This window comes from Pedobacter sp. ASV28, assembly GCF_016428855.1.
Lineage (GTDB): Bacteria > Bacteroidota > Bacteroidia > Sphingobacteriales > Sphingobacteriaceae > Pedobacter.
This window is the reverse complement of sequence record NZ_JAELTN010000012.1, coordinates 57,672-104,984: the sequence shown is the minus strand read 5'-3', so window position 1 is coordinate 104,984 and position 47,313 is coordinate 57,672. Positions and strand designations below refer to the sequence as shown.

General features: G+C 38.6%; 34 protein-coding genes (1 of these 34 cut by a window edge). 18 read left to right on the top strand and 16 right to left on the bottom strand.

Going from position 1 to position 47,313, the window contains the following annotated elements; genetic code table 11:
• Positions 1 to 650 (bottom strand): proline dehydrogenase family protein (locus JHD79_RS06425; protein ID WP_199118388.1); only part of this gene is annotated, 650 nt, incomplete at its 3' end.
• Between the two features lie 95 nt (positions 651 to 745).
• Between JHD79_RS06425 and JHD79_RS06420 the strand changes: the two genes are divergently transcribed.
• The 8 genes from JHD79_RS06420 (at position 746) to JHD79_RS06385 (ending at position 8,449) form a co-directional block, all read left to right on the top strand.
• Entirely contained in the window at positions 746 to 952 is a 207-nt protein-coding gene (locus tag JHD79_RS06420) for an RNA-binding S4 domain-containing protein (protein ID WP_199118387.1), read from the top strand.
• Positions 952 to 2,010 carry a 3-dehydroquinate synthase gene (gene aroB / locus JHD79_RS06415; RefSeq protein ID WP_199118386.1) on the top strand — a complete coding sequence of 353 codons (1,059 nt, stop codon included), beginning with the start codon at positions 952 to 954 and terminating at the stop codon, positions 2,008 to 2,010. Before JHD79_RS06420 ends, aroB begins: the two co-directional genes overlap by 1 nt.
• Positions 2,011 to 2,014: 4 nt before the next feature.
• On the top strand, positions 2,015 to 2,935 hold the full coding sequence (locus JHD79_RS06410) for a sterol desaturase family protein (protein WP_199118385.1): 921 nt from the start codon (positions 2,015 to 2,017) through the stop codon (positions 2,933 to 2,935).
• 270 nt (positions 2,936 to 3,205) lie between these two features.
• Positions 3,206 to 4,039 carry a prephenate dehydratase gene (locus tag JHD79_RS06405; protein WP_199118384.1) on the top strand — a complete coding sequence of 278 codons (834 nt, stop codon included), beginning with the start codon at positions 3,206 to 3,208 and terminating at the stop codon, positions 4,037 to 4,039.
• Positions 4,040 to 4,126: 87 nt separating this feature from the next.
• Positions 4,127 to 5,269 carry a chorismate mutase gene (locus JHD79_RS06400; protein WP_199118383.1) on the top strand — a complete coding sequence of 381 codons (1,143 nt, stop codon included), beginning with the start codon at positions 4,127 to 4,129 and terminating at the stop codon, positions 5,267 to 5,269.
• Between the two features lie 100 nt (positions 5,270 to 5,369).
• Positions 5,370 to 6,635 carry a 3-phosphoshikimate 1-carboxyvinyltransferase gene (gene aroA, locus JHD79_RS06395; protein WP_199118382.1) on the top strand — a complete coding sequence of 422 codons (1,266 nt, stop codon included), beginning with the start codon at positions 5,370 to 5,372 and terminating at the stop codon, positions 6,633 to 6,635.
• Positions 6,636 to 6,731: 96 nt separating this feature from the next.
• Entirely contained in the window at positions 6,732 to 7,829 is a 1,098-nt protein-coding gene (gene aroC, locus JHD79_RS06390) for a chorismate synthase (protein WP_199118381.1), read from the top strand.
• A 5-nt stretch (positions 7,830 to 7,834) separates the two neighbouring features.
• Positions 7,835 to 8,449, top strand: a complete 615-nt coding sequence (locus JHD79_RS06385; RefSeq protein WP_199118380.1) for a DUF1684 domain-containing protein — start codon at positions 7,835 to 7,837, stop codon at positions 8,447 to 8,449.
• A gap of 38 nt (positions 8,450 to 8,487) precedes the next feature.
• Here the strand turns inward: JHD79_RS06385 and ggt are convergent, their stop codons facing one another.
• From ggt to JHD79_RS06330, 11 genes are all read right to left on the bottom strand, one after another.
• A complete protein-coding gene (gene ggt, locus JHD79_RS06380; RefSeq protein ID WP_199118379.1) occupies positions 8,488 to 10,176 on the bottom strand; it encodes a gamma-glutamyltransferase in 1,689 nt (562 codons plus the stop codon).
• Positions 10,177 to 10,185: 9 nt separating this feature from the next.
• A complete protein-coding gene (locus tag JHD79_RS06375) occupies positions 10,186 to 10,851 on the bottom strand; it encodes a hypothetical protein (RefSeq protein ID WP_199118378.1) in 666 nt (221 codons plus the stop codon).
• Between the two features lie 25 nt (positions 10,852 to 10,876).
• Entirely contained in the window at positions 10,877 to 12,082 is a 1,206-nt protein-coding gene (locus tag JHD79_RS06370; RefSeq protein WP_199118377.1) for a hypothetical protein, read from the bottom strand.
• Between the two features lie 39 nt (positions 12,083 to 12,121).
• Positions 12,122 to 13,354: a hypothetical protein gene (locus JHD79_RS06365; protein WP_199118376.1), complete on the bottom strand. Its 1,233-nt coding sequence runs from the start codon at positions 13,352 to 13,354 to the stop codon at positions 12,122 to 12,124.
• Between the two features lie 37 nt (positions 13,355 to 13,391).
• Positions 13,392 to 14,729 (bottom strand): DUF4302 domain-containing protein, encoded by a 1,338-nt coding sequence (locus JHD79_RS06360; protein WP_199118375.1) that lies wholly within the window; start codon positions 14,727 to 14,729, stop codon positions 13,392 to 13,394.
• 12 nt (positions 14,730 to 14,741) lie between these two features.
• Entirely contained in the window at positions 14,742 to 15,626 is an 885-nt protein-coding gene (locus JHD79_RS06355; RefSeq protein WP_199118374.1) for a substrate import-associated zinc metallohydrolase lipoprotein, read from the bottom strand.
• A gap of 4 nt (positions 15,627 to 15,630) precedes the next feature.
• Positions 15,631 to 17,112 (bottom strand): RagB/SusD family nutrient uptake outer membrane protein, encoded by a 1,482-nt coding sequence (locus JHD79_RS06350; RefSeq protein ID WP_199118373.1) that lies wholly within the window; start codon positions 17,110 to 17,112, stop codon positions 15,631 to 15,633.
• Between the two features lie 12 nt (positions 17,113 to 17,124).
• Positions 17,125 to 20,730 carry a SusC/RagA family TonB-linked outer membrane protein gene (locus tag JHD79_RS06345; RefSeq protein ID WP_199118372.1) on the bottom strand — a complete coding sequence of 1,202 codons (3,606 nt, stop codon included), beginning with the start codon at positions 20,728 to 20,730 and terminating at the stop codon, positions 17,125 to 17,127.
• Positions 20,731 to 20,786: 56 nt separating this feature from the next.
• Positions 20,787 to 21,770 (bottom strand): FecR family protein, encoded by a 984-nt coding sequence (locus JHD79_RS06340; RefSeq protein ID WP_199118371.1) that lies wholly within the window; start codon positions 21,768 to 21,770, stop codon positions 20,787 to 20,789.
• 164 nt (positions 21,771 to 21,934) lie between these two features.
• The gene (locus JHD79_RS06335; protein ID WP_199118370.1) at positions 21,935 to 23,980 is read right to left on the bottom strand and encodes a T9SS type A sorting domain-containing protein; all 2,046 of its coding nucleotides are present in this window, start codon (positions 23,978 to 23,980) and stop codon (positions 21,935 to 21,937) included.
• A gap of 147 nt (positions 23,981 to 24,127) precedes the next feature.
• Positions 24,128 to 24,727: an RNA polymerase sigma-70 factor gene (locus JHD79_RS06330; protein WP_199118369.1), complete on the bottom strand. Its 600-nt coding sequence runs from the start codon at positions 24,725 to 24,727 to the stop codon at positions 24,128 to 24,130.
• A gap of 430 nt (positions 24,728 to 25,157) precedes the next feature.
• Between JHD79_RS06330 and JHD79_RS06325 the strand changes: the two genes are divergently transcribed.
• Positions 25,158 to 25,904, top strand: coding sequence for a LytTR family DNA-binding domain-containing protein (locus JHD79_RS06325; protein ID WP_199118368.1), 747 nt, complete (start codon positions 25,158 to 25,160; stop codon positions 25,902 to 25,904).
• Positions 25,905 to 26,629: 725 nt separating this feature from the next.
• On the opposite strand, the gene JHD79_RS06320 is transcribed toward JHD79_RS06325, so the two are convergent.
• The 3 genes from JHD79_RS06320 to JHD79_RS06310 form a co-directional block, all read right to left on the bottom strand.
• The gene (locus JHD79_RS06320) at positions 26,630 to 29,281 is read right to left on the bottom strand and encodes a T9SS type A sorting domain-containing protein (protein ID WP_199118367.1); all 2,652 of its coding nucleotides are present in this window, start codon (positions 29,279 to 29,281) and stop codon (positions 26,630 to 26,632) included.
• Positions 29,282 to 29,547: 266 nt separating this feature from the next.
• The gene (locus JHD79_RS06315; RefSeq protein WP_199118366.1) at positions 29,548 to 31,845 is read right to left on the bottom strand and encodes a tetratricopeptide repeat-containing sensor histidine kinase; all 2,298 of its coding nucleotides are present in this window, start codon (positions 31,843 to 31,845) and stop codon (positions 29,548 to 29,550) included.
• A 112-nt stretch (positions 31,846 to 31,957) separates the two neighbouring features.
• Positions 31,958 to 34,381, bottom strand: a complete 2,424-nt coding sequence (locus JHD79_RS06310) for a thiamine pyrophosphate-dependent enzyme (protein ID WP_199118365.1) — start codon at positions 34,379 to 34,381, stop codon at positions 31,958 to 31,960.
• A 129-nt stretch (positions 34,382 to 34,510) separates the two neighbouring features.
• Here JHD79_RS06310 and JHD79_RS06305 point away from each other — a divergent pair, with 129 nt between their 5' ends.
• Complete coding sequence (locus JHD79_RS06305) at positions 34,511 to 34,903, top strand: DUF1573 domain-containing protein (protein WP_199118364.1); 393 nt, start codon at positions 34,511 to 34,513, stop codon at positions 34,901 to 34,903.
• A gap of 69 nt (positions 34,904 to 34,972) precedes the next feature.
• Entirely contained in the window at positions 34,973 to 36,172 is a 1,200-nt protein-coding gene (locus JHD79_RS06300) for a pyridoxal phosphate-dependent aminotransferase (RefSeq protein ID WP_199118363.1), read from the top strand.
• 161 nt (positions 36,173 to 36,333) lie between these two features.
• Here the strand turns inward: JHD79_RS06300 and JHD79_RS06295 are convergent, their stop codons facing one another.
• Positions 36,334 to 36,963, bottom strand: a complete 630-nt coding sequence (locus JHD79_RS06295) for a DUF4159 domain-containing protein (protein ID WP_199118362.1) — start codon at positions 36,961 to 36,963, stop codon at positions 36,334 to 36,336.
• A 150-nt stretch (positions 36,964 to 37,113) separates the two neighbouring features.
• On the opposite strand from JHD79_RS06295, the gene JHD79_RS06290 reads away from it, so the two are divergent.
• The 7 genes from JHD79_RS06290 to JHD79_RS06260 form a co-directional block, all read left to right on the top strand.
• Entirely contained in the window at positions 37,114 to 38,115 is a 1,002-nt protein-coding gene (locus JHD79_RS06290; RefSeq protein WP_199118361.1) for a MoxR family ATPase, read from the top strand.
• Entirely contained in the window at positions 38,112 to 38,999 is an 888-nt protein-coding gene (locus tag JHD79_RS06285) for a DUF58 domain-containing protein (RefSeq protein WP_233164594.1), read from the top strand. Before JHD79_RS06290 ends, JHD79_RS06285 begins: the two co-directional genes overlap by 4 nt.
• Positions 39,000 to 39,001: 2 nt before the next feature.
• Complete coding sequence (locus JHD79_RS06280) at positions 39,002 to 40,402, top strand: BatA domain-containing protein (RefSeq protein ID WP_199118360.1); 1,401 nt, start codon at positions 39,002 to 39,004, stop codon at positions 40,400 to 40,402.
• Positions 40,403 to 40,404: 2 nt separating this feature from the next.
• A complete protein-coding gene (locus JHD79_RS06275; RefSeq protein ID WP_199118359.1) occupies positions 40,405 to 42,519 on the top strand; it encodes a DUF4175 family protein in 2,115 nt (704 codons plus the stop codon).
• A gap of 9 nt (positions 42,520 to 42,528) precedes the next feature.
• The gene (locus JHD79_RS06270) at positions 42,529 to 44,316 is read left to right on the top strand and encodes a hypothetical protein (RefSeq protein ID WP_199118358.1); all 1,788 of its coding nucleotides are present in this window, start codon (positions 42,529 to 42,531) and stop codon (positions 44,314 to 44,316) included.
• Positions 44,317 to 44,404: 88 nt separating this feature from the next.
• Complete coding sequence (locus tag JHD79_RS06265) at positions 44,405 to 46,039, top strand: TldD/PmbA family protein (RefSeq protein ID WP_199118357.1); 1,635 nt, start codon at positions 44,405 to 44,407, stop codon at positions 46,037 to 46,039.
• A gap of 2 nt (positions 46,040 to 46,041) precedes the next feature.
• Positions 46,042 to 47,313, top strand: the 5' portion of a protein-coding gene (locus tag JHD79_RS06260) for a TldD/PmbA family protein (protein ID WP_199118356.1). It continues 45 nt past the right edge of the window; the window shows 1,272 of its 1,317 coding nt (coding positions 1-1,272); the start codon lies at positions 46,042 to 46,044; the stop codon falls past the right edge of the window.

Sequence of the window (47,313 nt, the reverse complement as noted above, 5' to 3'; positions counted from 1 at the left end):
GTATTATAGACTATCAACCTTTCACGGTTAAACTTGGTCATCATTTCCAGTGCCAGTAAATCAATCGTATCTTGTATCCAAGTTTCCTCCGCATCGATCATAACAGGTACTTCCCGTTCAAAAGCAACTTGACAAATCTTTTCACAGCGCTGTTTTACCCTTTCAAATTCTTCTTTTTCTTTGGCACTTAACTTCTGTTTGGCATCTAATTTTTCCAGTAGGGCAAACCTTCCAATACCAGTAACCTTAAAGACCGTAATCGGTATCCTTTCATCGCCGTCTGCCCTCTCAATTGTCCTAATAATTTCATCGCGGGTAAAGTCAAAAACATGTTCTTCCTCTTCTCCTTCAACAGAGTAATCTAAAATAGTGCCTACCTTACCAGAGTGCAGCTGCTCAATGGTATGCTCACATTCGGTTATGGTCTCCCCTCCGCAGAACTGCTTAAAAATGGTTGCTTTAATAGCTCCTTGTATGGGTAAGCCTATGTTAAGCATAAAATTGGCAATAGGTGGACCTACCTTAGTTAAAAAATTACTGCCAATCATTTTAAAAAGCCAATAGGCCTGTTTCAATTCGGCATTAGATTTACTTCGAAATGCTATTTCTGTGTTATCAAAATTGATTTTTTTTAGGGGGGAATATTCCATTAGGTGTTTTTTAATAGGTCAAATCTCTGCAAAAATATAAATAACTGCGGTTGTAAGCACCAAACACTTTTAAATAATTGTAAATTTGCGCCACAATGATAAAATTCAAATTAGAGGGAGAATTTATTCCCTTAATAGCTCTACTTAAGGCCACAGCATTAGTGCAAAGTGGAGGAGAAGCCCAAGCCGTTGTGGAAGAAGGCTTAGTCAAATACAATGGCAATGTAGACTATAGAAAACGTTTAAAGGTCCGCATAGGCGATAAAATAGATTTTATGGGTAAAATAGTTGAGGTCATTTAATGGAAGCGCTAAAAAACAATGATCATTTTATTTATTTCGAAAGCGGACTAAACCCTTTAAAAGAGATACTTGCACAAAAAAAATACAGCAAAATATTTGTATTTGCAGATTCTACGACCTCGGAATTATGCCTTCCTGTATTTAAGGATTTTTTACCAGAAATAGACCATTTCGACATTATAGAAACCGATCCCGGTGAAGAAAATAAAAATATTGATTTCTGTATTGGAATTTGGAAAACTTTATTGGATTTTGAAGCTGACAGAAAATGCTTGATGATCAATTTGGGTGGTGGTGTAATTACAGACATGGGAGGTTTTGTCGCTTCTACCTATAAAAGAGGAATTGATTTCATCAATATCCCTACTACCCTCCTATCTCAGGTCGATGCCTCGGTTGGTGGAAAAACGGGAATAGATATTGATCATGTGAAAAATATGGTAGGTACTTTTAGCCTGCCACAGGCCGTATTCATTGAGAATGCTTTTTTACAGACCCTGCCCCAAAGAGAGTTATTATCTGGCTTTGCCGAAATGATTAAACATGGCCTGATTGCCGATGCCGATTATTATTATCAGTTAAAAAATGCCGATGGCATTACGGCTAATGCCGAGGCCATTTATCACTCGGTTCAAATCAAGAACAATGTAGTGCTGGAGGATCCTTTTGAAAAAGGGTTGAGAAAAATCCTGAATTTCGGACATACCATTGGCCATGCTATAGAAGGTTATGCACTGGTTCATGATAAAATGCCGCTAACCCACGGAGAAGCTATTGCTATAGGTATGATATGCGAGGCTTATCTGTCTGCTAAATACTGTAACCTTACTCCAGATGAACTTGACGAAATCAGCAGCTATATAAAATCTGTCTATCCAAAATACCATATCCAGCCCAAAAGTTTTGAAAATCTGGTTGGCCTGATGCAAAGCGACAAGAAAAATGAAGATGGACATATTCTTTTTTCTTTGTTGGAACAAATTGGTAAATGTACTTTCAATTGTCGCGTTACCAAGGAAGATATTTTTAACAGTTTAATGTACTATAATAACTTATAAAGGAATGACGTTTACCGGAAGTGATATTTCTGTAGGCACATTATTTGGTTTTGTGATTGTGCTTACCTTGGTTGAAATGTATTTCAGCTATGTACATGGTAAAAAACTCTATACCAAAAAAGATACCTGGACCAACATTTACCTGATGTTATGCGCTATAGCAATTAACCTGAGCATGAAATTTGCCACATTTTTCCTGCTTGACTATTGCTATCAATTCAGATGGTTTCAAATACAGAACATTTGGCTATACTGGATCGTATTGGTATTGGCCCAAGATTTTTTATATTGGTTCTTGCATACTGTAGGACATTATGTGCGTTTTTTTTGGGCCATGCATGTTACCCATCATTCCTCAGAACACTTTAACCTGACCACAGGTTTTCGTTCTACGGTTTTTGAACCTTTATATCGTGTATTCTTTTATTTGCCCTTGGCATTTATGGGTTTTACGGCAATGGATATTCTATTTGCCTATCTTGTAACACAGATTTATGGAAATTTAGTACATACCCAAACCGTGGGCAAGCTACACCCTTTATTCGAATACATTTTTGTAACGCCATCACACCATCGTGTGCACCATGCCTGCAACGTTAGGTACTTGGACAAAAACATGGGCATGGTCCTCATTTTATGGGATAGATGGTTTGGTACTTTTCAGGAAGAGTTGCCCGAAGACGAAATTAAATATGGCCTTACCACCCAGCCGGAAGATACCGGAGCCGTCAATATCATTTTCCATGAATTTATTGCCTTAGGTAAGGATGTCAAAAAGGCACCTACCTTTTGGGGCAAGGTTAAATATATAATTAATCCTCCTGGATGGAGCCACGATGGCAGTACTAAAATTGCCAAATTGATGCAGCAAGAGCTTAAACAACAAGAAGCCGAAAGCAGAACGATTGGAAGTAGCTTAAAATAGGCTTTATAAAAAATACCGATATGTTATTCAGTTCAAAAACCTCAAAATTATATTCCGATAAAAATATTTTCAATTAACTATTGACAAATTAAATTTGTTGGTGTACATTTGACACCATAAAGCAAAAAATGAATTTTAACACTACATATTGGTTTGGTTACTTTTACTACTTCAGTAAGAGCCAGGACTAATATGCAGAATATAGCACGAAAAATATTTGTATATAAAAAGTCCTGGCAAAAAGCCAGGACTTTTTTTGTTTATAACCATATGAAAACAAAAACTAAAGTAGCCATACAAGGTATAAAAGCATCGTTCCACGAAGAAGCTGCATTCAAATTTTTTGGCAGGGATATCGAAACCTTAGAATGCAATTCTTTTAAGCAGACCTGTGATTTGCTAGAGAGCAATAAGGCAGACTATGTGGTCATGGCTATTGAAAACTCTATAGCTGGAAGCCTTTTGCCCAATTATACTTTAATTAGGGAATATAACTTTGCAGTTGTTGGAGAGGTTTACCTTCCTATACAATTACATCTAATGGCACTACCCGGCGTGAAGTTTGAGGATATAAAGTTTGCGACCTCCCACCCCATCGCAATTAGGCAGTGTGTAGATTTCTTTGAAGATTTCCCTCAAATACAGGTGATGGAAAGCAGTGATACTGCAGCATGTGCCAAGAAAATAAGAGATGAGCAGTTAAAAGACACAGTGGCCATTGCCAATACTTTAGCTGCAGAGCTATACGGTCTGAATATCATAGAGCGCAGAATAGAGTCCAACAAAAAGAATTTCACCCGGTTTTTAATTCTTAGAAAGGATAAAACAGAAGATCATAAAGAAATCAACAAAGCTTCTATTTGTTTTCAGGTAGGCAACCATGTAGGTGCCCTAAGCAAAGTACTACAATTATTTGCAGAACTCAATGTAAACTTGACCAAAATACAATCTATGCCGGTCCTTGGCCGTAGAAACGAATACTACTTCTATGTAGATATGGAATGGAAAGACATGGAAAATTATGATACGGCTATCAGGAAAGCTTTAAAATACACTGTAAACTTTAATATTATGGGCGAGTACCTTAAGAATGATAAAGTATAAAGTGGTTAACTGACTATTAAACAATTCAAACAAATAACCGATTTACCCAATTAAACGATTAAACAACAAAGTTAAATATCCTAAAAAATGAAACTACAATTAAACATCCAACCTTTGGACAGCTGGATCAGCGTAAAGAATGAGCCCCTATTAATTTCTGGACCATGCAGTGCAGAAACTGAAGATCAATTATTAACTACGGCACATCTGTTAGCTGCAACCGGAAAAGTGAGCGTATTAAGAGCTGGTATCTGGAAACCACGTACCCGTCCGGGAGAATTTGAGGGCATTGGCAGTATTGGCCTAGAGTGGTTGAAAAGAGCAAAAGCTGAAACTGGTTTGCCAACAGCAGTTGAAGTAGCCAATGCAAAACACGTTGAGGAAGCTTTGGCGGCTGGCGTGGATATCCTTTGGATTGGTGCACGTTCTACCGTAAACCCATTTACCGTACAGGAAATTGCAGATGCCCTAAAAGGACACGACATTCCAGTTTTGGTTAAAAACCCGGTAAATCCAGATCTACAATTATGGATCGGTGCTTTAGAGCGTATCAACAAAGCCGGAATCACTAAATTAGGTGCCATTCACCGTGGTTTTTCTTCTTTCGAAAAAAGCTCTTTCCGTAACGAGCCAATGTGGGAACTTGCCATACAGTTGAAAACCCTTTGCCCAGATTTGCCTATCATCAATGACCCTAGTCATATTTGTGGTAACCGTGAGCTGATCCCCTACATTTCACAAAAAGCACTAGATTTAGATATGCAGGGTTTAATGATCGAATCGCACCTGGATCCTTCCGTAGCTTGGACAGATGCCAAACAACAATTAACACCTGCCGCTGTTTCAGAGCTGGTAGATCGTTTAACCGTACGTGAACCCGAGTCTAATAATGAAGCATTTGTAGATCAATTGGCCGATCTACGTAAACAAATAGACAAAATTGATGATCTATTATTACAAAAATTGGGCGAACGCATGTCTATCGTAGAAAAAATTGGTGAATTTAAACGTGACAATCAGGTTACCATTCTACAGGTAAACCGTTGGGATGAGATCAGCAAAAAAGGTGCAGCATTTTCAAAAGCCTTAAAGCTGGACCTTAATTTTACCGAAAAATTTCTTGAGTTGGTACACAGTGAATCCATCCGCAAGCAAACTGAGATTATGAATGCTGGTAAAGCAGTTGAAAAAGGAATTGCTGCCGAGCAACATGCCGAAGCAAAAGCTTAACCACTATATTTTTTAGGATATACTATGTCATCCCGAGAAAATGGAGAATCTAAATAGAATCTTCCCCACTTGGGATGACATATCATAGAAAACCAAATAAATGTACAAAAATGCCATCGTCTCTTTTAAGGGAGCACAAAATATCAAAGCAGAAATAGGTTTAACCGGCTCGAAGAGCGAATGTAACAGGGCCTTAATTATCAATTCCTTAAGTAAAAACTTGGTTAAGGTAGAAAATCTTTCCAACGCTGCCGATACTGTTACCTTGCATTCAATTTTAGTAGATCTATCTGTAAACGATGCCACAAAAAACGAAGTTAAAACCGTTGATGTAGGGCCTGCGGGTACGGCCATGCGTTTTTTATCTGCTTATTTGGCAGCCAAAAATGGAAATTTTCTGCTTACGGGTACAGAACGGATGAAACAACGTCCTATTGGTATTTTGGCAGAAGCATTAAAAAAAATTGGGGCCAATATCTCTTACACTGAAAAGGAAGGTTTTCCGCCATTGGCCATAAAAGGCCCTTTACAACAAAGCTCTGCTCATATTAAAATTAAAGGAGACATTAGCAGCCAGTATATTTCAGCTTTGCTCATGTTGGCACCAACCCTTCCACAAGGCTTAGTTTTGGAAATTGAGGGCGAATTGACTTCTAAACCTTATGTAGAAATGACCTTGGCCATGTTGGCCGAATGCGGCATTTCACACACATGGAACAACAACCTGATTACCATAAAACATCAATCATTCAAGCCTTCTACATTAATTATAGAACCAGACTGGAGTGCAGCTTCTTATTGGTATAGTATTGTCGCCCTTGCGAAAAATGCCGAGATCAGCCTTCCCTACCTTAGGGAGCGAAGCTTGCAGGGAGATAGTCAAATCCAATCTATAATGGAAATATTCGGACTAAGCACCTCTAAAACAGCTCATGGAATTGCATTAAAAAAAGACCAAACCATAAAAAACACAGACAAAGTTTTAGACTTGAAAACTTGTCCAGATTTGGCGCAAACTATTGTAGTAGTAGCTGCCGCATTAGGTCTTAATATGTCTTTCACCGGTCTAGAAACCCTAAAAATCAAAGAAACTGATCGAGTTGCGGCACTACAAAATGAACTGGCCAAGATTGGGGTAAAACTTATTGAAGATCATTTTATCTATACCCTAGACTGTAGTCAACTCCACTTTCCGCAAAAAGTAACCTTTGCAACTTACGAAGATCATAGAATGGCCATGGCCTTTGCCCCATTAGCCTTACTGATTGAAGAAGTGGAAATTGAAGAATATCATGTTGTTGAAAAATCTTATCCTTATTTTTGGGAAGACTTGAAGAAAGCAGGCTTTGAAGTAGTTAATACTTAGTACACAGTATTTAGACTGCTATAGCGCTAACAATTTGTAAAACCAATTTTAACCCTCACCCAATTATTAAATATCTTACTACTATATACTCAAAAAATGGCAGGAAATTCATTCGGACAACTTTTCCGTATCACTACCTTTGGCGAATCACATGGTTTGGCCATAGGTGTAATTGTTGATGGTTGCCCAGCAGGCTTAACCATCAGCTTAGACTTTATACAAGCTGAACTGGATAAGCGAAAACCCGGACAATCAAAGATCACGACCCAACGTAAAGAGAGTGATGCCGTACAAATTCTTTCTGGAGTTTTTGAAGGAAAAAGTACAGGTACTCCCATTGCCATGCTTATTCCCAATGAAGACCAGCGCAGTAAAGATTATGGGCACAACATAGATATTTACCGTCCAAGTCATGCAGATTACGTTTATGATGCCAAATATGGCATTCGTGACCATCGTGGCGGGGGGCGTTCCTCGGCACGAGAAACTGCAGCACGAGTAGCTGCCGGGGCTATTGCCAAATTACTGTTGAAACAAGCAGGAATAGAAATTTTTGCGCATGTAACAGCAGTAGGCAAAATAAATGCCCCAAACCTGGAAAGCAACAACCTGGATGAACTACTTAAAATTAGGGAAGAAAATATGGTGCGCTGTGCCGACCCTGCCACAGCAAACGAAATGATCAATTTTATTGATCATATTCGTAAAGATGGCGATACTGTGGGCGGCAAAATAGCCTGTATTGTCAAAGGTTGTCCTGCAGGTTTAGGTGAACCTGTTTTTGATAAGCTACATGCCGATCTGGGCAAGGCGATGCTGAGCATCAATGCTGTTCACGGTTTCGAATATGGCTCTGGCTTTGACGGTACCGAACTACGCGGCTCTGAACATAACGATATCCCCTTACCAAAGGTAAATGAAGAAAATAAGTTTAAAACCATAACCAATCATGCCGGAGGTATCTTAGGAGGTATTTCAAATGGCATGGACATTACTTTTAAAGTGGGCTTTAAACCAGTGGCTACCATCATGCATAACCAACAGACCATTAATGCAGCTGGACAAGCAGCCGAAATTAAAGGTAAAGGACGTCATGATCCTTGTGTGGTACCAAGGGCGGTAGTTATTGTTGAAGCCATGACCGCCTTGGTTTTAGCCGATCAATTGTTAAGGAATAAATCAGCAAAATTATAGATATCATGCATAAATATTTATTTTCCTTAGTTTTTTTAACACAGTCAGTCGTATTTGCACAAACCTATAAGGAAAAAATTACGGAACATAGATCGGCCTACAAAGCTGATTTTATAAGCAATGAGCATTCTCCATTAAAAAAAGCTGATTTAAAAAATCTTCATTTTTATGAAGCAGATAGCAATTATCGTATTATGGCTGAGGTTATCCCCTTAAAAGATCAGCAACCTTTTAAAATGCCCACCTATGCAGGAACAACAGCAGATTATATTCGTTATGCCCAGCTTAAATTTCAGTTAAATGGTGAAACCGTACAATTAACCTTGTACAGAAATCTTGCATTGGCAGCTAATCCAATTTATAAAAACCATCTTTTTCTACCTTTTACAGACCAAACCAATGGTCAAGATACCTATGGTGGCGGCAGGTATCTTGACCTGGAAACAACAGCTATTGTAGACCACAAAATAGAAATAGATTTCAACAAAGCCTACAATCCTTACTGTGCCTATAGTGATGGGTATAGATGCCCAATTCCACCAGAAGAAAATGACCTTAGTCTTGAAATTAAGGCGGGAGAAAAAAAATATACTGGCGAAAAAAAGAAAAAAGACAAGTAAATTACCTATCTCTTTTTTATTGATCGATTTAAAATTTATTACCAACCTGCGGTGGTATCATCACCTCTAGGGTCTGCTCCACCCTGGTATCCTCTTGGGGTTACCAATACGGCATCAACTAAACCTATATAGGGACGTTCTACCAATTTGTAACCTTTTGCCTTTAAAATCGAAGTGTTCTTCTCATCAAAAGTTTTTGGTTCTATATAGACTTCATCTGGAAGCCACTGATGGTGAAATCGTTTGGCCGTAACGGCTTCCTGTATACCTTGTTTAAATTCAATAACATTAAGAATAGTTTGAAAAACAGAAGTAATGATGGTCGATCCTCCCGGTGTACCTACAACCATAAATAACTTTCCATCTTTTTCAATGATGGTTGGTGTCATCGAACTCAGCATACGTTTTCCCGGTGCAATGGCATTAGCCTCCCCTCCAACCAGTCCGTAACTATTCGGCGTACCTGGTTTTACCGAAAAATCATCCATTTCATTATTGAGCAAAAAGCCTGCTCCTTTTACAAAGACCAATGAGCCATAAGAGTTATTAAGGGTAGTGGTTACTGCTACAGCATTTCCATCTTTATCTGCAATAGAATAATGGGTGGTTTCCTCACTTTCCTTACCTGAAAATACACCTGCCTTAATTTCGCCGCTTGGAGTTGCCCTATCCCAATTCATAGAGTGCATTCTATGCTCCTGATATTTTTTTTCTAGCAACTTCTCTTGTGGCACCTTATAAAAATCTGGATCGCCTAGGTAGGTGGCCCTGTCTGCATAAACTCTTCTCTCGGCTTCCACAATCAATCTTACTGTAGAATCTTGATTGTGCCCCCATTTTGCCAATGGTTCTTTCTCTATAGCATTTAAAAGTTGCGTCAAGGCAATGCCACCACTAGATGGTGGAGGCATGGTAATCACTTTATACACTTTATACTTGCTTATAATGGGTTTACGCCATAGGGCTTTATAAGTAGCTAAATCATTTTTGCTCATGATACCATTTCCCCTATTCATTTCCTTTATGATCTGTTCTGCTACCTCTCCCTCATAAAATCCGGCCCTACCTTTATCACGGATAAGCGTCAGGGTATTGGCCAATTCTGTCTGCACCAATTTTTCTCCCTTTCTCCAATCACCTTTTGCTTTAAGAAGTGCTGCACCATCTGGATTGAACTGCCTAAACAGGCTCTTCATATCATTAAACTCTTTTGCCTGATTTGCGGTAATGACAAAACCTTTTTTTGCCAATTGAATGGCAGGTTCCAATAATGTACTCCATGGTAGTTTTCCAAATTTCTGATGGGCCTGCACCATACCGTCAACCGTACCGGGTACGCCAGCAGCCAAATGTCCCTGAACACTTTTTTTGGGAACAACATTTCCTTCTACATCTAAATACATATCCCTACTTGCGGTATTCGGAGCTTTTTCCCTATAATCTAAAGTAGTGGAATTTCCTTTGGCATCTCGATAAACCAAAAATCCGCCCCCGCCAATATTTCCAGCATTTGGATATACCACCGCTAGGGCGAATTGCACTGCAATTGCAGCATCTATGGCATTTCCCCCTTGTTTTAAAATATCTAATCCCACTCTCGATGCTTCTGGATGCGCCGAAACCACTACCCCTCTTTTAAAATAGGTATTTTTTGTTTTTTGACTAGAACAGCCAACAATCAAAAACAATAGAATTGATGTCGTGTATAATAAACTTAATTTATGCATGATATCCTCTTAATTTTTTACATTCTCGTGCGACCATCTCCATAGAATATTCCTAACAATACCTCCCATCCGATAAGAAACATCATCCTGAATTTTATGGTAGGAGCTATGGTAATACCCCACCACATGACAATACTCGTGGGCTAAATGAATGGCATATTCCTCAGAAAGGGGTTGTTTTCGATTATTTTTCAACCACCAGGAATAAGTATTGATCTTATAAACACAGGCTGCAGAAAAACCATAGCTATTGGTCGTTCCTTTAGCATGAATAATATTAAGGTCTAGTGTTACCTGTTTATCTATCAATAAGTCTTCATAAACTGTTGAGCCATGTACTATATTAGCAGCAGAATCGCATTTGTAGATCATGATATTGCCTGGTTTTTTACAGATATTCTCCTTGAACCAAGCATTTGAGCAGGGAAAATTATATTTTGAAATCGAGTCTTTGAACTCTTTGGAGGAGAAAACCTTAGACATTAAATCTAAGGCTTTCAAAGCAGTATCTCGAAATTCATCCAGTTCACTGGTATAATTCCCTAACCTAAACACTACTTTTTTTTGTTTTCCTTGAGTTTCAGGAAGAGTTTTTTTCACCTCTTCCTGAACAATATAGCTGGACATTAGCAACACCAATGCCGACAATAAGATATTTAATGATATTTTTTTCATTTACAATTTAAAATTGAACTTGGTCTTACCAATTACTCCAACTGGATTCAAACTGGCCATAAAATACTTTACTAGGATCTTCCACACAGGTAAGCTTACCCATTACCTTGCCTACATTCAGCACATTTTCGCTATAATCAATTTTAAAAGTGTGACTTTCCAAAAAGGTTCTGAGGTTTTGCGAAAAGCTTGCCGTAGTGGGTGTAGAGCCATTATTATCTTTATAAGTAAAACTCACAATACCGGTGGTGGAATTCACCCACTGCATTTCATAATAATTATATTCTATCCAATAGCTGCTTGCAGCGGTAGTTACACCTACTACTATGTTGGATCCACTTTTTCTTTGTGTACTTGGTGGATTAAAATCCAGATAGAAGTGATTATAAGATCTTCCTGCGGTATTGGTCGTCGTGATATCACTTTGTAAAATCGCATTAAATCCAGCGGTTTGGGGCATTGCTGGTGGATTAACCGCTAAAAATCTATATTTTGGTTCCGTAAGTAAAACCGTATGCAAAGCAGTAGTTTGCAAGGCTTCCAAATGCCATTTCCAAAGAATATTCCTTACAATAGACCCCACACGATTGGGCACATCCAAACCACTTGCCACCGATGGGTGGACATAGCCAACTATATGGGCATATTCATGCGCCAAATGGATAGCATACTCTTCTGAAAGCGGTAAAGTTCGGTTATTTGTTAACCAGTATGAATAAGTATTAATAGTGTTGAAACATTTCGACGCAAAACCATAGCTACTAGGTGTAGGACTTGTATTTTCGATAATTTTGACATCCAACTTCACCGTATCATCAACAAGAAAATCATCATAAACAGTGGTTCCGGCAATACTTCCACCTATACATTTATTGATTGTAAATCTACTGGGGACAATGCATGGACTGCCTGATTCTCCATTTGAGCAAGGGAAACTATACTTGGCAATAGAGTCCTGAAATTCTTTTGAAGAGATAACTGTAGAAAGGATTTGAAAAGCACTATCGGCAGTGGGCCTAAAGTTAGGCAGCACACTTGCATAGGTTTTGATTTTAAAAGCAACTTGCTTAGCACCCAGCAATTGGAATGGTGCTTCGGCCTTTCTTTGCTCGACTTCGCTTCCAGAGGATCCTAAAATGTTGTTAAATTCGGCTCTTTTACATGCAAAAATGAGCGTAAGTAAGATACAGATAGCAAATATGCCTCTTTTTTCATACTGATTTTTTTTCATGATTTAGATTTTTTTTAGTGATATGATTAGGGTTAATTATTAAAACCAATTGATCCATTTCCGCTCAAATCGCCCATAAAAAAATATCTCCGGATCTTCCACACAGATGAAATTTGCCATTACCCTTCCCGATGGCCCTTTCTGGCTGCTGTAAATCATCTTAAAAGTTTTACGCTCAAACAGCGCTCTTAAATTTTTGGAATAGTTAAGGGTCGCACTGCTTGACCCATTATTCGCGATATAGGTAAATTTAAAAGTACCCGCATTTCGGTCTAGCCAATCCATTCGGTAATAATTGTGTTCTACCCAATAGGAACCACTGGCCGTAGTCACACCAAAAACTACATTAGATCCGCTTTTCCGCTGTTCTTCCGGAGGATTAAAATCGAAATAGAAATGATTATAAGATCGATTTGCCGATTTGGCGTTAGCCAAGTCCAATTGCAGGATATCATTAAATTTTCCCGATTGTGGCATATCAGCAGGTTGAACGGCCAAGCATCTCAACCTCCAGTTGGAATTGTCCAACAGGTAACTGTGCAGTTCTTTCTTTTTAATTTCTTTCAATGACCAATCCCAAAGAATATTAGCGATAAGCGATCCTATTCCATAAGAGACATCTTCTGTTTTGGTATCTGGATGGTCGCCATGGTAATAACCTACTACGTGACAAAATTCATGTCCCAAATGGATAGCATATTCTTCGGGAAGTGTCATGGCCATATTATCAACCAACCAATGGCTATTAGAAGTAATGGTGTAGCTGCAATACGATGAACTCCCCAGCACATTGGTAGGTTCACTGGGCTGTCGGATGGTTAAGTTTAAAGCTACGTCCTTATATTTTAATAAATCTTCATATACCATTGACCCATCAACCCTACCCGTTAAGGGATTTACCTTGATCAAATTCAGTTCTTTGGCCTTAGCACATTGTGAAGGACTCTTCATCTGATTACTAGGGGCATAATGATATTTATAGATAGAATCCTTAAACTCTTTTGATGATAAAACTTTGGACAACAAGTCCATTGCAGCTTCAGCAGTAGGCTTAAAATCGGCTATCACCGAGGAAAAGCTACCTATCTTGAATTGCACCTTTCTGGTATCAGTTTCTTTAGACGGTCCTTCTTCTGGTTGCGTCGAAGGAACGATTGTTTTGTCATCATTTCCAGCTTGTACCTTAGATTTTTTACAGGAGACCATGCAGAAATAGAGCAGGAAAGTCCACGCAAATACCATTTTAGCAGCATTTAAAGAGTATTTTTTCATATTTATGGGTTTAGAGCTTTATAAGCAAGCTATTATTTTACCAATTGCTCCATGCAGTTTCAAACCTACCATAGAAAAAGATCGTAGGGTCTTCCATACAAATGAAGCTTCCCATTACCTTTCCTGCTGGAGCAGGTTCGTCACTATAATCTATTTTAAAGGTATGATTCTCAAAAAACGCCCTTAAATTCACCGAATAGGTAAGTGTAGAAGCATTAGAGCCATTATTTCCCTTATAAGAAAATTTAAAAATACCTTGGCTTTGGTTTACCCATTCCATCTTATAAGAATTATACTCTATCCAATAGCTAGAGCTTGCCGTAGTTACACCAAAAGTTACATTAGAGCCCTCTTTTATTTGGCTCGCAGGTGGATTAAAATCAAAATAAAAGTGGTTATAACTCCTATTGAGCAGCTGCGTATTGGCTATATCTTTCTGTAAGATGGCATTAAACGCGGCTGTTTGAGGCATGCCAGGCGGATCTACGGCCAAATATCGATAACCCGTTGTACCAATAAGGGTTTGCAAAGGAGGTGGCGATACTGCAACAATTGGTATTTTGTTCCCATTAATCAAGATATAAAATGCCTTCGCTACAGAATCCCAGTACACTTTCTTGAATGAAATTCCTTCATAAGTAAGTGATGTCACCAAATCCAGTCCATCTGCTGCGAAAGTAAAAGCCGCTGTAGTGGTCACTTCTATATTATTGGCATCTTTCCTGATCAGACTAAGCGTTTTGCTTACAAAGCTTAACTCCACTTTTGTTTGTGCCCCATTTTCAACGATGTGAAGTTTAGCCCTTTTAAATGCATTTGAGGCCTCATCGATAACTGTTTTGATTCCCCCACTTTTATAGAATGCTTCTTCTTCTTGCGTTGCTTTTTTCAGTACCATTATATTTTTATTTTTGACTCCTTCCAACACTACACTATCTACCGTTATGGATTTAAAATAAAATTCGTAGTCTGATTCTTTGCCCTTTCCACTACCCCCACCGCTAATGGGGTTATAGGGATGAGAAAGAATATGCAGTACGCTATAGGTATCAAAAATTAAACATGGCTCTCCTACTTGTCTGAAGATATAGGAACTATTCGCAATATTGGAAGCAGCCTCTATATTGATATCCGAAACCATATCTACTCTATTATCATTAGAAAATTTCATATAGAATAGATAGGCGCCTCCACCTTTTGGGGCAAAAACTGTTTTCCAGCCATAGGGAGAACTGGTCAGTGTTTTTTGCCGGGCAGCAATCGTGTCTGCAAGTCTTTTGTCCAAAGTGGTTTCATACCAGGTGTCGGTACCCCCTTTTTTACAAGCTACCAGTACAAGCCCGAGTAGCATACAATACAATAAAATCTTTTTCATATAGTTTTATGGCTAGTTAATTAATGCTGCTCTTGCTTCGGCTGTTTTTCTTTGGAGTGCTCTAAAATCTATGTTCCAAGCCTGTAAGAAGTAGGTTATAATGATATTTTCTTTTTCTTTAAGCCTAGTTCTTCCAATGTTTACTCCTGGAGAATCTTCCGGAATAGCATCTAACATGGCATCAAACTCTGCCTTGCTATTACTTAGCATGGTTGCCACCAATGTGGCAAAATCTTCATTTGGGCTTGTCATGCCATAGCCTGTAATAAACCCTGCTTTACGGGCGTTTGCCTGCGAAATACTCAAACCATTTGAATCATAAGAACCTGCCGATACCAACTCAAAATCGCTCGGGTACATGATATTCTGGTGAAGCATGTGTGCCAATTCATGGTGTACCGTACCTAAAATCTGGGAAATGCCTCCAGCACTTTTCAAATTGATCTGGTTGATTCCAAATATGTTCACTTTTAATCCCTGATCGGCAGAACCCAATACAATATTTCCATTAGTGGCATAGGCATAGCTTCCAATTAACACATATTGTTTAGGAATATACTTTTTGACAAAAAGAAGGCCTGCAATTTCTTCGAATGGCGCTATCCAACCCTTTTTTAAAATGTTCATTACAGGTAATACCTTATTTTCCTCTGCAGGAACCAAAACAGTGGTATATCCCATCAGGCCCGCATCCCATCTGTAAATGACTTCTATATTATAAGGCTTGGTAAAATTTTCATATAATGCGATATCGAGTGCTGTTTTCTGATACCTCACACCTCCCAATCCCTCAATTGGCGTATTTAAGTCATTATCTTTTTTTGAGCAAGAGTTGAAGGAAATCAAAGTGGTTACCACAAATGCCAGCAATAAATATTTTTTCATATTCTTTTTCATTTTTTTATCGTTTATTAGGTTCTAATCCGGCCATTACAGTAGTTGGTGGCAATTGTATTTGCCTACGTGGATCATTCGCTTCTAAAACTGTATTAAATTCCCCCGTTATTGTTTTATCTGCTACGGGATGTGCTACCCTTATGCCTTTCCTCAGTACATCAAGCCAGCGTAAACCTTCATGTAGGAACTCAATTCGCTTTAAATCCAATACTGCATTTACCACAGCTGTTTTAATATCCGAACCTGCATAATGATTGAGTACCTTTGATGATGTCAAGTCATGACTTGCGGCATTATAAGTGCCTTTTACACGTTTTGGCAACAATACATTTAGCATACTTAAAGCTTCATTTGGCCTATCTAACATTGCCAATGCTTCTGCTTTATTAAATAATACTTCTTCTGCAGTAAACAAGGGCACATATAAATAGTAGTTACCTAGGTTTGAATTAAGGGGGCTGACAAAATGCGCATACAATTTTTGTATATATATATTGTTGTCACTGTTGGCCACAGTCACATAAGCCAAATCTGCATTGACCAGATTATTGTATGATTTAAGGGTTAGAGGATATACAATACTTGTAGAAACACTGAATCTATAAGTGCTACCATAACTAAATGTCCAACCACTGATTCCTTCAGTTAGCAATAAATTAGCCTTTTCAGATGGTTTATTATAGGTTTGGGTACGTACGCTACTGCCCATTAGGGCATAAGCATTCCAGTCTCTCAGATAATCTACCGTACTGTTATTAGGAAAAGCTTGATCGGCATATTGTATAACCTTGGCATAGTCCTTTTTAAATAGGTAATAACGTGTAGCGAATGCGGCAGCGGCTCTCTTGGTAAAATGGAAAGCTGGTTTTTTATAAACATCGTCACTAATGAGCGGCATTCCTTCCAACAGGTCTTTTTCTATCTGCTGATAAACATAGGCTACCGTTTTACGTTCATATTGCTTGTGTACTACATTTTCAGGTTCTAATACATAAGGGATTCCTGGATCTGAATTTGAACTGGCAGCATCATAAGGCTTGGCCCACAATGTAACCAACATAAAATGGGCATAAGCCCTAGCCACTAAGGCCTCGCCCATCTGTGCACGATAGATTGAAGGATTTGACGCCTCAGAGATGGCCTTAAGTGCTTGATTGGCCACAGCAATAGCCTTATAACAATGGTTCCAATAATTAATAGGCCAATCAACTCCCGTGGCTTCTACATCTTCCCATTTATAGGCCTGCAAATTGGACAATATTGGAGGTACATGGATATTTTCGACCATGTTGTCTGACATTGCTTCACAAAATGGCATATAGTTAGCCTTGGGATAGGCATTGACCAATAGTTCTGAAACTGCTTCGGGCTTATCTAAAACTGCCCTCTGGTCAGGTACGGTAGACAAATATTTTTCACACGATTGAAAGATGAATACTGTGGCTACCAACAGCATTAACTTTATTACTTTATATTTTACAATCATTATATATATAAATTAAATACTAACCTTAAATGAAAATGTAAATTGTTTTGCCAATGGAGAGGCCACACCACCTGAATTATAAAATTCGGGATCTTGCCCATTTAATCGCTTATCAGCATAGATTAACCATAAATTGGTGGAGTTAAGACCAAGCGAAAGGCTTTTAACACCCAAATTTTTAGCCACTTTCTCACTTAACCTATATTGTAATGAGATATTTTTAAGGCGTACAAAATCGCCTCTTACCGTTCTTATATCGGCATAATTATAGCTCGAATAAGGATAGCCAGATATGGTATTGGCCAGCCTATCATCTACAATTACAGGCACATTGGTATAGCGTTCGTCTCCAGGCATTTGCCAACTATTTAGAAATTCTCGTGGCATGGCACTGAAATCATTATATCCCTGACTATATGCACTATTCAGTCTTATTTTATTTCCCGCCTGATAAGAAATTAAAAAAGCCAGCGAAAAGTTCTTGTACGTAAAGCTATTTGAAAGCCCCCCAGTAATGGTAGGCTCTGCATTACCTTCATATTTCAAGTAAGCGGTAGTTAAGCTTTGTGGATTAACGTTTAAGGTAGTATTTCCATCAGTACCTACAAAATAGGGTAAACCCGTTTCATGATTTAGGCCATTAAATACAATAGAATATAGGCCGTTTACAGGATAACCATTTTGTGGACCACCCTCTGGCCTTACCAAATCTATAATACGTGGCCGGTATTGCATGTTCACAATTTTATTGGTGTTATAGGCAAATGATACATTTAGCGACCAATTAAGATTATTATGTTTTAGTACCTCGGTACCAATGGCTGCAGCTACACCATGCGATTTTAAATCTGCATAGTTGGCCTGCTTACTGCTCTCGCCACCTATACCCGAAGTTTGTACCGAACTGATCAGGTCAAAAGAATTGCGGTTATAAAAATCAAGAGTTAGTGTAAGCTTGTTTTTAAACAGCCCCATATCAAAACCTACATTAGCCTCATGCTGTTTTTCCCAAGTAAGTTCTGAATTTTCCAGGCCTGCAATAAAAATACTAGATTCTACATCCGCATATCGTCTTGGTACGTTGGTATAGCCCAATCTCACTACCGAATTTCTGGCATTACCTATGCTAGCTGTTAGTCCATATGATGCCCTCAACTTCAGGAAGTCTATACTAGATATTCTTTTCATAAAGTCTTCCTCATCTACATTCCATGCCGCACTAGCTGTCCAAGTGGGCAACCAACGAGCAGTTTTAGATGCTCCCATTCGATTGGATCCGTCATACCTCCCTGAGCCATTGAAAATGTATTTCCCTTTATATGAATAGGTTAAACTGGAATAGAAAGCTACATATCTATCCAAGTCAATGCTCATGCCATAGTAATAATCATTTGATTCCAGGTTTTTCTTGATCAATCTGTAGTCTATAAAAGGGATGCCGCCCTTGTCATACTGATAACCATAGCCATTACTGTAGGAATTTTTTCTGTCGGTATACTTGATTTCCTGACCAAGAATCACATTTACAATATGCCTATTGCTGAACGTTTTATTAAAGTTTACCTGGTGCCTTGCATTATAATTTACCAAATAATCGTCCGTACGATTGTAAAGACCTCCTTGAGGCAATACAGTACTCTTTTCAACTTCCTCTGGATTATCTGGATCTCTATATAGCAGAGGGTTTGCCCCACGAATGGTTCCGTTATAATCGGCACGGTAGGCTTCAGCAGCATTTGCATTGTCCCTAATCTGATGTTCTCTTACGGTTTTTACATATCTGGCCGCTCCAAGCACCTTATATTCAAAAGCTTTAGAAATCTTATAGGTCAATTCGCCCCTAGTACTCACATCAAGTAGATTAATATCAATAAAATTATTTTCCAGTTCATGTAGGATATTAAATGGAGCATAATCTTTGGTAAAAAACTCCAAATTTCCATTCTCGTCATAAGGGGTAATGGTTCTACTGGTACTTAATGCATAACTGAATGGATTGATATCAAAACTTCTGGAATAGGCTCCTAGTACCAGATTGGTAATCCTATTTACGGTACCAGGGCTTCTTTGCCTACGTAACGAACCATTTACGGTTACGTCTACCGAAATTTTATTTGAAAGATTGAAAGTAGACCTATTATTGGCATTGTACAATTTATAATTATCGCCAATGGTCCAACCACTATCTTTGGTAAAACCTAGGGATAAATAGTTGGTTGCATTTTCCGTTCCAGACTGCAGTACAATATTATGTTGCTGTAAAAGCGAGTTCCTGAAGAGCACATCAAACCAATCGGTATTGGCTTGCGCATAGCGCTGCAAAAAAGCAGCCCTTCCTTCCGGTGTATTTTCCAAGGCAAAATTACCATTGGCATCTGGCGTACTAATCAACTTGGCCATTTTGGTAAAAACCCCTCCAATTCTCCTGTTCACAGAAGAACCATAATCCAGATAATACTTATCGTACATATTCTGGTAAATGGTCATTTGCTCTCTTGAGTTCAGCATATCAAAAGAGTCGTAATTTGGTTTTAAATAGGTTGAAAAATTACTATTGATAGAAATGGAAGGTTTTCCAACCTTTCCCTTTTTTGTTTTGACCACAATTACTCCATTCATTGCCCTAGCTCCATATAGCGCTGTGGCCGATGCATCTTGCAATATGGTAATGCTTTCTATATCTTCTGTATTGATCCCTGCAACCGAAGAACCCAACAGAGTAAGGGCATTACCGCTAGCCAATTGATCGTTGGTTACATTTACAATGTCTTCTAGTATAATCCCATCAATTACCCATAATGGCTTATTTTCTCCAGAAATAGAGGTTACGCCCCTCACCCTTATTTTAGGAGCAGAGCCGTAGGTACCCGAAACGTTCTGTATACTTAAACCAGGTACTTTTCCTTCTAACATACGGCTGATGTCGGTAATTCCCTCCTGTTTAACTTCAGATCCTTTGATATTTGTAGCCGCTCCCGTATAAAGTTTACGTTCTATGTTTTGATAACCGTTTACCACTACTTCAGAAAGATTGCTAATTTCAGCTTCCAGGGTAACTGTGATATTGTTTTTTTCCCCTACCAGAACTTCTGTAGTCTTAAAGCCCATCATGGCAAAAACAAGTATCGCATTGTCTTTTACGGTAATCTTAAAATCACCCTTTTCACTTGTTACCGTATAATTTTGTGTACCTTTTTCCCTTACAGAAACGCCTGGCGTACCATCCACCATTCCACCATTATCAGACAATACCCTGCCGGTGACTACATGTTGTTTAAAAACAGACTTTTTTTCCTCTATTTTGTTTAGAATTACCCTATCGCCCACAATCTTATAACCAATACCTTCGGCGGCCAATTGATTAAGTATATCTTCTAAACGTCCAGTATCATTAATTTCAACAATTTTATTAATGTTTACAGCAAAAGCATCAAATACAAATGTTTTATTGTATTTTTTCTTCAACTTGTTCAAGACCAGCTCTAGTTTTTCTCCCTTACTTTGTTGTGCGGTTACTATTCCCTGATGAGCTTGCACCTGATGGAGCAAAATAAAGGGGAAAAATAATGGCAATAGCCATCTAGTAAACTGCATTTTCCTAATGTAGTTTTTACTCATTTTAATAGCTTGTAGTTTGTGTTTAGTCTGTGTTTATTTCAGTTATAGTAGGTTTACTATTTATGATTAACTATAATTTCCTTTTCTTTTAACTTAAATCTAATTGGATAAGTAGCCTTTAATACTTCCAGTACTTCTTCTATACTGGTATTCTTGAACTCTGCATTAAATTTATGTCTGGTTTTGATCGTATCCTTTACTTTTATATTTATGCCATAACAGTTTTCGAGGCTTTCGAAAACCTGCTCCAGCGATGCATTCACAAATACCAGTTCTTTATTTAACCAATACGCATTATTATGATTTACGCTAGAGAAGCGAATAATGTTATTACTGCTGATGTTATAATTTAACCCCATTCCAGCAGTCAATATGGCTTTATCGTTACCAGAGATCGCCTCAAAAGCGACCTTTCCAGAGTTAACGCTTAAATCGACCGAACGTGGGGTATTACGAATATTAAATGAGGTACCTAGCACCGTGACCTTGGAATTGTTGAGCACTACCGTAAATGGGCGTGACGCATCTTTGGCTATTTTAAAAAATGCTTCACCATTTAACAAGCTAACCTGTCTTATTTTCTCCTTCATTTTAGTAGGATATGAAAATCTAGTATTAGCAGCCAAATATATCTTAGAACCGTCGGCCAAAAGCAAGGAGTCTATGTGATCTCCAGTGGTTTTAGTGATATACACTTCTTTGGTGAGCTGATGATAAATTAGGTAGCTAGAAAAACCCAGCACTAAAATAGCCGCAATGTTTCTGGCCCATTTAAATAGAGGTTTTAAACTATAGCCATCCGAACTAAGGACTTCTTCTTCCAATACTGCTATCTTATATTTTGTTTTGGTCAAAGCTTTTGCCACTTCATGAGCTTCCATCGGGTCAGCAGACGCTTCCCAAATTGCCTTCATTCTAGCAAACTCCTGCCCATTTTCTGCCGAAAGACTTACCCAGCTCATTAGCCTCTCAGTATCTTGCTTCCCCGCCCTGCCAGCAAAGTAATCAACCATTAATAAATGTATATCTTGTACTTCCATTTAAGTTTTTAATCTTTAACGCATGCCCTATAAAAGAAAAGACAATTTTTGTTCATCAACTCGTGACAAATTTTAAAATATTTTTTTGTTTGCTAAGCATTTCATCTAAAGTTGGCGCTGTAATTAAGGGAAAGCAGCTTTTCAACTACTTTCCCAACCGATATTTATTGGACTACTAGTAACTTTTTCTTGTCGCTATTGATTTTCCCTTTGTTGATCCATAATATATACGATCCTGCTGGTACTCCTGATAAATCTATTGTTATTTCTCCACTTGCCGAAATACCATACTCCTTAGAAAGAAGCGATTGTCCTGTAAGTGATATAAGGTCTATTGTTACCAATCTCTGTAAGTCTATTAATTTAATCAGCACCTTTCCTTTTGCCGGATTAGGATACATAGAATTTTTTGATTTTTCCAAAGAAAAAGTTAGTACCTGCTCTCCCAATACCTCACGAGTTCCATTGATATCATATTGTACCAGCCTATAATAATTGGTACCCACCAAAGGACTTTGATCAGTATAGCTATAATTAATAGGTAAAGAAGTGGTACCATTAGCTTCTTTCCTTATTAACATCTTAAGGTTAGCATACGAAGAACCACGTTCTATAATAAAGTGGCTGCTATTGGTCTCGGAAAGTGTTCTCCAATTTAGAACTGCACCATTTCCATTCTTTGTTACCTTGAAATAATCGAAATGTACTGGCAATACACCTTGATATTCATAAGCGCCCAGATCGATGTTACCATGTTGTAAACGAATGCTTCCCGCCAAATCTAGGCCAGTTAATATTCCCGCATCGATAGCTAAAGCATTATTGCCTTTTTCGGTGGCCTGACCTTCTACCAAGGTTAGAAAATTTACATCGGTTTCGATAATACTGGCAAATAACCGCCTTGAAGAATCATAGATGTAGTTATTCGCTACAGTTCTGTTACCCGAAGCCAAAATCTCAGTTTCCAATAAATTATGCTGTATATCTTGGTTTGTACTGGTTACCCTGCTAATATCTGAAAGTTGTTGTGTATTATTCGCATCAAATATATTTCCCCTAAATATGTTGTTATAGAGTTTTACATTGATTAAGCTGCTATTGGTGATTGCGATGGCAAATGCACTGCTGGAATTGGTCGCCTTATTTCCATAAAAGGTATTATTGGTAGCATATAAGTTTCCCCCGGAGCCAGTATTACCAGCAATGATACCTGATCCTGTTGTTGCTTGGTTGTGATGCAAAATACTATTACTTAGATAAACTGTACCTGAATATAGATTTATGGCTCCACCCGAAGTAGATGAAGTATTATTAGAGAATTTTGAGGAGTTGACACGAGTAATTCCCGCCTCAATGTTTACTGCTCCACCACTGGAGCCTGTATTATTTTCAAAAGTCGTACTTGTAATATTTGTTTGGCAACGAAGAATAGACAAAGCTCCACCAGTGGTTCCTACATTATTAAAAAAAACGCCATCAGTGATATTTACAATAGCAGGTGTAGTTGAAGTTCCTGCCACCAGATATAATGCCCCGCCCCTTGTACCCGTATTTTCGATAAATTTAACTGCTATAAAATTAGTTATTGAAGCGGCTCCAGTAGGAATACTAAAGTAAACACCTCCTCCAGTTGATGTAGATGAGTTATTACGGATAATCAGATTTTTAAAATCAACACTGCCACTGGTATTAATAAAAATACCAGCTCCAAAATTTCTTCCTATAGCAAATGTGCCTGGCGTAACGGAACCTGTTCCATTAGCGTTGCCTCCCGTAATGGTCAAGCCATCTAGCACTACGTCACTTATGGTATTGGTATTTACCACTACATGATGAGCATTCACACCTCCTCCAAAATCACCACTTAATATGGTTTCATTGGTTATGAAATTTCTGGTATTTAAATCATAAGTGGTGAGCTCTCCTCCGGCAAAGCCTCCATATATCTTCACACCTGTTTTAAGGATAAAAGATTTGTCCATATTATCAGACCCAGTGAGGTTTTGCGTTGGTTTATACGTTCCCTTGGCTACCCATACCTGATCGCCAACGGCAGCATTATTAATAACAGCCTGCAGATCATCAGAGGCATTTACCCATGAGCTTCCATCTTTTAGTCCGGCACCTCCTTCAACAACATACCTTATTTGGCCCCTTAACCCTACAGATGTAGTAATAACGAAAAGTAACAGTAAGTAAATTTTCTTCATGTTTTTAGTTTTAGTGTTTAGTTTTGGTTCTTTAAAACACTTAAGCTTTAAGCTTATCAAAAGTCTTTTGTTTTTATGTTTCTACTTAAGCATTTAGGTAGAAGACAATTACAGGGAAGCATCTCGTGACAAAAACTGAAAAAAAATTTAAGACAGGGCGGAAATGATGCCAATAATGAGCAAATGAATATAATCATTGGCATTAAAGGCTTCTTTTAGAAAACGGATGGCCCTAAACATATGAGTTTTAATCGTGTTAATGCTCACCTCCATCACTTCGGCTATCTGTTCATAAGTAAGGCCCTCCTCCCTACTCATTAAAAATACCAGTCTTGTTTTTTCCGGTAGCCTATTGATCAAATAACTGATACGTTCGTTAAACTCTTTAAAAGACATCAACTGATCAGGCAATTCATGCTTTTTTCCTACGATCTCATTTACAGAATCTGCCACGTCAATTACATTTAGCTTACTTTTCTTATAAGAATTAATGATTCTATTTTTAACCGCTCTATATAAATAAGATGCTATTGAATCTCTAACTACTATTTTTTCACGATTTACCCACAAAGAGCAAAACACATCAGAAACAATATCTTCGGCTGCATCGGTGGGATAAGGAAGCAAAGATTTGGCATAACGCAACAAGCCAGGATAAAAATGTGTAAAAAGTTGGTCAAAAGCATTCTCATCTCCATTTAGAAGGTGTTCTAAAATTTCCTGATGACTTAAGTTACTAAAGTTCACACCTAATTAATATCTTTTTTAGCTTCAACTATTACAATAGAGATAAAATTAACCGACATAGACCGAAAAAGCCTATAAATGAGAGCAGAGCACCTAAAATATCTCATTTCACGGCTCCTAAAATAGGAATTTCAAACTAATATCAACACCCAAACTTAATTTTCACATAAAGGTTATATTAATTTTACATGGCTAAAGCTACAGTTACTAAAAAATAAAACAAGAAACTGATATTAAAAGGTTTAACACACCTTAAACTTCACAAATCTCTAGTTTAGACTTAAAAACAACATTTACTAAAAGCAAAGATTTGCTCATATTCATTAAATGATAGGATTTAGCGGATTATTTCTATTATACAACCTACTTATATAGATATCCATAAAATCGGTTATTTATTTTTAACACAAATACACTATATTTAACAGAAATGAGTTATAGCTGCATAATTATTGATGATAATGAAATAGAAAGGGATTTATTAGAAGTTTATCTCGGCAAGATTGGGAATTTGGCAATCAAGGCTATTTGTGCAAATGCCTTTGAAGCTTTAAAGATATTGGCAAAAGAGCAAATAGACATTGTTTTTTCTGACATAGACATGCCCGATATTTCTGGAATCGAACTGCTAAAGACCATCAAAAACCCACCTATCTTCATTTTTGTTACCTCATTTCCCGAATATGCCATAGAAAGTATAAATTTAGATGCTTTAGATTTTATTGTGAAACCTTTATCTATAGAAAGGATCATTAAAGCCTCTGAAAAGGCCATCGAGTATCTCGATCTCAAAAATGTATCAAATCACGCGGAGTATAACCTGGATAAAAAAGACGAGAACTTCTTTTTTATCAAAGATACTAAAGGCTATATACGTATCAATTATAACGAAGTATTATACATAGAAAGTTTAGCCGATTTCTCTAGATTCCATACGTTAAACACACGACAACATATGGCACTTGTTAATTTAAAGAACATCGAAAAACAGCTACCACAAAGTATTTTTATGAGGGTACACCGTCAATTTATCATCAACCTTGATTTTCTATCAGAAATTATCGGTAACGAAATTGTCTTGGCAAACAACATCAAAATACCGATGGGTATTGCCTACAAAGACAATTTAATTGATCTAATCCATAAAAAAACATTAAGTCGCTATAGTAAATCTTAAAATCTCCGTTTCTTAATTAGCTTATTTTTATTTATTCCTTCTTTAAAAAGAAAAACCAGAAATGATAGTATAAAGTTCCATACTTTTTTATTGTTCATAAAGCGTAATTCAGTAAAAGCAAAATGGTCATTGCCCATAGGTTCAATTGCCTACGTCTTCCCAATGTCTGTTTTTTAGGTCGCAAAAATAAAACAGCATGTTCCTATTTTTCAACCACCTAAAACAGCTTATTTTCTAAACAAAAGAACAGTTACAAAAATTCAACCCTCTAGCTCCTTAGGTCTCTTAGGTGGTAAATCTAAATGATGAAACAAAAACCAGCATATTCCACATCTTTCAATCAACCATTTTTTGGCTAAAGTCTTTTTGAACTAAAAAATAAAAGGATACTTTAGTTAGTATCCTTTTATCCGATAATTTAGATAGTTCATTACCCGACCAATAGTTTGACCGGATTAACTGTCGTTAAATTTCGGCAGTATTTTCCACTTATAAGAACAAAAGTAGATGACGCTAGCCAATAAGTAGATGAGCCAGGATTTTAGATCGACAAGCGGATAATGAGCTATAGCTCATTATCTGAAGCAGGCAAAACCAAACTAAAAATTTTGCTAAAAACTTACGGAGTTTAAAAAGCAAAGTCCTCAACTTTGTCAAACTTCGTAATTTTATCACCCATCACAACATCTCCTTGTTCAGTTAATTATTATTTTAGGATTTTAAACTTACCTTACCACAACTTTTATACTTTGGTTCCAATCCTTACCCATTAACTTTAATAAATATAGGCCTCCAGCTGGCTTTGACATTTCCAATTGATATTTGCTCCCATTATGCTGAAACTGCTGGGTATATAGTACCCTACCGTTCATATCTATAAGGCTTGCTGTAAATTGTTTGCCCAGATAATACTCTACCTCAAAACCTATGCTTGCAATAACAGGATTGGGGTATAAGACAGCCCGAACATTATTATGTAAAGAGAAATTTACCGCCCTGACCCCCAATTCACTGCTCTTGCCGTCTAGATCTACCTGTGTAAGCTGATAGTAATTGGCACCATTTAAAGGCCTATTATCTGTATAGGTATAGCTATTGGTCGTATTCACGGTGCCTTTACCTCTTACCTTGGTTAAAAAGATAAAATCTTCTCCGTTTGTACTACGGCTAACGACAAAGCTCTCATTATGCTGCTCGCTTGCCGTTTGCCACTCCAGTTTTGCCACACCGCCCTGTGCTTTGGCCGTAAAAGAGATTAAATTAACCGGAAGGGTAACTGGGGGCAAAATAAACTGTTTGGCATAGGTCTCCCCATAAGTATTATATACAACTATCAGCTGATCTCCATGTATAGCTATATTCATATATTCTGCTTCTCCTGCAGAAAAACCAATCGTCCCTATCAATTCCCAATTGCTACCATTATATTTCTGTACCACAGCTTTATTGCCATATGCCTGGTCTGCATAGACCATATATAATGTACCATCTGCCGAGATCACAATATCTCCGATTATGGTGTTCTCTGAGGGAAGACCATCAGGATCCAACGCTTCCCATGCAGCACCATTATACTTCTGTACAGTGATTTTATCTTTACCTGTACTTGAATCATAGGTTAATACATAAGGTATACCATTGGCCGAAAGGGCTATTTTATTATAACTTGAAGTTTCTAAAGTAAAACCCTCAACACCCACCGTTTCCCAATTGGTACCATTGTACTTCTTCACAGTGGCTTTGCCGCTATTATTAGCGTCCGAATAAACAACATAGGGAATGCCATCATTGGCTATTGTTATATGGGTTTCCCGTGCTATTCCTGATGAAAATGCTGTGCCAACTGTTTCCCAAACAGTACCGTTAAATTTTTGTACAGTAGCCTTATAGCCATTATCTCCATCCTGATAAATCACATAAGGCATGCCATTGGCAGAGAGGACAATACGTAGAAAAAAAATATTCCCTCCTGAAAATCCTGCCGCTCCAACAGTTTCCCAAGCGGTACCATTATATCTTTGTACTGTGGCTTTACCATCATTATCGGCATCAAGATAGACTACATATGGCATGCCATTGGCAGAGAGGACAATATCCCAATTATAGCCAGATCCAACTGGAGAACCCACTGCCTCCCAAGTTGTACCATTATATTTTTTTACGGTTATATTGGCATCTGCATAAGCTACGTAAGGTGTACCATTGGCAGATAAAACTAACCTTGCATCATATGAAAATTCGTTTGAAATAGAATTGGAATTGGGACCAACTACTTCCCAAGCAAAACCATTATATTGCTGTATTACGCCCCTGCCATTATTATCCCGATAAACCACATAGGGGGTACCACTGGCAGAGAAAGTAATATATGTTACCGAAACAGCTCCATCAGAAAAACCTGCCATTCCAACAGTTTCCCAAGTGGTACCATTATATCTTTGCACCGTGGCTTTATTACTATTGGTTCCATCCACATAAATTACATAGGGTACACCGTCAGCAAAGAGCGTTATATCTGGCGTATGAACTTCTCCAGCAGAAAAGCCCATATTACCCACCACCTCCCAAGCACTACCATTATATCGCTGTACCGTGGCCTTATTACCATTGGCTGCATCTTGATAAATTACATAAGGTGTATCATTGGTAGAGAGGATTATCTTTATTTCCCAAGCCATTCCATCAGAAAAACCTGCCAAACCCACCGTTTCCCAAACAGTACCATTGTATTTCTTTACCGTGGCACGATAGTCATTATCTACATCTGAATAAACAATATAGGGTATATTATCGGCAGAAATGGCTATATTAGGGACCCATGCTGCTTCAGCAGAAAGACCTGCAGAATCTACCAATTCCCAATTGTTTCCATTATATCGCTGTATTGTAGCCTTAAAAGCTTCTGCCCCATCCATATAAACCACATAAGGTGTACCATCAGGGGAGATAGCAATACGTATGTTCCAAGCTGCCCCAACAGAAAAGCCTGCCGTGCCCACCGTTTCCCAAATAGTACCATTAAATTTTTGCACAGTGGCCTTATCATTATTGGCACCATCCATATAAACCACATAGGGAATGCCATTGGGTGAGATCACAACTTTTGTACCGTAGCTCCCCCCATCAGAAAAGCCCGCAGTCCCTACTATTTCCCAAGTAGTACCATTGTATTTCTTTACCGTAGCCCGACCCGCACTATTGTTATCTGTATAAGCTATATAAGGTGTACCACTGGCAGACATGGCAATATTAGCCTCTCCGTAATGAGTATTGGCCACTTTAAGAAAATCATCAGGACCTAAAGGTTGCCAGTTTTGTGCCTTTAGATTTGGGGCCGTTAAAATAAACAGCAATAAGGCGTAAAGTTTTAGTTTCATAACAAACCAGATTAACAGTTAAATACATAAATGTCATCTATCTATTAAATGAAACAAAAAAAGATATATGAAACCTCTTGAAAAGTTGATAAGACAGCTTTATGAGTAGACGAGCGTTAAATAAAAAACTCGCAGGTTTCCCTTTGTTTTTTGTTATTATCCTCCAATAGTAAAGTTGAGGGCTTCATCTTTTGAAAAGCTGCGAGGTTTAGACCACAGCACGATTTCTAACTTATTGATCATGCTTGAGGGGCAAAGAAATGCGCTTAGCTTTTGGGCAAGACAAGCATAAAAACAGTTCCCTTATCAACATTAGGCTTTACGGTTAAAGTAGCATTCATCATCTTAGCAAATGTTTTACAAAGTGTTAGGCCAAGACCTGTGCCCTTTTCTTTTTGCGTGCCCAACGTAGTCTCCCCTAATTGATAACCAGCAGTTTTATTGAACGACTGTATTTGTTCAATATCCATTCCAACACCATTGTCTGCAATTTGAATGGATACGTTTTTTTCATGCTCTTCTACATAGATCATTATGGCACCACAGTCTTCTGTAAATTTAATGGCATTGCTTAGCACATTCCGTATAATTAACGACAGCATGTCCTCATCGGCCATTACCACCATACCAGATTCGGCATGACATGAAATATCGATGCTCTTTTTCGTTGCCACTACTCGTGCAGAACCCAGCAGCTCTTCCAATAATTGGTTAATTTGGGTTGGCTGTAAAGTTGGCTTAAACCCCTGCATTTGGCTGTAGGCCCAGTTCAAAAGGTTTTCGAGCATTGAAGAGGTATAACCTAATGAGGATTTTAAATCTGTAGCATATTTTTTCAGTTTTTCTGATGATACATTACCCATTTCCAACAGTTGCATAAATGACAGCAATGAATTGACTGGAGCTCTCATATCGTGGCTCACTACGCTAAAAATACGATCTTTCACTTTCCCCAGATTCTCTAATTGCTCCTTTTGGGCCAAAACCAGCTCATTCAATTTTGCCGTTTTACGTTGCGCTTTGTAAACCACAATCGCAGCAGCCAATAATACTACTGCCAAGACCCCAAAAAATATTGAGAAATTCCTATTAAGCTTAATCTTATTCTCTTGCTGCAAAATCTGCTGGTTCGCTTGTTCCTTTTCTAAGGACGAAATTAGCTTTTGCTGCTTTAACTGGCTTTCTTTTTGAAGCTTCTCCTTCTCTAAGTTTGCCTGCTGCTGTAGAAAATTTAAGCGTTGAATGTTCTTTTCCTTATCGCTAAGTGCCAACTGTTGTTGGTTTAAAAGCAATTCTTGCTGGCGTTTTTTTACCAACAAAACTTGTTTTTCTAAAGCCAAATCTGTGAGTTGTTGCTTATTCTGATAATCTCTTTCTTTGATAGAAAAATCTAGCTGCATTTGCTTGCGGGTAATCTCCTTTTCTTTTTCCTCGTTAAATATTTGCTCTTTAAATTGAATGTAAGCTTTAAAGTACTTTAGAGCATCATTATACTTGCCCTGTTGTTCACTCAACAAGGTCAAGGCCATATAGCCATCTCGTTGTAGGCTTAGTATTTTATTCTGATTGCCAATTTCAATAACTTCCGATAGCAATGGTTCAGCTTTAGCGTATTGAACTTCACCAATGTAAAAATTTGCCAATGCCAACAAACTTACCGCATACTCTTTTTTTACAGAAGTTTTGGCATAATACTCAATTGACTTTTGATAGCACTCCTCTGCCAAGTCTTTTTTTCCGGTAGCCTTATAGATATTCCCTTTGGTTTGGTTAATGCTGGCCAGTAAAGAGAAATTATCTTCTATTTTTTCAGCATACTTTAAAGACTGTTCAAGGTACCCTAATGACTTCTTATATTTTTCTGTTTTACTTAATGGTATTTTATTTAATTCTCCTTCTCGTGCCTCAAAATAAACATCGCCTAAATTAGCGTAGCATAAAGCAATACCATATTCATTCCCCTTGCTATTAAGAAAAATTTTCAATGCCTTATCCAAGTATTGAATGGCATCATAATGTTGCTCCAAGCCACTATAAATACTCGATATGTTTACATAACAACCTGCCACACTTTCCACATCTTTAATTTTGCTAAAGATATCTACTGCTTTAAAATTAGCATCGAGTGCTTTTGAATAATCTGGAATGTTGACATACATTGCACTTAGGTTTTGGTAAATGCCGCCCAACCATTCCTTGTCATTCAGTTCAGTATATTTATCCAACGATTTTCCATAATATTCCTCTGCTAAGAAATACCTACTATGGATATGATGATAAAAGCCCATTCTATAATATGCCTCAGCAATAAAACTGGGTTTATTCAGCTTTTTGGCCAACTGTATAGTTTTATCGACATATTGATCTACCTCTGGGGTATTTGTCAATTTCATATAGTTTCTATACAATTGATAATAACGTGTTAATTTCAAGGAATCTTCTAGTTTATACTTATTGTTTAATTCCAATAAACTATCAATCTTTTTTTGAGGATGGCTTCCTTGAGACCAAACAAAATTAGCGTAAGCACAAAGGAAAAACATCAGAGATAAGAGAATTTTCATCTAGAAGGGAAAAGGCTAAATTTATAGCCCAAGATAAAGAAAGAAAGACATTTAGAAACAAAAAAGGCGATAAAATATCGCCTTTTAATTAAAATCGTTTCCTCGCTATTCATTAATATAGCTTTGGATACCTATCTGGATTTGTCTCATTCATCATTCCATAAACAACTTCAATTACATCATCTACAGAAGGTTTGGCAAAATAATCACCATCCGAACCATAAGGAGGTCGATGTGCTTTTGCCGCCAAGGTTTGAGGCTTACCATCTAACAGGTAATAACCTTTCTGCTCTTCTAAGATCTGCTGCAAAATAAAAGCACTTGCCCCCCCTGGAACATCTTCATCAACCACCAACAATTTATTTGTTTTTTGCAATGACTGGGCACATGCATGATCCAAATCGAAAGGCAACAGCGTTTGCACATCTATTATTTCGATCGAAATGCCAAAGCTTTCCAGCTCTTCGGCAGCTTCCTCTACCAATCTTAAGGTAGATCCATAGCTTACCACCGTTATGTCTCTTCCTTCTCTAATCACTTCCGCTTTGCCTAACGGCACAGTGAACTCACCTACATTATCTGGTAATTTTTCTTTTAAGCGATAGCCATTTAAGCATTCTATCACCAACGCAGGTTCATCAGACCTGAACAAAGTATTATACATACCTGCAGCCTGGGTCATGTTACGGGGCACACAGATGTGCATACCTCTTAATGAGCCCAAAATCATTCCCATTGGCGATCCAGAATGCCAAATACCTTCTAGTCTATGCCCTCTGCTCCTTATAATTAACGGTGCCTTTTGCCCAGCTTTGGTACGATATGACAAAGTGGCCAAATCGTCACTTAGCACATTTAGTGCATATAATAAATAATCTAAATACTGTATTTCGGCAATAGGTCGCAAACCTCTCATGGCTAAACCTATCCCCTGACCAACAATAGTCATTTCCCTAATCCCGGTATCACTGACCCTAAGTTCGCCATACTTAGCCTGCAGGCCGGCAAACCCTTGATTTACATCTCCAATACTTCCTAAATCTTCACCAAAGGCCAGTAGCCTTGGATCTCTCGAAAAATTCGAATCGAAACAGGCATTAAGCAATTCTCTACCATCCAGCATTTTGCCATGGTCGCTATATACCGGTGCAACCTGTGTTACATTGAAAGGACTTTCAATACCATCGGTAAAAAGTTTGGAGTTATATACTTCACTATGTATAACTAATTTTTCTTCATACCACTTGATCAGTGTACTGCGATCTGCCGAAGGCATATTTATACTTTGTCTAATAGCCTTTCTAGCTGCAGACATAACTTCTTTGCGCAGCGCATCATGGGTAGAAGCTAACTGAGCCGCAATTTTTGTTAGGCCGGCGTTACCATTGGCCAAGTTGTTTACCATTCTTACTACATCGGCCTGTTCCTGCTTAATAGAGTCCAGAAATTCGTTCCAAGCTTCTTTCTGCACTTCCTTTACATATCGTTTGGCCTCATTTTCCAGTTCGTCCAATTCTTCTTTTGTAGCAATGGCAGATTCGATCATCCATTCACGCATCTTTAAGATACAATCGTGCTCCTTTTCCCAATCCAAGCGTGATTTATCTTTGTATCTTTCATGAGATCCAGAAGTAGAGTGCCCTTGCGGTTGGGTCACTTCAGTCACATGTATCAATACGGGCACATGCTCATTCCTACAGACCTCAATAGCTTTAAGATAAGTCTCGCATAAAGCGGGATAATCCCAACCCCTGACCTTAAATATCTCATAACCATTGGTACCCGGTTCACGCTGAAACCCTTTGAGTACCTCAGAAATATCTTCTTTTGTCGTTTGGTATTTCGCGGGTACAGAAATACCATATCCATCGTCCCATACCGAAATGGCCATAGGGATCTGCAACACTCCAGCGGCATTAAAAGCTTCAAAAAACACCCCTTCAGAAGTAGAGCCGTTACCAATAGTACCAAAGGCAACCTCATTCCCATTCAGGGAGAAATTTTTAAGATAGTCCAACTCCTTATTTTGCTTAAACAGCTTTGAGGCATAAGCTAATCCCACTAAACGAGCCATTTGACCACCGGTAGTTGAAATATCTGCAGAAGAATTCTTTAGCTCCATTAGATTTTTCCAGCTTCCATCATCATTTAAAGAGCGCGTAGCAAAGTGACAGTTCATCTGCCTTCCTGCAGAAGCGGGATCGGCATTAACATCTGGATTGGCATATAATTGGGCAAAAAATTCTTTGAGTGTAGAAATTCCGGTTGCAAAAGCAAAAGTCTGGTCTCTGTAATATCCCGCACGCCAATCTCCATTTTTGAAAACCTTGGCCATGGCCAACTGTGGCACTTCCTTACCATCTCCGAAAATACCGAATTTGGCCTTTCCGGTCAATACTTCCTTTCGCCCCAATAAGCTTGCCTGTCGGCTCTCTACAGCAATTTTGTAGTCATTTATCACAATGGCTTTAAAGTCGTCGAAACTTAGCTCTGAAGCATCAATCTGATTGGTTATCACATTCCCGGCTGATATCATAAGCAACATTGGTTAAGGCACAAAGATACAATTCTTTCTAATTATGACTTAAGGTTCAGGGCAAATAATATTTGGAATACTTTTTGTTTTAAGTTACAAAAGACTAAATTTGTTCAAACACTAAAGATTATGAAAAAGCTATTTTTGTTATTTACCGTAGTAATTGGATTAGGGTTTGCAGCTAACGCTCAAACAAAGCCAGCAGAATTTAAATTTGAAGCCGAAACACATGATTTTGGTAAGATTGCCCTAGATAAACCAGTGAGCTATACCTTCAATTTTACCAACGAAGGAGATACTCCACTGATCATTACAAAGGTAGAACCAACTTGTGGTTGTACCGTGGGAGAATATACCCAAACACCCGTGAAAAAAGGCGAAAAAGGTTTCATAAAAGTTACAGTAAAGAAATCAGGTTCACCACTACCTTTCAATACGGCAGTAACTGTTACTTCCAATGCAAGGACCGCTACTAAGGTACTGTACCTGAAAGGTGAAACCGTTGCAGACGCAAGCAAGTAGGCTTGTTGTCCACTTAAGATTTTTTATAAAAACCTCGTTAATCCAACGGGGTTTTTATAATTTTGGGCCATGCCAAAGATCTCAGAAAAAGGGTTACACATGCCCGCTTCTCCCATTAGAAAACTTACGCCATTTGCCGATCAGGCAAAAGCAGCCGGAAAAAAAGTATACCATTTAAATATTGGACAGCCAGACATTGCTACACCAGAGGGCATGTTAAATGCGGTTAAAAATATAGATTTTGATGTTTGGGCCTATACCCCGTCAGAAGGGACATTGGCTTACCGAAAAAAGCTGACCGAATATTATAATAAATTAGGCTATAACATTGCCCCAGAGAACATTTTAGTAACGGTTGGTGGTTCAGAAGCCATTACCATTGCCATGCAGACCTGCGTTAATGAGGGAGATGAAATTATTATCCCAGAACCTTTTTATGCCAACTATAATGGTTTTGCCTGTATGAGCAATGTGGTCGTTAAACCCATCTTATCCTATATAGAGAATGGTTTTGCCCTTCCACCTATTGCCGAATTCGAAAAATTGATTACCAAAAAAACCAAGGCGATCATTATCTGCAATCCGAACAACCCAACAGGATATTTATATTCTCGCGAAGAACTAGAAGCTTTAAAAGCACTTTGCTTAAAATACGATTTGTTCCTATTCTCTGATGAGGCTTACCGCGAGTTCTGTTATGATGGACGTGAGTTTATCTCTCCTATGCATTTGGATGGTCTAGAACAGAATGTAGTGATTATGGATACCGTTTCCAAACGCTACAGTGCCTGTGGTGCCCGCTTAGGCTGTTTAATCACCAAAAACAAGGAAGTAATTGCATCGGGACTAAAATTTGCACAAGCGCGTTTGAGCCCAGGCATGGTGGAACAGATTGCAGGAGCTGCCGCTGTAGATACTCCAGATAGCTACTTTGAAGAAGTCAACAAAGAATATACCCTACGCAGGGATACATTAGTTAACAGATTAAATCAAATTGATGGCGTTTTCTGCCCAAATCCGGGTGGCGCTTTCTATGTAGTGGCCAAATTTCCCATCGATGATGCCGATGCTTTTTGCCAATGGATATTAGAAAAATTTGATCATAATAATGCTACGGTAATGATGGCTCCAGCCACTGGATTTTATTCTTCCAAAGGTGCTGGTAAAAACGAAGTACGTATGGCCTATGTACTTAATGTTGATGACCTAAATGCTGCCATGGACTGTTTGGAAATTGCATTACAACAATATCCGGGAAGAACGGTTTAATCCGTTTGGAATTAACGGGCTTACGGAGTTTAATGATATACTAAATAACAAACTTCGTAAGTCTTTTTTATAACCTTATCACTTTGAGCATTCCGATAAAGTAGTTGAAATTTTGGTAAAAACGTCAATTGGGCCTCAGCCTGACAAGAGTATAGTTCATGCTAACTGTTAACGCCCATGGCATACAATATAATATTTACCGCAAACTTGGTATTATCTTCTGCCAGAAAGCGTTTGTTTCTAAAATCGTAGTCCCATTCGCACCCATAGTCCTTATTGCTGTACAACACCCCTATCCTATGGTTAATGGTAATGGCTTTAAGGTAATCATGTACCAGATCATCTCCCCAACCATTCAGTTCAAAAGAAGTTGGAGGTGGTCCTTTCTCAAACTTGAAAAAAGAATGGTATATAGGATGGTTGTTTGGAATTTTCTTTAAGGCCTCCTGCCCGAAAAGGCTACTCATCTGACGCTCAAAGGATCGAGCAAACAAGCCATCTATATCATGGTTGCAATCATCAACAAATACAAAGCCTCCATTATTTACATAAGCCTTAAAGTTAGCGGCTTCCTGTTGGTTAAACTGCACCAATTTATGTCCACTCAGGTAACAGAATGGATATTTAAAAATATCGGCACTGCTTAACTCTATGATTTTCTCTTCCGTTTCCAATGGAATAGTAGTATACTCCAAGAGAGAATTTAAGACATTAGCTGGCATACGCTGATCAGTGTCCCAATCTCCCGATGTATATTTTATTCTAGCAAATGTAAACTTAGCGCTTTGCATCGACCTAAATTACGCTCATTTTCCTTAAAAACCATTTATAGGTGCATTTATGTTGTAATTTTTTTGATATTCTTTAAGCACCTTTTATTTTTCAGGCTCATATCTCCTATATTGAAACATTAATTCAGTTAAACTAAAAGATTTCACACCTTGGAAACTTCAGAAAGTAAATTAAATCACCTGATACAAAAAATTTCTTCCTTAAAAAGCGAAATACAAAAAGTTATTGTAGGTCAAGACCACATCATAGAAGAGATGCTCATTGCACTTATGGCCGGAGGTCATTGTTTGCTGGAAGGTGTACCTGGACTTGCCAAAACATTAATGGTAAGAACCATGTCGCAGGCTTTGGATTTATCTTTCAGAAGAATACAGTTTACACCCGATTTAATGCCTACCGATATTATTGGTACAGAAATTTTAGAAGAAGACCATGCCACTGGTAAACGTTTCTTCAAATTTAATAAGGGCCCATTGTTTGCCAACATTATCCTTGCCGACGAAATTAATCGTACTCCACCAAAAACCCAATCTGCTTTGTTGGAAGCGATGCAGGAATTCGAGGTCACCTATGCTGGCCAAACCTACCCTTTAGACCGACCCTTTTTTATTTTGGCTACCCAAAATCCAATAGAACAAGCTGGAACTTATCCCTTGCCCGAAGCACAACTAGACCGTTTTTTACTCTATATCAAGATAGGCTACCCTAGTGCGGCAGAAGAAGTACAAATTTTAAGTAGCACCACCGGGGCAACAAAAATGGCAGTTAAGGCTATAATAGGTGCAGAAGAAATTAAACAACTACAACAACTAACCCGTGAAGTTAGCATAAGTGAAGACCTCATTACCTACACCAGTGAACTCATTAGAGCTACAAGACCTGATACCAGCCCCATTGCTTTTGTTAAGGAATGGGTACGTTGGGGAGCTGGGCCGCGTGCTGGCCAGGCCCTAATTCTTACAGCCAAGGCAAGGGCTCTTTTTAAGGGTAGATATGCTGTTGTCATGGAAGATTTACAGACCATGGCCTATCCCGTATTACGACATAGGATATTAATGAACTTTAAGGCAGATGCCGAAAATGTTTCTGCCGATGATACCACAACGGCATTACTAAAAGCCATCTCAAGACCTAAAGGCCATCTACAATGAGTAAGCTCCTTGACCCTAAAATATTAATGGCCATAAAGCAATTATCGTTATCGGCAAAAACTACGATAGATGGTTTTATGAATGGATTTAATAAAAGTACCATAAAGGGTAGTGGAATGGAGTTTAGCCAATATAGAAGTTACCAACCTGGTGACGATCTTCGGTCATTAGACTGGAAAATGTTTGCCAGATCTGACCGTTATTATATCCGTGAATCTGAAATAGAAACCAACATTTCTGTTCGGCTCTTAATTGACGCCAGTGCTTCAATGAACCATAGCGATGGAGATTTCACAAAAATGCAATATGCGAGATATGCTGCGGCAGCCTTAGCTTACCTCGCCAATTTACAGGGCGACGCGGTTGGTCTCTATGTTTTCAAAAATTCAGGTGTCTTTTCCATGGCTCCTCGTCAAGACTTCCAACACTTATCCAGATTATTTTATCAACTAGAGCATATTGAAGCAGAAGGAACCTTTACACGCCCCATATCATATAAAGAGATTTTTTCTAGCGGATACAAAAGGGAACTATTGGTATTCATTACAGATTTTTATCAAACAGACCATGACATCATCAAACTATTGGATACACTTTTGGCATTAAGGCATGAAATCATTGTTTTCCATGTGCTTTCCAGAAATGAACTGGAACTAGATTTTAAAGGCTATAGCACTTTTGAGGATATGGAAACAGGTCAAACCATTCAAATAGACCAAACAAAGACAAGGATGGTTTATAAAGAAAAAATGGTGACCTACTTAGAAAAAACAAGAATGGACATGCTCGACAGAAAAATTTATTACCGCACCATGGTTACCGACGAACCTTTAGATCAAGCCCTGAGAGATTTTTTGAAACAACGAAATAAAGTAAATAGTTAGCTGTGCAGTTTTTATATCCTATAGGCTTAGGAGCCCTTGCAAGCCTGATCTTACCCATCATGATTCATCTTTGGCAGGTAAGAAAGGGAAAGACCCTAAAAATTGGGAGCATTTCCCTATTGGGCGAGAGTTCGGCCTCGAATGCCAGGAGTTTGCGCATTAGTGATTGGCTGTTACTCTTTTTACGCTGCCTGTTACTTATACTCGTTACGCTATTGTTGGCAAAGCCCTTCCTAAAAGGCAAAGCAGTGCAAAAGGATCAGGCAGGCTGGATTTTATTAAATGAACATGAATTTAAGAATAGCTATCAATCTCAGTCAAAAACGATCGATTCCCTATTAACCAAAGGCTATCAAATACATCATTTTGGCCATGGATTTAGACAGCTCTCTTTAAAAGATACGGCAAATACAACAGTAGACACCACCAAAAGTAGCATGCTCTTAAATTATTCTTCGCTTTTAAAACAGGTGAACAACCAACTTCCGAATAGTTATCCTGTATGGGTATTTGCCAATAAAAATATATCTCAGTTTGACGAAGTACTCCCTAAACTGCATTTCCAACTGCATTGGAAAACCTTGAACCAAAAAGACACCTTGCTTACCTACTATACCAATTTTTTAAATCGCACATACAAAGCACAATCCTTAGCAAATACCATCACTTATACACCAGCAAACTACAACAAGCTAACGCCTATAAACGTGGTGATACATCCTTTTAACAGTGAGGATGCGAAATATGTTAAAGCAGCTTTAGCAGCAATTGGACTTTATCTCAACCAACAGATAAACTTTTATGGCAATACATCAAAACCTGACCAGCACACCGATATCGTATTTTGGTTGAGTACAAAAGAAATCCCAAATGAAATTTACCGCAGTTTAAAGAAAGATGCTGTACTATTTAAATATGCCGATGGCAAAATTGGCTCCAATTCCAGCTTTTTGGTAATGCATGATCGGGATGTACACCTGTTACCGCCAATTAAAGTATTCAAAACGATTATAGCAAATGTAACAAATACATCCATTTTATGGAAAGATGGCTTTGGTGATCCATTATTGACCTACCAAGATTCAGTTAACCTCCATACTTATACTTTTTACAGCCAGTTAAACCCAAAATGGACTGATTTAGTATGGCAGGATACATTTGTAGAAGCCATCATGCCCTTGATTTACCATGAAAATACTAAACAGTTTGGTTTTGCACAAAACCAGGCGCAAAATATGCCAGACCATGAAGCCATAAGTACTTTTGATGATACCACTGAGGTAAAGGCATTCCCTGCTTCCAATCAAAATTTAGGTAAAATAATTTGGGTAATGGCTTTTTTAATTTTATTGGCCGAACGCATCTTAACCTTTAGAAATCAATCAAATTTGAAAAAATCATAAAGATGGGAGGCCGAAAATACATACAGTACCTTAAGATGAGATGGATCACCATTTTACTGGTCCAAGGTATATGCATAAGCCTTGGTTTAGCTTTACTTGTAGGTAGTGTGTTTCATTATTTCTTTATGTTGGCCAACTGGATTTACTTTACTGTATTTATCCTGTCTGCATTTATATTTCTGTATTTCCGTCCACTATGGAAGATAAACGAAACAGAGGTGGTTCGTTACCTCGACAATCATTTTCCCCAACTTGAAGACAGTTGTGCACTGCTTTTAAGATCAAGTGATGGCTTAAGTGTACTCGAAAGTCTTCAGGTTTCCAAAATCTTTCCTCAACTACCCAAAAACCAAGTCATTATAGGCTCAGGAAAAAAATTAGCTATAGGCTTAGGTTGTCTGGTCGTGGGCATATCCTCTCTTCTCGCCTTCTACAACATTCCAGCTAGAAGTTTACCTATTTCCAGTCCTAGACAGGCAAAGTCTTCCCATCAACAGCAGATTGAAAATGTTTTACCTCAGGTTGCCAATTATACCCTTACCATTATTCCGCCGGTCTACACTTCAAAAGTTTCCAGGTCTCAAAAACAATTTTATGTTAAGGCAGAGGTTGGTGCAAAGGTAAAGTGGAATTTAAAGACGAATAAAAGCATCGGGGCATTTTATGTAATTTTCAATGATACAGAAAAGTTAAAACTAAATGCCGTAAAAGGTGATTCTACCCAATGGGCTTTTTCCCGTAAAATTGAAAAACAAGGTTTTTATCAGCTAGAACTGGATGGTGTAAAATCGGATCTCTACCCAATTGACATCATTCCCGACTTACCTGTCAGTATAAAAATAATCAGGCCCAAATCACAAACTACCATTGATATTGGCCAAGCCCAACAAATTGACCTGAGTGCTATCCTAACTGATGATTATGGAATAGCTGAGGCTTTTATCTCTGCCACCATGGCCAGTGGCAAGGGAGAAAGTGTAAGCTTTACCGAAAAGAAACTCCATTTTAATGCCATTTTTAACCGTCAAAGAAACCTCACGCTGAATAAACATATCGATTTAAAAAATCTGGGCATGAAGCCTGGCGATGAACTATACTTCTTTATCCATGCCAAAGACAACAAAGGCCAACAAAGCCGTTCTGATGTTTATTCAGTTTCCATTGTAGATACCGCAGAACTGATGAGTATGGCGGGAATGACTTCTGGTGTTAACCTGGTTCCGGAATACTTCCGTAGCGAACGCCAAATTATTTTAGACGCCGAGAAGCTTCTTGCCGAAAAAGACAAGTTATCTATAGCTGCATTCAAAACCCGCAGTAATGACTTGGGAGTAGATCAAAAACTATTACGTTTAAGATATGGACAATTTTTAGGAGAGGAGAATGAAACCCAAATTGGTGGAGATCATGACGAACATGATCATGATGGACATGAGGAGCCTAATCAAAAATTCGGCGATGTACAGGCTATTATGGACAAATATGCCCATAAACATGACATAGCGGAAGATGCCACTTTCTTTGAGCCAGCCATCAAGACACAGCTTAAGGCCGTACTTAACGAAATGTGGAAGGCCGAGCTTAACTTAAGAACTTATAAACCTCAGGACGCATTGCCCTTTGCCTATAAAGCCTTACGATTGCTAAAAGACCTACAACAAAAGTCAAGGGCCTATGTGGCCAAAACCACCGTTAAAACCACTGCCCTAAAAGCCGAAAAAAGACTAACCGGGGAACTTGACAAAATCACCGACCCTCGTCAAAATCTCCAATTCGAAGTAAAAGACCAGGTTAAAGATGAACTAAGACTTCTTCTTACCCTGCTCAACAATCACCAAAATGGAAAACCATTTTCCGCTAATGAAAAAGCACTTTTACAAATTGGAGAAAAACAGGTCATCGCAGCCGCAGTAAGCCATCCCGAAAGTTATTTGGCAGCACTTAAAAGTTTAAGAAAGCTGAATAACCAAACATTTCCTGCCGCCAAAGACCTTAACATCGTATCTCGAGCCATTTATACAATTATAGGCAAAAGCGCCGCCAAGCCTCAAGCAGGTACCACAGGCTCAAATCAAAAACTGTCTAACCATTACTTTAACTATCTTAAAAAATATTGATCAGGTCGCATGGAATTTAACATATGGGTTATCGTAATTTGCTCCCCCCTGCTTGCTTTTTTGATCTACCAAGAAACCAAGAGAAAAAATCGTCATTGGCTAGTATGGCGTTTGGTAGCCAGTGTGATATTGGTGCTTTGTCTAACTTTTATGGCCATTCCCATTACCTTGTCAACAAAAAAACAGCAAAAAAAGGGAACTTTAAACCTATTGACCAATGGTTTTATAAAAGACAGCTTAGCGGCTATAAAAGACCATCCATATTATACGGATCCTTCATTACATCGAAACTTAAGACAAAAGGCCACTTTTATTCCCGACCTGGCCTATTATCTATTGGACCATCCCGATATAAAGAAAATCAAAATCTACGGAAATGGTTTGGGGCAGGATGATTTAAGAAAATTAAAAAACCTTCAACTAACGTTCTATCCTGCCGAAAAACCACAAGGTATTGTAGCCTGCAACTGGAATGGAAGACTTAAAGAAGAAGAAACCCTAAACGTACAAGGCACTTATAACAATCTACTTTCTACTGCCATACAGCTAAAACTCATTGGGTTTGGCTCTTCATTGGATTCTATCAAAATCCCCGCACACTCATTAGAGAAATTTGACCTTAAGCATCAAGTGAGACAAAAAGGAAAAGCGCTACTTCAACTTGTAGCCCTACATGGAAAAGATACCCTTGCCAAGGAAACTATTCCCGTACAAACTTTCCCTAAAACTCCATTGAACCTACTCATGCTCACTTCTTTTCCTGGTTTTGAATACAAATTTCTGAAGAATTGGTTATATGAAAACCAATATCCTTTGGCATTGAGAAGCCAAATCAGCAAAAACAAATACAGTATAGATTTTCTGAACCGAAAAGGCATGAAGCTAGATCAAATACGATCTACTATACTTGAAAAAGAAGATGTTTTATTGCTGGACCAACAAACATTGGAATCTCTTTCTAGCACCGAAAAGCAGGCCATTACACAAGCGGTTACAAAGGGTTTGGGCTTAGTGATATGGGCAGACCATACTACTTCAGCCGATCCATTGCTCAAAAAATTCAAACTAAACCAGCCTCTAAAGGAAGAGAAAAGCCTAGACCTATCTCTTTTCAATAGCCAATCGAAACTATCGAGCCTAGCCATAAACCAAGCAATATATATAGGTAACTTACCCGATCAACAAGAATTGATCAACCATAAACAACAGCAGATTATTTCTGCTCAACAATTATATGGCAGGGGTAAAATTATAGTAACTACCCTACAAAGCAGTTATCAATGGCTTTTATCCGGGCACCAAAAAGATTATGCCAGCTATTGGTCTGAACTCATAAATGCAGCAGCCAGAAAGCAAAATCCATCTTTGCTTTTCCAAACCAACAATGCTTTCCCTAGCGTTGCACAGCAGCTCACTTTCACCATCGAAATGCCGACCGCAGCCATACCTACTGTAAAGTACGATCAAAAGCATTTGGCTGTCAAGCAACATCTATTGTTCCCCAACCGTTGGCAAGCCCAAAGCTGGCCCTTGTCTACAGGATGGAATGTTTTGAATATCGATCGGTTTAACATTGATTTTTTTGTATTCGGAAAGGAAGATTGGAAATCGATCAACGCAATTGAAACTATACAAAACAACATCAAATACAGCAAAACCAATCCTACCAATACGCAAAACGGCCAAGAAATAAGCAACACCATTAAAAAAGAACTTTCAATATGGTGGTTTCTCATTGCTTTTATACTGTCTGCTGGTTTTTTATGGCTCGAAAACCGGATTTATGCCCAAAATTAACTTTGAAACTAAATTGTTATACAGATCGTATGGCATTTATTTAAACCTTTAACTACTTTGTATTATTAATTAACTTAAACGAACCACTTTGAAAAGAAAAGATTTCCTTTATCTATCCGGAATGGGAATGGGTGCCTTGCTCTTACCTGATCTATCGGCTTATGCCACGCCTATAGATCCTTTACAGGCACTTGACCGTGTAGATCCAAAAATTAAGAAAGAACTTGCTGATGTGGCATTGAACACAGCCAGATCAAAAGGGGCCAGTTATACCGACGTTCGTATTGGTCGTTACCTTAATCAATTTGTGGCCACTAGGGAAAAGCGTGTACAAGGCGTAGCCAATACCGAATCTTATGGTGTAGGCATTCGTGTGATTGTAAACGGTTGCTGGGGATTTGCCGCTACCAACAAAGTCACTAAAGAAGGCATTGCCAAAGCTGCCGAACAAGCTGTTGCTGTAGCAAAAGCCAATGCCAAAATACAAGGAGAATCCGTACAGCTTGCTCCACAAAAAGGCTATGGTGAGGTGAGCTGGAAAACACCGATCGAAATCAATGCCTTTGAGGTTCCCGTAAAAGAAAAGGTAGATCTTTTGTTGAATGTAAATGATATTGCCCTGCAAAATGGAGCGAATTTTGTGAATTCGGCACTCTTCGCTGTTAATGAACAAAAATATTTCGCTTCTACAGATGGTTCTTATATTGATCAGGATGTACACCGCATCTATCCCACTTTCAATGTTACCCGAATAGATCGTGCCTCTGGACAATTCAAAACACGCAATGCCTTAAGCTCGCCTATGGGCATGGGCTACGAATATATGCATGCACGACCAGAAGATAAGGTTTCGGGCATCGTTACCCGTTACAAAGGCCGTTATGATATGCTGGAAGATGTAAAATCTGCTGCGAAAGTAGCTTCAGAAAAAGTGACTGCCAAATCTGTAGAGCCCGGAAAATACGACTTGGTCTTGGATCCGTCGCATTTATGGCTTACCATACACGAATCGGTGGGACACCCCACAGAATTAGATCGTGTCCTGGGCTATGAAGCCAATTTCGCCGGTACAAGTTTCCTTACCTTGGATAAATGGCAATCGAAAAAATTCAAGTTCGGTAGCGATAAAGTCAATATCATTGCCGATAAAACTCAGGTAGGCTCCTTAGGTGCCGTTGGTTATGACGACGAAGGTGTAAAATGTAAGAAGTGGGATCTCATCAAAGATGGTATTTTGGTCAGCTATCAAGCCATTAGAGACCAAGCACATATTATAGGGTTGACCGAATCGAACGGATGCTGCTATGCACAAGGTTGGGATGATGTACAGTTTCAACGCATGCCAAATGTATCCTTACAGCCTGGAAAGGAGAAATTGAGTGTAGATGACATGATCAAAAATGTAGAGAAAGGTATCTATATTATAGGAGATGGCAGTTTCTCTATCGATCAGCAGCGTTACAATTTCCAATTTGGCGGACAGATCTTTTACGAGATCAAGGAAGGTAAAATCGTTGGAATGCTGAATGATGTAGCCTATCAGGCCAATACGCAAGAATTCTGGAACTCATGTGCAGCTATATGCGATGAGAGCGATTACCGCCTAGGTGGTTCATTCAACGATGGAAAAGGGCAACCATCGCAAAGCAGCGCCGTTTCCCACGGCAGCTCAACAGCCCGTTTTAATGGAGTTAATGTAATTAATACAGCAAGAAAAATATAATTATGGCCATACTAAGTAAAGAAGAAGCACAAGCAATATTAAAAAAAGTTCTTAGCTACGCTAAAGCTGATGCTTGCGAAGTAAGTTTAAATGGCTCAGATGGCGGCAATATCCGCTATGCTAGAAATGCCGTTTCTACCGCAGGGCAGATCGATGTAATGAGTCTTGGTGTAAGCGCCACATTTGGAAAGAAAACTGGAACAGCCACCATCAACGAATTTGATGATGCTTCCCTTCAAAAAGTGGTAAAGAGAGCCGAGGAACTGGCCATGTTAGCTCCAGAAAATCCGGAGTACATGCCTCCATTGGGCCCGCAAACCTTTGCCGAATCGTTAACATTTAATGCCAAAACTGCTGCTATGAGCCCCGATACCAGGGCAGACATGGTGGCCAAAAGCTTAAGTGTATCTAAAGCCGCAGACCTAGAAGCCGCTGGTTTTTTAGAAAACACCACCCGTTTCAATTCCATTATGAACTCAAAGGGTTTATTTGCCTATAACAAAAGTACCAATGTTTCCTTTTCTGTTACCATGCGTAATAAACAGGGAACCGGTTCTGGTTATGTAGATCAGGATTTTAATAACCTTGACAAAATGGATACCCTTGCATTGAGCAAGATTGCGGCAAGCAAAGCTAATGGCTCGGCAGGTGCCAAGGCCATTGAGCCGGGAAAATACACCGTAATTTTAGAGCCTTTAGCGGCAAGTGATATGCTGGGCAATATGTTCAGGGGTTTTGACGCCCGAAGTGCCGACGAAGGCCGTAGTTTTATGAGCAAAAAAGGCGGTGGTACCCGTTTAGGCGAGCAGCTGTTCTCGGAAAATGTAAATATCTATAGCGATCCGCTTAATCCAGAAGTACCGGGTTCTACCTGGAATGGCGACGGATTACCAGTGACCAAAACCCAATGGGTACAAAATGGCGTGGTGAAAAACTTATCCTATTCTAGATATTGGGCTTCCCAAAAAAATGTGCAGCCGCTACCATTCAGCAGAAGTTTGGTTATGGAAGGTGGCACACAATCATTGGAGGATTTAATCAAGAGTACAGAAAAAGGCATATTGGTGACCCGTTTCTGGTATATCCGCATGGTTGACCCACAAACCCTACTCTTAACAGGCCTTACCCGTGATGGTACTTTCTATATTGAAAACGGAGAAATCAAATTCCCCATCAAAAACTTTAGGTTTAACGAAAGTCCGGTAATTATGCTGAATAATGTAGAAGCGTTAGGTAAACCAGTACGTACGGGAAGTGGATTAATTCCTCCAATG

Bases quoted from the DNA above. Each gene is read 5' to 3' on its own strand.
- JHD79_RS06355 (WP_199118374.1), bottom strand. From the start codon at position 15,626: ATGAAAAAGAATATGAAAAAATATTTATTGCTGGCATTTGTGGTAACC.
- JHD79_RS06350 (WP_199118373.1), bottom strand. From the start codon at position 17,112: ATGATTGTAAAATATAAAGTAATAAAGTTAATGCTGTTGGTAGCCACA.
- aroA (WP_199118382.1), top strand. From the start codon at position 5,370: ATGTACAAAAATGCCATCGTCTCTTTTAAGGGAGCACAAAATATCAAA.
- JHD79_RS06410 (WP_199118385.1), top strand. From the start codon at position 2,015: ATGACGTTTACCGGAAGTGATATTTCTGTAGGCACATTATTTGGTTTT.
- JHD79_RS06310 (WP_199118365.1), bottom strand. From the start codon at position 34,381: ATGATATCAGCCGGGAATGTGATAACCAATCAGATTGATGCTTCAGAG.
- JHD79_RS06335 (WP_199118370.1), bottom strand. From the start codon at position 23,980: ATGAAGAAAATTTACTTACTGTTACTTTTCGTTATTACTACATCTGTA.
- JHD79_RS06420 (WP_199118387.1), top strand. From the start codon at position 746: ATGATAAAATTCAAATTAGAGGGAGAATTTATTCCCTTAATAGCTCTA.
- JHD79_RS06320 (WP_199118367.1), bottom strand. From the start codon at position 29,281: ATGAAACTAAAACTTTACGCCTTATTGCTGTTTATTTTAACGGCCCCA.
- aroC (WP_199118381.1), top strand. From the start codon at position 6,732: ATGGCAGGAAATTCATTCGGACAACTTTTCCGTATCACTACCTTTGGC.
- JHD79_RS06295 (WP_199118362.1), bottom strand. From the start codon at position 36,963: ATGCAAAGCGCTAAGTTTACATTTGCTAGAATAAAATATACATCGGGA.
- JHD79_RS06340 (WP_199118371.1), bottom strand. From the start codon at position 21,770: ATGGAAGTACAAGATATACATTTATTAATGGTTGATTACTTTGCTGGC.
- JHD79_RS06275 (WP_199118359.1), top strand. From the start codon at position 40,405: ATGGGAGGCCGAAAATACATACAGTACCTTAAGATGAGATGGATCACC.
- JHD79_RS06365 (WP_199118376.1), bottom strand. From the start codon at position 13,354: ATGAAAAAATACTCTTTAAATGCTGCTAAAATGGTATTTGCGTGGACT.
- JHD79_RS06400 (WP_199118383.1), top strand. From the start codon at position 4,127: ATGAAACTACAATTAAACATCCAACCTTTGGACAGCTGGATCAGCGTA.
- JHD79_RS06370 (WP_199118377.1), bottom strand. From the start codon at position 12,082: ATGAAAAAAAATCAGTATGAAAAAAGAGGCATATTTGCTATCTGTATC.
- JHD79_RS06405 (WP_199118384.1), top strand. From the start codon at position 3,206: ATGAAAACAAAAACTAAAGTAGCCATACAAGGTATAAAAGCATCGTTC.
- JHD79_RS06305 (WP_199118364.1), top strand. From the start codon at position 34,511: ATGAAAAAGCTATTTTTGTTATTTACCGTAGTAATTGGATTAGGGTTT.
- JHD79_RS06385 (WP_199118380.1), top strand. From the start codon at position 7,835: ATGCATAAATATTTATTTTCCTTAGTTTTTTTAACACAGTCAGTCGTA.
- JHD79_RS06375 (WP_199118378.1), bottom strand. From the start codon at position 10,851: ATGAAAAAAATATCATTAAATATCTTATTGTCGGCATTGGTGTTGCTA.
- ggt (WP_199118379.1), bottom strand. From the start codon at position 10,176: ATGCATAAATTAAGTTTATTATACACGACATCAATTCTATTGTTTTTG.
- aroB (WP_199118386.1), top strand. From the start codon at position 952: ATGGAAGCGCTAAAAAACAATGATCATTTTATTTATTTCGAAAGCGGA.
- JHD79_RS06345 (WP_199118372.1), bottom strand. From the start codon at position 20,730: ATGAGTAAAAACTACATTAGGAAAATGCAGTTTACTAGATGGCTATTG.
- JHD79_RS06270 (WP_199118358.1), top strand. From the start codon at position 42,529: ATGGAATTTAACATATGGGTTATCGTAATTTGCTCCCCCCTGCTTGCT.
- JHD79_RS06285 (WP_233164594.1), top strand. From the start codon at position 38,112: ATGAGTAAGCTCCTTGACCCTAAAATATTAATGGCCATAAAGCAATTA.
- JHD79_RS06300 (WP_199118363.1), top strand. From the start codon at position 34,973: ATGCCAAAGATCTCAGAAAAAGGGTTACACATGCCCGCTTCTCCCATT.
- JHD79_RS06315 (WP_199118366.1), bottom strand. From the start codon at position 31,845: ATGAAAATTCTCTTATCTCTGATGTTTTTCCTTTGTGCTTACGCTAAT.
- JHD79_RS06360 (WP_199118375.1), bottom strand. From the start codon at position 14,729: ATGAAAAAGATTTTATTGTATTGTATGCTACTCGGGCTTGTACTGGTA.
- JHD79_RS06325 (WP_199118368.1), top strand. From the start codon at position 25,158: ATGAGTTATAGCTGCATAATTATTGATGATAATGAAATAGAAAGGGAT.